The organism is Gillisia sp. CAL575 (assembly GCF_000403785.1).
Classification (GTDB): Bacteria; Bacteroidota; Bacteroidia; order Flavobacteriales; family Flavobacteriaceae; genus Gillisia.
Genome location: NZ_APHJ01000021.1, coordinates 346028 through 403698, shown reverse-complemented (window position 1 = coordinate 403698; position 57671 = coordinate 346028). Strand labels below are relative to the sequence as shown.

Annotated in this window: 50 protein-coding genes and 1 pseudogene (2 of these 51 running past the window's edge); 28 read left to right on the top strand and 23 right to left on the bottom strand. The window is 35.7% G+C overall.

All coding sequences use genetic code 11. The annotated features are described in order from the left end of the window. The 8 genes from I130_RS04585 to I130_RS04550 form a co-directional block, all read right to left on the bottom strand. On the bottom strand, positions 1-295 hold the 5' portion of the coding sequence (locus tag I130_RS04585) for a HesA/MoeB/ThiF family protein (protein WP_034919926.1). The gene continues 719 nt to the left of window position 1, outside the view; only the first 295 of its 1014 coding nucleotides appear in the window; it begins with the start codon at positions 293-295; the stop codon falls past the left edge of the window. Continuing rightward, positions 295-531 carry a MoaD/ThiS family protein gene (locus I130_RS04580; protein ID WP_034919924.1) on the bottom strand — a complete coding sequence of 79 codons (237 nt, stop codon included), beginning with the start codon at positions 529-531 and terminating at the stop codon, positions 295-297. The genes I130_RS04585 and I130_RS04580 overlap by 1 nt, the downstream gene beginning before the upstream one ends. Continuing rightward, complete coding sequence (locus I130_RS04575) at positions 528-1136, bottom strand: NTP transferase domain-containing protein (RefSeq protein ID WP_034919923.1); 609 nt, start codon at positions 1134-1136, stop codon at positions 528-530. Before I130_RS04575 ends, I130_RS04580 begins: the two co-directional genes overlap by 4 nt. Positions 1137-1230: 94 nt before the next feature. Next, positions 1231-2391, bottom strand: a complete 1161-nt coding sequence (locus tag I130_RS04570) for an XdhC family protein (protein ID WP_034919921.1) — start codon at positions 2389-2391, stop codon at positions 1231-1233. Beyond that, entirely contained in the window at positions 2388-3542 is a 1155-nt protein-coding gene (locus I130_RS04565) for a cysteine desulfurase family protein (RefSeq protein WP_034919918.1), read from the bottom strand. Before I130_RS04565 ends, I130_RS04570 begins: the two co-directional genes overlap by 4 nt. Positions 3543-3618: 76 nt before the next feature. Further along, positions 3619-3957: a winged helix-turn-helix domain-containing protein gene (locus I130_RS04560; RefSeq protein WP_034919916.1), complete on the bottom strand. Its 339-nt coding sequence runs from the start codon at positions 3955-3957 to the stop codon at positions 3619-3621. Positions 3958-3976: 19 nt separating this feature from the next. After that, a complete protein-coding gene (locus I130_RS04555; protein ID WP_034919913.1) occupies positions 3977-6241 on the bottom strand; it encodes a xanthine dehydrogenase family protein molybdopterin-binding subunit in 2265 nt (754 codons plus the stop codon). A 27-nt stretch (positions 6242-6268) separates the two neighbouring features. After that, the gene (locus tag I130_RS04550; RefSeq protein WP_034919912.1) at positions 6269-6733 is read right to left on the bottom strand and encodes a (2Fe-2S)-binding protein; all 465 of its coding nucleotides are present in this window, start codon (positions 6731-6733) and stop codon (positions 6269-6271) included. A gap of 243 nt (positions 6734-6976) precedes the next feature. Here I130_RS04550 and I130_RS04545 point away from each other — a divergent pair, with 243 nt between their 5' ends. Then, on the top strand, positions 6977-8788 hold the full coding sequence (locus I130_RS04545) for an alpha-amylase family glycosyl hydrolase (protein WP_034919911.1): 1812 nt from the start codon (positions 6977-6979) through the stop codon (positions 8786-8788). A 224-nt stretch (positions 8789-9012) separates the two neighbouring features. On the opposite strand, the gene I130_RS04540 is transcribed toward I130_RS04545, so the two are convergent. The 3 genes from I130_RS04540 to I130_RS04530 all read right to left on the bottom strand — a co-directional run bounded on the left by I130_RS04540 (position 9013) and on the right by I130_RS04530 (position 13066). Continuing rightward, complete coding sequence (locus tag I130_RS04540; RefSeq protein WP_034920486.1) at positions 9013-11193, bottom strand: xanthine dehydrogenase family protein molybdopterin-binding subunit; 2181 nt, start codon at positions 11191-11193, stop codon at positions 9013-9015. Between the two features lie 22 nt (positions 11194-11215). Then, the gene (locus I130_RS04535) at positions 11216-12202 is read right to left on the bottom strand and encodes an FAD binding domain-containing protein (RefSeq protein WP_034919909.1); all 987 of its coding nucleotides are present in this window, start codon (positions 12200-12202) and stop codon (positions 11216-11218) included. A gap of 63 nt (positions 12203-12265) precedes the next feature. Next, positions 12266-13066 carry a 2Fe-2S iron-sulfur cluster-binding protein gene (locus tag I130_RS04530; RefSeq protein WP_034919906.1) on the bottom strand — a complete coding sequence of 267 codons (801 nt, stop codon included), beginning with the start codon at positions 13064-13066 and terminating at the stop codon, positions 12266-12268. 640 nt (positions 13067-13706) lie between these two features. On the opposite strand from I130_RS04530, the gene I130_RS04525 reads away from it, so the two are divergent. The 13 genes and pseudogenes from I130_RS04525 (at position 13707) to I130_RS04465 (ending at position 26160) form a co-directional block, all read left to right on the top strand. Further along, positions 13707-14648, top strand: a complete 942-nt coding sequence (locus tag I130_RS04525) for a ribose-phosphate pyrophosphokinase (protein ID WP_034919904.1) — start codon at positions 13707-13709, stop codon at positions 14646-14648. 105 nt (positions 14649-14753) lie between these two features. Then, on the top strand, positions 14754-15389 hold the full coding sequence (locus I130_RS04520; RefSeq protein WP_034919902.1) for a 50S ribosomal protein L25/general stress protein Ctc: 636 nt from the start codon (positions 14754-14756) through the stop codon (positions 15387-15389). 184 nt (positions 15390-15573) lie between these two features. Then, complete coding sequence (gene pth / locus I130_RS04515; RefSeq protein ID WP_034919900.1) at positions 15574-16200, top strand: aminoacyl-tRNA hydrolase; 627 nt, start codon at positions 15574-15576, stop codon at positions 16198-16200. 8 nt (positions 16201-16208) lie between these two features. Further along, positions 16209-17147, top strand: a complete 939-nt coding sequence (locus I130_RS04510) for a bifunctional riboflavin kinase/FAD synthetase (protein WP_034919898.1) — start codon at positions 16209-16211, stop codon at positions 17145-17147. Next, complete coding sequence (locus tag I130_RS04505) at positions 17137-18456, top strand: HTTM domain-containing protein (protein ID WP_034919896.1); 1320 nt, start codon at positions 17137-17139, stop codon at positions 18454-18456. The genes I130_RS04510 and I130_RS04505 overlap by 11 nt, the downstream gene beginning before the upstream one ends. A 53-nt stretch (positions 18457-18509) precedes the next feature. Beyond that, positions 18510-19781, top strand: coding sequence for a serine--tRNA ligase (gene serS / locus I130_RS04500; RefSeq protein ID WP_034919894.1), 1272 nt, complete (start codon positions 18510-18512; stop codon positions 19779-19781). Positions 19782-19860: 79 nt separating this feature from the next. Continuing rightward, positions 19861-21645: a tetratricopeptide repeat protein gene (locus tag I130_RS04495; RefSeq protein WP_034919892.1), complete on the top strand. Its 1785-nt coding sequence runs from the start codon at positions 19861-19863 to the stop codon at positions 21643-21645. A gap of 139 nt (positions 21646-21784) precedes the next feature. Further along, positions 21785-22093 (top strand): DUF4286 family protein, encoded by a 309-nt coding sequence (locus tag I130_RS04490; protein ID WP_034919891.1) that lies wholly within the window; start codon positions 21785-21787, stop codon positions 22091-22093. Positions 22094-22135: 42 nt separating this feature from the next. Beyond that, entirely contained in the window at positions 22136-23005 is an 870-nt protein-coding gene (gene rsmA, locus I130_RS04485; RefSeq protein WP_034919888.1) for a 16S rRNA (adenine(1518)-N(6)/adenine(1519)-N(6))-dimethyltransferase RsmA, read from the top strand. Then, on the top strand, positions 22995-24347 hold the full coding sequence (gene mgtE, locus I130_RS04480; protein WP_034919886.1) for a magnesium transporter: 1353 nt from the start codon (positions 22995-22997) through the stop codon (positions 24345-24347). The genes rsmA and mgtE overlap by 11 nt, the downstream gene beginning before the upstream one ends. Positions 24348-24419: 72 nt before the next feature. Next, positions 24420-24785, top strand: a complete 366-nt coding sequence (locus I130_RS04475; RefSeq protein WP_034919884.1) for a cupin domain-containing protein — start codon at positions 24420-24422, stop codon at positions 24783-24785. A 5-nt stretch (positions 24786-24790) separates the two neighbouring features. Then, positions 24791-25741, top strand: a complete 951-nt coding sequence (locus I130_RS04470) for an NAD(P)-dependent oxidoreductase (protein WP_034919882.1) — start codon at positions 24791-24793, stop codon at positions 25739-25741. A 33-nt stretch (positions 25742-25774) separates the two neighbouring features. Beyond that, positions 25775-26160 (top strand): annotated as a pseudogene (locus tag I130_RS04465) (VOC family protein). 208 nt (positions 26161-26368) lie between these two features. Here I130_RS04465 and I130_RS04460 read toward each other — a convergent pair. The 5 genes from I130_RS04460 to I130_RS04440 all read right to left on the bottom strand — a co-directional run bounded on the left by I130_RS04460 (position 26369) and on the right by I130_RS04440 (position 31250). Further along, a complete protein-coding gene (locus I130_RS04460) occupies positions 26369-27013 on the bottom strand; it encodes an SDR family oxidoreductase (protein ID WP_034919879.1) in 645 nt (214 codons plus the stop codon). A gap of 102 nt (positions 27014-27115) precedes the next feature. Beyond that, positions 27116-28915 (bottom strand): GNAT family N-acyltransferase, encoded by a 1800-nt coding sequence (locus I130_RS04455; protein ID WP_034919877.1) that lies wholly within the window; start codon positions 28913-28915, stop codon positions 27116-27118. A 53-nt stretch (positions 28916-28968) separates the two neighbouring features. After that, entirely contained in the window at positions 28969-30222 is a 1254-nt protein-coding gene (locus I130_RS04450) for an aspartate kinase (RefSeq protein WP_034919875.1), read from the bottom strand. A 2-nt stretch (positions 30223-30224) separates the two neighbouring features. Then, positions 30225-30698 carry a GNAT family N-acetyltransferase gene (locus I130_RS04445; RefSeq protein ID WP_034919872.1) on the bottom strand — a complete coding sequence of 158 codons (474 nt, stop codon included), beginning with the start codon at positions 30696-30698 and terminating at the stop codon, positions 30225-30227. Between the two features lie 75 nt (positions 30699-30773). Beyond that, complete coding sequence (locus I130_RS04440; protein WP_034919871.1) at positions 30774-31250, bottom strand: GNAT family N-acetyltransferase; 477 nt, start codon at positions 31248-31250, stop codon at positions 30774-30776. 115 nt (positions 31251-31365) lie between these two features. Here I130_RS04440 and fbp point away from each other — a divergent pair, with 115 nt between their 5' ends. Continuing rightward, the gene (gene fbp, locus I130_RS04435) at positions 31366-32376 is read left to right on the top strand and encodes a class 1 fructose-bisphosphatase (protein WP_034919868.1); all 1011 of its coding nucleotides are present in this window, start codon (positions 31366-31368) and stop codon (positions 32374-32376) included. Between the two features lies 1 nt (position 32377). Here the strand turns inward: fbp and I130_RS04430 are convergent, their stop codons facing one another. Continuing rightward, positions 32378-32803, bottom strand: a complete 426-nt coding sequence (locus tag I130_RS04430) for a TerB family tellurite resistance protein (protein WP_034919867.1) — start codon at positions 32801-32803, stop codon at positions 32378-32380. A gap of 163 nt (positions 32804-32966) precedes the next feature. Here I130_RS04430 and I130_RS04425 point away from each other — a divergent pair, with 163 nt between their 5' ends. Both I130_RS04425 and I130_RS04420 read left to right on the top strand, forming a co-directional pair. After that, complete coding sequence (locus I130_RS04425; protein WP_034920485.1) at positions 32967-34022, top strand: ligase-associated DNA damage response exonuclease; 1056 nt, start codon at positions 32967-32969, stop codon at positions 34020-34022. Beyond that, the gene (locus I130_RS04420) at positions 34019-35614 is read left to right on the top strand and encodes an ATP-dependent DNA ligase (RefSeq protein ID WP_034919865.1); all 1596 of its coding nucleotides are present in this window, start codon (positions 34019-34021) and stop codon (positions 35612-35614) included. The genes I130_RS04425 and I130_RS04420 overlap by 4 nt, the downstream gene beginning before the upstream one ends. Positions 35615-35643: 29 nt before the next feature. Here the strand turns inward: I130_RS04420 and I130_RS04415 are convergent, their stop codons facing one another. Beyond that, positions 35644-36702, bottom strand: a complete 1059-nt coding sequence (locus I130_RS04415) for a hypothetical protein (RefSeq protein ID WP_232224021.1) — start codon at positions 36700-36702, stop codon at positions 35644-35646. A gap of 102 nt (positions 36703-36804) precedes the next feature. Between I130_RS04415 and I130_RS04410 the strand changes: the two genes are divergently transcribed. The 4 genes from I130_RS04410 (at position 36805) to I130_RS04395 (ending at position 41506) form a co-directional block, all read left to right on the top strand. Next, positions 36805-37479 carry a hypothetical protein gene (locus tag I130_RS04410; RefSeq protein WP_034919861.1) on the top strand — a complete coding sequence of 225 codons (675 nt, stop codon included), beginning with the start codon at positions 36805-36807 and terminating at the stop codon, positions 37477-37479. Between the two features lie 84 nt (positions 37480-37563). After that, positions 37564-40050 (top strand): ligase-associated DNA damage response DEXH box helicase, encoded by a 2487-nt coding sequence (locus tag I130_RS04405; RefSeq protein WP_034919859.1) that lies wholly within the window; start codon positions 37564-37566, stop codon positions 40048-40050. A gap of 13 nt (positions 40051-40063) precedes the next feature. After that, a complete protein-coding gene (gene pdeM / locus I130_RS04400; RefSeq protein WP_034919857.1) occupies positions 40064-40699 on the top strand; it encodes a ligase-associated DNA damage response endonuclease PdeM in 636 nt (211 codons plus the stop codon). Between the two features lie 12 nt (positions 40700-40711). Next, positions 40712-41506, top strand: coding sequence for a tryptophan-rich sensory protein (locus I130_RS04395; RefSeq protein ID WP_034919854.1), 795 nt, complete (start codon positions 40712-40714; stop codon positions 41504-41506). On the opposite strand, the gene I130_RS04390 is transcribed toward I130_RS04395, so the two are convergent. Further along, on the bottom strand, positions 41503-42861 hold the full coding sequence (locus I130_RS04390) for a dihydrolipoyl dehydrogenase family protein (RefSeq protein WP_034919853.1): 1359 nt from the start codon (positions 42859-42861) through the stop codon (positions 41503-41505). The two genes, I130_RS04395 and I130_RS04390, sit on opposite strands and share 4 nt — an antisense overlap. 341 nt (positions 42862-43202) lie before the next feature. Here I130_RS04390 and mfd point away from each other — a divergent pair, with 341 nt between their 5' ends. Then, positions 43203-46613 carry a transcription-repair coupling factor gene (mfd, locus tag I130_RS04385; protein ID WP_034920484.1) on the top strand — a complete coding sequence of 1137 codons (3411 nt, stop codon included), beginning with the start codon at positions 43203-43205 and terminating at the stop codon, positions 46611-46613. Positions 46614-46888: 275 nt separating this feature from the next. Here the strand turns inward: mfd and I130_RS04380 are convergent, their stop codons facing one another. The 3 genes from I130_RS04380 to I130_RS04370 all read right to left on the bottom strand — a co-directional run bounded on the left by I130_RS04380 (position 46889) and on the right by I130_RS04370 (position 48359). Beyond that, complete coding sequence (locus tag I130_RS04380; RefSeq protein WP_034920483.1) at positions 46889-47248, bottom strand: endonuclease domain-containing protein; 360 nt, start codon at positions 47246-47248, stop codon at positions 46889-46891. A gap of 81 nt (positions 47249-47329) precedes the next feature. After that, positions 47330-47689, bottom strand: coding sequence for a YraN family protein (locus I130_RS04375; protein ID WP_034919851.1), 360 nt, complete (start codon positions 47687-47689; stop codon positions 47330-47332). A 91-nt stretch (positions 47690-47780) separates the two neighbouring features. Further along, on the bottom strand, positions 47781-48359 hold the full coding sequence (locus tag I130_RS04370) for a hypothetical protein (RefSeq protein WP_034919849.1): 579 nt from the start codon (positions 48357-48359) through the stop codon (positions 47781-47783). 243 nt (positions 48360-48602) lie between these two features. Between I130_RS04370 and metG the strand changes: the two genes are divergently transcribed. The 3 genes from metG (at position 48603) to acs (ending at position 53711) form a co-directional block, all read left to right on the top strand. After that, positions 48603-50672: a methionine--tRNA ligase gene (gene metG, locus I130_RS04365; protein WP_034919847.1), complete on the top strand. Its 2070-nt coding sequence runs from the start codon at positions 48603-48605 to the stop codon at positions 50670-50672. Between the two features lie 101 nt (positions 50673-50773). Then, positions 50774-51676, top strand: a complete 903-nt coding sequence (locus I130_RS04360) for a histone deacetylase (protein ID WP_034919845.1) — start codon at positions 50774-50776, stop codon at positions 51674-51676. 127 nt (positions 51677-51803) lie between these two features. After that, positions 51804-53711 (top strand): acetate--CoA ligase, encoded by a 1908-nt coding sequence (gene acs, locus I130_RS04355; RefSeq protein WP_034919844.1) that lies wholly within the window; start codon positions 51804-51806, stop codon positions 53709-53711. Between the two features lie 101 nt (positions 53712-53812). Here the strand turns inward: acs and I130_RS04350 are convergent, their stop codons facing one another. Continuing rightward, entirely contained in the window at positions 53813-54145 is a 333-nt protein-coding gene (locus I130_RS04350; RefSeq protein WP_034919841.1) for a single-stranded DNA-binding protein, read from the bottom strand. Between the two features lie 233 nt (positions 54146-54378). Between I130_RS04350 and I130_RS04345 the strand changes: the two genes are divergently transcribed. From I130_RS04345 to I130_RS04335, 3 genes are all read left to right on the top strand, one after another. Beyond that, the gene (locus I130_RS04345) at positions 54379-56529 is read left to right on the top strand and encodes a cation:proton antiporter (protein ID WP_034919839.1); all 2151 of its coding nucleotides are present in this window, start codon (positions 54379-54381) and stop codon (positions 56527-56529) included. Between the two features lie 72 nt (positions 56530-56601). Next, positions 56602-57180, top strand: coding sequence for a pentapeptide repeat-containing protein (locus tag I130_RS04340; protein WP_034919836.1), 579 nt, complete (start codon positions 56602-56604; stop codon positions 57178-57180). Positions 57181-57228: 48 nt separating this feature from the next. Beyond that, positions 57229-57671, top strand: partial view of a S9 family peptidase gene (locus tag I130_RS04335; protein ID WP_034919834.1) — the 5' end (the start) only. 1738 nt of this gene lie beyond the right edge of the window; only the first 443 of its 2181 coding nucleotides appear in the window; the start codon lies at positions 57229-57231; its stop codon lies off the right edge, out of view.

Genomic DNA, 57671 nt, shown 5'->3' with positions numbered 1-57671 from the left:
CTTCAATCGCAATCAATTCAATCTCACTATTTAATCGTTGTAACTTACCTTTAGCCACTATTGCTTTAGACTTACCAATATCATTTTCCTCATACAAAACCTGTCGATGGAGATTAGTTATGGAAACCTTATCGTGATCCATCAAGCCAATCTTCCCTACACCAGCACTTGCTAGATATTGCGCTGCAGGACATCCAAGTCCGCCCACACCAACTATAAGTACACTGGCACTGCGAAGTTTTTCCTGTCCGGAAACTCCAACTTCATCTAATTTTATTTGTCTGTCGTATCTCATTATCCTCCTGCAAATGGTGGTAAAAAAGCCACCTCATCGTCCTCTTTTAGTTCTGCTTCATTATTTAAATCCTGATTCACGGCAATTTGTACCGATTCTGCATCCTGAATCTGATATTTTTTGATCTGCTGATTCTTTAGATCTTTTACAGATGTTCCTTGCTTCAGTTCTAAAACTTCTTCGTTTTTCCCAGCTGATTCAGCAATCACACCAAAATATTTTACATTCACTTTCATTCTTCTTCCATCTGTTTTAATAATTCTACATCTTCTGCAGTATCCACATCAAAATTTCCCATTTCAAATTTTACTATCTCGAAATCTAAATTCTGATCATGAATTAGTTTTTTCGCTCCTTGATCTCCTTTCAATTCTTTCAAATCATAAAAAACTTCCGCGGAAAAAATTGCAGGAACTCCAATATTCCCAGCATATTCTGAAAAGGTAGCTTGACTATTTTTATCCAAATGAACCTGTATCAATTCCTCAATTCTTTCTTTACTCACAAAGGGTTGATCTGAAAGCAAGATTAATATATGGTCCAAATCATTTTCCGATTCCTGAGACCTCAACACGCCTTTCCTGATACTAGAAGACATTCCTTCTTCCCAATTCTCATTCATCACAACCTCAAATTCCTTTAGATCTATTTCACTTTCTATCTTATCTTTCCTAGCTCCTAAGACTAAAACTTTTGTTTCAAATTCAAGCAAATCTGAAACATCTATAGCATGTTGCAATAATGATTTGCCTTTAAATTCCACCAGTTGCTTGGCATATCCAAGTCGGCTGGAAGATCCTGCCGCCAGAATCACAACTCCTATTTTAGCATTTTGTATCAAACTTTTTATCTAAATTATTAGAATATGGTCATCCTGAATTTATTTCAGGATCTCATAAACTTACTATCAAATAATATGAGAAGCTGAAACAAGTTCAGCTTGACGTTAATATTTTTTTAAAGCGGTTTTCGCTTTTTTCATGTATAGGCTCCGACCTCTCTCTAAGTGGTCTTGCACTGGTATGCGTTAAAACCGATTGAATTTCAGCTAAAATTGAAAGTCCTATTTCTGCAGGTGTTTCCGCGCCAATTTCCAAACCTATTGGAGCATGCATTCTTTTTTTAAATTCTTCAGATATATAAAACCCCTCAGTATTCAAGTCGTTTTGCATTCGTTGATATTTCTTCATTGGGCCTAAAATTCCGATATATGGAATTTGATCTTCAGCTAAAAGCAACTTTAACACCGCCAGATCGTACTTATAATTATGACTCATCAACACAAAACAACTACGTTGATCTATCTCAATATTTTCCAATGTTTGTTCAGGCTTGGTAACAATTATTTGGCAAGAACTGGTAAAACGTTCTTTATTAGCATGCGTTGGTCTACCATCTGTTACAATCACTTCCCAACCAAGAAGTTCTCCCTGTTGTGCCAGTATCTGAGCATCGTTTCCCGCTCCAACAATGATCAATTTCACTGGAGGTTGATAATTCTGGATAAACAAATGCTGTGTTTCTTCGTGGATAGTAAATTCGGCGAAATGAGATCTCTTATTTTGAAGAGTGAGTTGAGCTTGTTCCAGAATAAGATCTAATAATTCTTTCTCAGGTTTCTTTCCGCTGTATTTTAAATTTTTATCGATCAATAAAATTGTACCCGCTTGATCTTTAGATCTATCTAAATTAAACTGTACAATTATGGTCAAAGCATGCTTCTGTGCAACAATAGCTTTCAATAATTCGCACGGATTTAAGACATCTCCATAATCCAAAGGCTCAAACAACACTTGAATGATACCGTTACAGCCTAACTGCGCGCCTATTATCGCGTCGTCGTCATCACTGGTGTCATAAGTGATAAGTTTGTTTTTCTGCTGATGTAAGGCGTGTAAAGCTTTTCTAAGCGCATCGCCTTCCAAACAACCACCGCTTATAGCTCCAGTAATATTCCCGAATTCGTCTACCAGCATTCTCGCTCCGGCACGTCTATAGGAAGAACCTTCCACATGAACCACGGTCGCAAGCACGCATCCGGTTCCTTGGGAACTCAAGTTTTCATACTGTGCTATGATGAACTCTAACTCTCTCATACCACTGCATTTTTTAGGTGGTCTATTGTATTTTTTATTTCTTCCGCAGCGAATTCAATATCAGCAAGAGCAGTATTTCTACCGAGACTGATTCTTATAGAAGATAGTGCTAGCTCATCGCTTAGTCCCATCGCTTTTAATACGTGTGATGGATTTATCAAATTCGAAGTACAAGCCGAACCACGGGAAACTGCAAGATTGTTAAGTTTCCTCAATAAATTGTTGCCATCGATATTTTCAAAAGAGACATTGGTAGTATTTGGAAGTCGGTCACTATTCTTTGAATTGATAATTACTTCTTCAATTTCTTCCAAAACCTCCTCGAGCTTATTTCTCAATTTGGATATTCTAATAACTTCCTCATTCATTTCAGCAGCAGCAATTTCTGCAGCTTTTCCAAAACCAACAATTCCAGGTACGTTCAAAGTTCCTGGTCGCATTCCTTTTTCCTGACCTCCGCCAAAAACTGTTTGATCGATCTCTACCTTATTCTTTTTATTGATATATAACGCACCAACACCTTTAGGTCCGTAGATCTTATGAGAAGAAAATATGGCCATATCCAGATTCAATTCTTTTAGGTCTACCGGAATCTTGCCGACCGCCTGCGTGATATCACTCATCAATTTCGCTCCATTTGCATGCACTATCTTTTCAATTTCCTGCATGGGATGAATCAATCCGGTTTCGTTATTAGCAAGCATCAAACAAACAAGAATAGTTTCCGCAGTAATATTATTCTTTAATTCCTCAAGATCAATATTACCTTCTACATCCACATCTAAATAAGTGATCTGAAAACCTTGGTTTTGCAGCGCCTTCATGGTATCCAGAATCGCTTTATGTTCCGTTTTGCAGCTAATAATATGTTTTCCTTTAGAGCTGTTTTTTTTACAAAATCCGAAAAGACCAAGATTTGAAGCTTCGGTAGCTCCAGAAGTAAATGTGATCTCTGTAGATTTACAGTTTACCAAATTGGAAACCTGTTCTCGCGCAAACTCAACACCTTCCGCAGCATCCCATCCAAAAAGATGATCGCTACTGGCATTACCAAACTTTTCAGTAAAAAATGGCAGCATAGCCGCCACCACCAGCTTAGCTACCGGTGTGGTCGCATTATAATCCAGATATATCTTCTTTTTTGTATTCATTAAAAGCGTTATGTATTTAAAAACATATCGGTTTATAAATTTAAGAAAGACTACCGACTAATCTTAGGCTTTAATGTTATTTTAAGACCTTAAGTAATTTATCTTGCTGCTTTATTAGTTCTTGGATCTTCAGCTGAAGGTTTTCATATTCTTCAAATATAGCTAAGGCATGAGGTGTCACTTTAGCTCCGCCACCATGCGGGCCTCCCTTTTTCAATATTATAAGAGGTTCTTCAGAATAAAGATTTAATTTCTGAACCATTTCCCATCCTTTTCTATAAGATAGATGCATTTGCTCTGCTGCTTTTGAAAGGGAACCTTCTTTTTGAATTTGTTTTACCAATTCATGAGGTCCCGGCCCATAAAATTTTTCACCTTTTTCTTCTATCCAGCACTTTACCCTTATCTGTTTCATTTTTATAAAAGAAATCTAATTAGGTTTTTAATTCACCTTGCAATTCAGTAATAAATGGTTGTTTATAAAACCGCTTACCAGTGGCCTTATATAGGGCATTTGCAAGAGCTCCCATTACAGGAGGAAATGGTGGTTCACCCAATCCGGTTGGATCTATTCCGTTATTTATAAAATGAACATCGATGCTTTTTGGAGCTTCATTGTGTCGAATAATCTTATAGGTATCAAAATTGCTTTGCTGTGGCACTCCATCCTTAAAGGTCATCTCACTATATAGTGCATGGCCAATTCCATCTATAGTTCCACCTTCAACCATATTTTTGGCTGCATCTGGGTTTACTACAATTCCGCAATCTACTGCGCAGGTAACTTTATCTATTATTGGCTTATTATTCTCTACTGTTAGGTCAAGGACCTGTGCCACATAGGAATTATGGCAATAGTAGGCAGAAACACCTCTGCTCAATCCGGAATTGTTATTCCATCCCGATTTGTCACGAGCGAGTTTTAGTACAGCCGCATAACGCGCCGCATCATAATCATTTTCTTCTCCCACAGGATTACTTCCTGCTCGCTCCAACATATCTAAGCGGAATTGAATAGGATCTTGACCCATTTCTTCAGACAATTCATCCAAGAAAGACTGTTCTGCTCCAGCTATAAAATTAGATCGCGGAGCTCTAAAGGCTCCAGTTGAAATATTTGACTCCACACTCCAACTTTCAGCTAAATAGTTATCTATAGCTCCTGCCGGAAAACGATTCGCAAATAGCGGACTCTCCGGAATTCCACCTGCATTTACATGAAAAGCAGTAAGTTTATTATTAGCATCAATGGCAGCTCTATAGGTAACATGATAAGCTGGGCGATAAACCCCGTTTGTCATATCGTCTTCACGAGAATATACAAGTTTAATTGGCGTACCCATCTTTTCTGAAATTACAGCAGCTTCCACCAGGAAATGACCGTAGAGTCTTCGGCCGAAACCACCACCCATGCGGGTCATTTGAATGTCTATATTGTCAAGGTCATAACCTAAGCGTTTTTTTACACTTATTTCAGCATATTCCGGGGTTTGTATAGGTCCCAATAATTCTGCTTTGCCCTCGCTAACATCGGCGAAGAAATTCATAGGTTCCATACAATTGTGCGATAAGAAAGGGCAGGTGTAGGAGCGCTCAATCACCCGTGCTGCATTCTTAAATGCTTTCTCAGGATCACCATCTTTTCTAACGATCTCCGATTTTTTAGATCCAACTTCAGCCATTAAATTAGTATGAATATCACTGCTTTCCAGTCCGGTAGCTCCATCCATTCCTGCAGATTTTTCAAGAATTTCAATTTCTTTGGTCAGCTTTGGATTTAGATCCCATTGAACTTTCACCTCTTTTCTAGCCTGCATTACTTGCCATGTAGATTCCCCAACAACTACAACTAGTTTAGAAAAAGATCCAACATCGCTCCATTCCTTTTCCATATCTTCAGGATAGGTGTCTATAGTAAACACATCCTTTATGCCTGACATTCCTTTTGCTTTCTCGGCATCCATAGATTTAAATTCCATCCCGAAGGCTGGCGGCTGTACAATCATAGCGATAAGCATTCCCTCTTTATAAGTGTCTATTCCGTATAAAGGTTGACCTGTAACTATCTTCTTTGCATCTACATTTTTACGAGATGTACCTATTATTTTAAAATTATCAATTTCTTTTAGTTCTACTTCTTCTGGTATTTCAACATTTACGGCGGCCTTTGCGATCTCACCATATCCGATGGTTTTACCACTGCCTTCGTGCTTAATAACCCCGTTTTCCACGGTAAGTTCAGAAACAGAAACCTCCCATTGATTTGCTGCAGCGGTTAACAACATTTGTCTTGCTGTAGCTCCGGCTGTTCTTAAAGATTGCCAACCTTGACGAATAGATTGGCTTCCACCTGCCAGTTGACGGGTAAAAACTTCAGTATTTAATGGAGCTTGTTCTACAACTACATTATTCCAGTCTACATCCAGCTCTTCAGCAACGATCATTGGCATTGAAGTCTTAACGTTTTGCCCTATTTCTGGGTTTGGAGAATAAATAGTTACAATTCCATTATCTCCAATTTTTAAATATCCATTTAGTTCGAACCATTCCTCTGGCATTTGCATGGCCAATTCTTCGCTTCCTTCTTCTGCAGGGCCTTTACATGCTAACCAGTTGAATCCAATTATCAGTCCTCCTCCAGCTAAAGACACACTTTTTATAAAGGATCTTCGACCTAATGATGTTTTTACTTTAGTCATTTTTATGTATTTGAATTAAACTGATAATTAGGCTGTTTGAGAATCTGAAGCTGTTTTAATGGCTGCTTTTATTCTAGTATAAGTTCCACAACGGCAAATATTTCCGCTCATGGCATTTTCAATATCTGTATCTGTAGGAGTAGGATTTCGTTCTAATAGAGCAGAAGCCGACATAATCTGTCCTGCTTGGCAATAACCACATTGAGGCACATCATGCTCCAACCAAGCTTTTTGAACCGGATGATCTCCATTTTCTGATAATCCTTCTATTGTTGTGATCTTATTATCTGCTGCTGCGGAAATTGGAAGCTGACAAGATCTTACGGCAGTTCCATTAAAATGGACAGTACAGGCTCCACATTGGGCAATCCCGCAACCATATTTAGTTCCAACCAATTTTAAATGGTCTCTTAAAACCCAAAGTAGGGGAGTAGTGGGATCTACATCTACCGAAAGGTCTTTGCCGTTGATGGTAATACTGAATTCTGCCATGATCTTTAATTTTTCTAAAAATTAAGATATTTTTCTGTTTTTATAATCACCTGAACATATAAATCTGAGCTTTTTTATAGTATTTCTTTAATCCATCCCACATTTTGGTAGTTCAGCTGAAATTTCAACAAAACTTTCTCTAATTGGTTTTCAGCCAGATGCTCAGTTAATTTCCTCATAAATAAAGTTTTAGCATTTAAACAGAAAGTAATTTTGATTGATTCTTTTAAAAAATCAAACGAAATGAAAAATGAGGCACTTTTGAAACATCTAATATCTCCATCTGTAGGCATGGGTTCTGTAATGGAAGATTCCCAAACAACTTTTCGGGTGTGGGCTCCAAATGCAGATATGGTTTATGTCACGGGAGATTTTAATAATTGGTCTGATGATGATTTTGAATTGGTTAAGGAAGATAACGGTTATTGGGCAGGAGCTACAGATCTGGCTAAAGAAAGAGATGAATATAAATATTTAATAAAAAATGGCGAAAACAGTTTTTATCGTAATGATCCCTATGCTTTTGAGGTTACTAACTCTGATGGAAACTCCATCATAAGAAAACTAGATTTTAATTGGGAAGAAGATAATTTCGTTCTACCATCTTGGAATTCTCTTGTGATCTATGAATTACATGTAGGCACTTTTAATAGAAAGCATGCCGACCAAGTTGGAACTTTTGAAGACGTTATAGAAAAACTTCCATATTTAAAAGAACTTGGAATAAACTGTATCGAATTATTACCTGTTTCTGAGTTTGCAGGCGGAATTTCCTGGGGTTATAATCCAGCACATCCTTTTGCTATTGAACAGGATTATGGCGGACCAGATGCACTGCATAGGTTGGTGAAGGCGGCTCACCAAAATGGAATAGGAGTAATTATGGACGTGGTTTATAATCATCTTGGACCTTCAGATGTAGATTTATGGCAGTTTGATGGCTGGAGCGCAAATAATAAGGGCGGTATCTATTTCTATAATGATCATAAAAGTGATACGCCATGGGGAAATACACGACCAGATTATGGTAGACCAGAAGTTAGGCAGTATTTAAGAGATAATGCCCTAATGTGGATTGAAAAATACCATTGTGATGGACTGCGTATGGATGCTACTTCTTATATAAGATATGAAGGAGGAGGTTTAGGCATGGATACCGAAATTTTGGAAGGAATTATTTTAATGCGCGATATCAATTCTGAAATTAGATCTAAATATCCAAATGTTCTAACTATTGCTGAAGATTTAAAGGGTCAGGATATTATAACTGACAGCGTAGAAATTGGAGGAATTGGTTATGGTAGTCAGTGGGATATGAATTTCGTGCATCCTGTTCGTGAAGCTTTGATTAATACTGAAGACAATGCTAGAAATTTAGAGAGCATTGCTGAAGCCGTCACCTTTAGTTACAGCAATAATGCTTTCTCCAGAATTATTTATACAGAGTCTCACGATGAGGTAGCTAATGGAAAGGCTAGAGTTCCAGAAGAAATTCAACCTGGAAATGCGGAAAGTGCTTTTGCAAAGAAAAGAGCTATTTTAGGATTGGTTTTAGTAATGACTTCACCCGGAATACCTATGATATTTCAGGGACAGGAATTTATGGAAGACGAATATTTTCAAGATAGTGTAGGTCTAGATTGGGAAAAGTATAAAAGATTAAAAGGCATTGGAAGGCTTAGTACAGATCTAATTGAATTGAGAACGGGCCGGCAAGGAGCAACGCAGGGTTTAAGAGGTCAAACAACAGAGATCATTCATTTAAATCAAGAAAATAAAATTCTAGCATATAAGCGCATTAATGATGGAGATAATGAGGAGCCAGTAATAGTGGTTTTAAATTTCGGAGATCGTGATTTTGTGGATTATGGAATTGGTATTCAAGAAGGAATGCATTATAAGCTTAGAATTAACAGCACTTGGAAAGGATATGACGAAGATTTCTCAGATCTAGAAGTTGCCGATATGCGTATTGCAGCCAAGAGTACAGATGAAAAAGCATGGACTGGAGAAATAAATATTCCAGCTTATGGAGCTCAGATATATACTTTGTAAGTATGGATCGTTTATCACTGATTTTAAGTGATAAGTCACACGAATTTTTGAAATAATTTAAATGTGCGGGTAGAGTTAAAAAAGCAGCTGTCTAAAAAGAAATAAAAGCGTCATTCTAGATTTGTTTATGATTCTTAATAATATGATTTTCAATCACTTTTAGAAACAGAAACAAATTTAGTTTGACATAAGAAATCCTTTTAAACAGCCACTTTCAATTTTAATCAAGCTGTAACGCCTTCTTCAAGACCAGCTTCAATTAGTTTTTCTGGAGTGATAGGTAGGCTTCGCATTCGTTTTCCAGTTGCATTAAAAATGGCATTTGAAATGGAAGCAGCTACACTGGTTATTCCAAGTTCGCCAATTCCTTTAATACCCATTTTATTAGCAATTTTGTCTTCTTCTGGAAGGAAGATCACATCAATATTTGCCATATCTAAATTTACCGGGACGTGATAATCTGCAAAAGAACGAGTGATGAAATTTCCAAAATTAGGTTCTACCCTAGATTGTTCGGCAATTACCATTCCTGCACCCATGGTTAGACCACCTATGATTTGCCCATAAGCTGTTTTCGGATTTAATATCTTTCCAGCAGAACCTACATTCACCATTCTCTTAATCCTATACATTCCTGTATCCTTATCTACCCAGACTTCAGAAAAGTTCGCTCCAAAAGAGAAGATCGAGTATTTCTTGAATTCTGCAGACGGTTCGGCCATACCTTCAGCTTCAAATTTTGTAAGTTGATTTTGTTTTAGAAGTTCAGAAACTGTCACTTCCTCATCTCCTTTAATATTTCGGTTATTCTTAAGTGTGTTTATTGCATTTTCACAAGCAGCACGCGCTCCATTACAATAGGAAGCTGCTCCCCAAGAACCTCCAGAACCAGGAGTTATCGGAAAGTCTGAATCTCCTAATTCTACCGTTACTTGTTCTACTGGGATCTTTAAATATTCGGATGCTGTTTGCGCTATAATGGTATAACTACCAGTACCAATATCTGTTGCATCCATTTGGATGGTTGCAAAAATTTTATCTTCCTCCAATTCTAAAATCACTTTCGCATGCGTTTTTTGGTATGGAGCTTCCCTTGAGGCGGCACTAACACCGTAACCTATTAACCAATTACCTTTTTTATTGGTTCGTGGTTCTGCTTTACGATCTTTCCACCCAAATTTATCTGCCCCAATTCGTAAACATTCTACTAAAAGTCTTGACGAAAAAGGTCTGTTTTCATGAAGATCTGTTTGAGTATCGTTTTTAATGCGGAATTCTAGAGGATCCATTTTCAACTTCCAAGCCATTTCATCCATAGCAGATTCTAATGCAAAACTACCTGTTGCTTCACCTGGTGCTCTCATTGCAAATGGTGTTTGAAGATTCATCGGGATTAACTTATAAGTTACCTCATTATTAGGCACATTATATAGCATCTTAGAAACCATTCCGCAAGGCTCTTGATATTCTTGAGTAATTGATGTATGGGAGAGTGTTTCATGCGAAAGCGCTGTAAGAGTACCATCTTTTTTAGCGCCTACACGCATTTTTTGCTCATTCTGTTGGCGCATATTTGTGTTGGTAAACATTTGGGTTCTAGTTACCGTAACCTGAACTGGCCTACCTACCATTTTGGAGGCCATTACTGCCATAATCACATGACGATCAAGGTTCAACTTCGAGCCAAATCCACCGCCCACAAAAGCAGAAATTACACGAACATCTTCCTTAGGAATCTGGAATGTCCCTGAAATAGCAATCTTAGCATCTTCAACTATTTGCTGACTTGCATATGCCGTAACTTTCCCATTATCCCAAGCAGCTATAACTGCATGCAATTCCATTGGGTGATGATGTTCGATTGGCGTGTTATAAGTTTGTTCCACAACCATGTCTGCTTCAGAAAGCCCTAGTTTCATATTTCCTCTCGAATAATTTGAATCATTATCTGGAGTATATGCTTTCGATTTCGATTTTTCAAAATCTATAAGAGCATCAGAATCCTTTTTATATTCAAATTTCACCAAACGAGCTGCGTATTGAGCCTGTTCGAAAGTTTCTGCGACCACAAGACCAACATATTCTCCATAATAATGCACTTTATTACTTTGTAATACCGGAGCAATACTATCTGTTGCGAGTTCTGGCCGTTCTTCATCAAAAGCTTTAAGTTTTTCTGCATTCTTATAAGTGATCACTTTTAAAACTCCTTCAAGTTTCTCAGCTTCGGAAGTATCTATAGAAATAATTTCTCCTTTGGCGATCGTGCTGTTTATTCCTTGGCCATAAACTTTATTTTCTACCGGAAATTCAGATGCATATTTAGCCTTTCCCATCACCTTAAGATGACCTTCCACTCTATCTATAGCATTTCCAACTCCGGATGCATTTATTGTCTTCGTCATAATATTATTTTTTGAGATTGGCTTATGCTTCTCTTTCATAAGCTTGAGTTAGCGCCCGTACTATAGCATTTTTCCCCATTTCTACCTTAAATTTATTAGCTTCAAAAGGCTTAGCATCCTTCATAGCTAAATCTGCCGCTGCTTCAAATTTAGATTTATTAGGTTTTTTACCAACAAGAAATTCTTCAGCTTTAGAAAGTTTCCATGGTTTGTGAGCAACACCACCCATTGCCAATCCTGCTTTTGCAATTACTCCACTTTTTACCTGCAATCCGGCTGCAACAGATATTAATGCAAATGCATAACTGGAACGTTCACGAATTTTTAAATAATAATAATGGTCTGAAAATTCAGGTTTTGATAAATGGATAGCGGTTATTAATTCACCTTGTTCTAAAGTATTATCCTTTTCAGGCTTATCTCCCGGCAAACGATGAAAATCTGTGAATTCAATCATTCTAGAAGACCCATCTTTTTTCTGAACTTCCACCGTTGCTCCAATGGCAGCCAATGCTACATTCATATCTGAAGGGTTCGTAGCAATACAATTATCACTATATCCAAAAATGGCGTGTAAAGCATTCATTCCTTTTAAAGCACCACATCCAGAACCTGGTTCTCTCTTATTACATGGCATTGAGGTTTCAAAGAAATATGGACAACGTGTGCGCTGTAATAAATTCCCTCCATTGCTAGCCATATTTCTAATTTGCGCAGATGCAGCAGAAAGCATGGCCATAGATAGTAACGGATAATTGGTTCTGATTTCTGGATGATTTGCAGTTTCAGCATTACTTAACATTGCGCCAAGTGATAATCCGCCTTTTTCATTAGAAGTTATTTTTTTATAATCGAGTTTATTAACATCGATTAGCTGATCTGGCCGCTCCACATCTTCTTTCATTAAATCTACTAAGTTCGTACCTCCTGCGAGATAGTGCGAAGTCTTGGTGGAAGCTTTTAGCGCCTGTTCTTTATTTGTAGCACTTGTATAAGTGAATGGTCTCATGGTTAATTAATTTTAAAGTCTTGAATTGTACAAGTTCCTTGGTTTTAGGAATAGTTTATACGCCTAGGCATTTTTAGCCTTATCCATCTGTTCCTGAGTTGCGAATTCCCAAGTTGGCATTTCATCGTCTCCGGAATGCACTTCTTTAAATGCCTGTACAATATTATTGTAGGCACCACATCGGCAAATATTTCCAGACAATCTTTCTCTTATTTCTTCTTCGGAAAGTGTTAAACCAGACTGAATATTTTTAAAATCTTCTGTAACATAACTAGCTTCTCCATTTTTAGCTTCTTCCAATAAAGCTACAGATGAACAAATTTGTCCAGGAGTACAATAACCGCATTGAAAGCCATCATGTTTTACAAAAGCTTCTTGCATAGGATGCATTTTACCATTTTGCGCTAAGCCTTCTACCGTTGTTATCTCTTTTCCTTCACAAGTTGCCGCTAGCGTTAAACAAGAGAGATTGCGCTTACCATCAATTATAACCGTACATGCACCGCATTGACCATGATCACAGCCTTTTTTAGTACCGGTAAGTGCTAATCTTTCTCTTAATGCATCAAGTAAAGAAGTTCGGGAATCTAATGTTAATGGTTTCACCATATCATTAACCCTAAGGTTTACTTTAATCTCATTTAAAAGTGCAGTTGTATTTTCTGGTAGATCTTTCATAGTGCTAGCAAATATTTCTGAGGTAAAAAAAGAAGAAGCATAAATACTTAAACTTGCTGCGGAAACCTGTTTTAAGAATTTTCTTCTGGAACTACCATTCAGACCCATTGCATCGAGAACCATTTTCTCGTCGTCACTCAAATTGTCTGAATTGACAGTTTCTTTCCATTTATCTATATCTTTCATAAGAGTGTTTTAGGGAGGAGATTCAATAGCTTTAAAATTAAAGCAATTTAACTTTTGAAAAGTTATCGATAAGTTAAAACATATCTTAATTCATGAAATTTAAGAAGTGTTTAATGGGATAATAACAAAAGATTCGGAATTATTTGAGAGGATAATTAATTAATCTTCATTATTAACTGGAGTAAAGAGAAAGTCTTAACAAAATAATAGCCTCAGGATTTTTAAACATTATTACCAGTTCTTGTAGATAGGATATTAATTGCAACAGATAATTAACCTCAACAAAAATTATTCCCCCTAAAAGGTGTTGGTACCAAAAGGTAAAATTTACTTAGTGCTCACTGCTTCTAATGGAATAAGTGTTTTGAAAGAATGATCTATACAAAATTATGACTTTAGTAGATATTCAAAACCACCAGATGCTTTATTAGTTTAATTGGAAATATTATACCTCATAATTTATGTTTACCGGCAGTGGTAGAATAATCTTAAATCAACTTAGTCCGTCAAAATTTAAATTTAAAGCCTCAATAAAAATTAAGAACATTCTATGAACTTGTTTAAGCATAGCAGGGAATAAATTTCTAAATTTGTGGCACACAACAAAACCACAGTTTTCAACTTAAAAACACACCACAAAATGCCAAATGTAATTCCCGAAGCAAAAATTTTTAATTGCACCCAAAGTAGTGAACTTGCTGAAAAAATAGCTGCAGCCTACGGAGCACCACTGGGAAAAGTTATTACCAGTACTTATAGCGATGGAGAGTTTCAGCCTTCTTTCGAAGAATCTGTTAGAGGTTCTCGTGTATTCATTATAGGATCTACACATCCCGGAGCAGATCACCTAATGGAGATGTTACTAATGTTGGATGCAGCAAAAAGAGCTTCAGCAAGACATATTACAGCGGTGATGCCTTATTTTGGATGGGCAAGACAAGATAGAAAAGATAAACCTAGAGTTCCTATTGCCGCAAAAATGGTAGCAAGTATTCTAGAAACTGCCGGAGCAACGAGAATTATAACAATGGATTTGCATGCAGATCAAATTCAGGGATTCTTTGAAAAACCTGTTGATCATTTATTTGCATCTACAGTTTTCTTGCCTTATTTAAGAAGTTTGAATTTAGACAATCTTACAATCGCTTCACCAGATATGGGAGGTTCTAAAAGGGCCTATGCTTATTCTAAAGCGATGGAAAGTGATGTGGTTATTTGTTACAAACAACGGGCTAAAGCAAATGTGATTTCTCATATGGAGCTTATTGGTGATGTAACTGGGAAAAATGTGGTATTGGTAGATGATATGGTAGATACTGCCGGAACACTTACCAAAGCAGCAGATGTAATGATGGCAAAGGGCGCTATAAGCGTAAGAGCTATTTGTACCCATCCAGTACTTTCTGGAGACGCATACAAAAGGATTGAAGACTCACAACTATTGGAATTAATTGTAACAGATTCTATTCCATTAAAGCAAAAATGTGATAAAATTAGAGTTGTAAGCTGTGCAGATCTTTTTGCAGATGTGATGTTTCGAGTACATCATAATAAATCTATAAGTTCAAAATTTATAATGTAATCTTGGGTAAAACACCTAATAGAGAAATAGGGGTTTAATTATTTCCAATTCAGTATTTTATACTAGCGAAAAAAGTCGCACCTTTGCACACTAAAATTTTTTATAATGAAATCAATCACGATCAACGGATCTAAAAGAGAAAGCGTAGGCAAGAAAGTTACTAAAGCCTTACGTAATGCTGGAAAGGTTCCTTGCGTAGTATACGGAGGAGGCGAACCATTACATTTTTCAGCAGATGAAACTGCCTTTAAAACACTTGTATACACACCAGATGTGCATACAGTGGTAATTACTTTGGAAGGTGGAGATAAAATTGATGCTGTCCTTCAAGACATCCAATTTCATCCGGTAACCGATGCTATCCTACACATGGATTTCTATCAAATATTTGACGATAAGGAAATCACTATGGAAATTCCTGTACATACTAAAGGTACTGCACGTGGAGTTAAAAATGGTGGTGTTTTACGTTACAACTTACGTCGTTTAAAAGTTAAAGGTCTTCCAGGAAATCTTCCAGATTTCGTTGAAGCCGATGTGACCCCTCTTAAGATTGGAAACAAACTTTATGTAACTGCTTTAGCAAGTGATAATTTTACAATCAATCATCCAGATAATACCGTAGTTTGTCAAGTTAAGACATCTCGTAATATTACTGCTGAACTTGATGACGAAGATGAAGTTGCTGCAGATGAAGTACCAGCTACTGAGGTAGATGATGCTGCTGCTGTAAAAGAGTAATCTTTCTCATATAGCATAAAATTTAAAAGCATTCCTATTCCGATTAATTCGGGATTCGGAATGCTTTTTCATTTATAAACATTTCTCTCTAGATATCATGTTATTTCTGAAGCCATAAAAAGTGTGATGTAAAATTGCTAGGCTAAAGAATATTATTAATTTTATCTTTACCAAAACAAATTCCATGTTGGCATTCTTCGGAAGAATATTTAGCAAAAACCCAATAGAGGAACAAGTAGACCCTATGAAGAAATTTTTGATTGCGGGGCTTGGAAATATAGGTCCCAAATACCATAATACTAGGCATAATATTGGTTTTAAAGTAGTTGACTATCTCGCCGAAAAAGAAGGTATTTCTTTTGCAACCGATAAGCTTGGAGATATTGCAAGCTTCCGCTTTAAGGGAAGAACCTTTATTCTGCTAAAACCGAGTACTTATATGAACCTTAGTGGGAAAGCAGTGAACTATTGGCTTTCCAAAGAGAAAATCCCTTTGGAGAATTTGCTAGTAGTAACAGACGATCTCAATCTTAACTTTGGAGCTATTCGGGTTAAGACGAAAGGGAGTGATGGAGGACATAATGGTTTAAAAGATATTCAGCTTCAGTTAAATACCTCAAATTATAACAGATTTAGATTTGGGATAAGCGATGAATTTTCTAAAGGAAGTCAAGTAGATTATGTTTTGGGAGATTGGTCTTCAGAAGAAGAAAAAAATCTATCTGAACGCTTAGAAAAAGCTGCTGAGCTTATAAAATCTTTTGGAACTGCAGGAATAAATATTACAATGAATACTTTTAACGGTAAATAATAAGTCACTTGAAAGAACATCTAGGAGCATATACTTTTAAAAGTGATAGCCCAACGGTAATAACCATTGGTACTTTCGATGGGGTGCATGCTGGCCATCAAAAGATTATAGAAAAGTTGGTAAATACAGCGAAACTCAGCAATATGGAATCGGCGATTCTTACCTTTTTTCCGCATCCAAGAATGGTATTGCAGAAAGAGAGTGATATTAAACTCATAAATACTATAGATGAGCGCAAAAAGCTTCTTTCAAATTCTGGGATAGATCATCTTATTATTCATCCATTCACTCATCAATTTTCCAGACTTACTGCACAAGAATTTGTACGTGATATTTTGGTGCATAAACTAAATGCCAAAAAGATCATTATAGGCTATGATCATAGATTTGGAAGAAATAGAACTGCAGATATCAACACCTTAAAGGAATTTGGAAAGGAATATGATTTTGAGGTAGAGGAGATTGGTAAACAGGAGATAGAGGATGTCGCAGTGAGTTCTACAAAGATCAGGAAAGCATTGATGGAAGGAAATGTAGAAAAGGCGAATCGCTACCTGCAGCAACCCTTTATGCTAACTGGAACTGTGGTAAGAGGAAAAGGACTAGGGAAAGATTTTGGTTACCCAACTGCTAACTTAAAAATAGAAGAGAATTATAAATTGATTCCTAAAAATGGAGTTTATATAGCGCGCGCCGAAATAGATGAGATTCCTTATTTTGGAATGATGAATATAGGAACCAATCCTACCGTGGGTGGAACAGAGCAAACTATAGAAACATACTTTTTTATGTTAGATCAAGATCTTTACGGACAGAAATTGGAGATTGAATTGCTTACCAGAATTCGAGATGAGAAGAATTTTGATTCTATAGACTCTTTAAAAAGAGGGATGAAACAAGATGAAGCCTTTAGTTCGCAGTTTATTAAAGACAACTATGCTGAATAGGTTCCTTTTTACCCGGATAGATAATTCTGCGCTGGTAGTTTTCCGTGTGTTTTTTGGGCTATTAATAGCCTTAGAAGCTTTTGGAAGTATTGCTACAGGTTGGGTAAAGCGCACCCTGATTGAGCCACAGGAAACTTTCAACTTTATTGGTTTCGAATTTTTACAACCACTTCCCGGAAATGGGATGCTTTACTATTACGGAATAATGGGCTTTTTCGGCTTGTTAGTTATGGTAGGGTATAAGTATAGATTTAGTATATTTTGTTATACTATTATGTGGGCATCGGTTTACCTGATGCAAAAATCTTCCTATAACAATCATTACTATTTATTGATGCTTTTGTGTGGAATTATGTTCTTTTTGCCAGCACATAAAAATGCTTCCATTGATGCATGGAGAAATTCATCGCTTCGGGAAATATCAATGCCTCGTTGGGTTTGGCTATTTATCGTGTTTCAAATGTGGATCGTTTACACCTACGCATCAGTTGCTAAATTATATCCGGATTGGTTTAATGGGGAGTTTCCAAGGATCTTGATGAGGTCTAAGGCAGATTATTGGCTAGTTGGAGATTTGCTTCAGCAGGGATGGGCGCATATGAGTATTTCATGGTTCGGATTCTTATTCGACCTTTTAATAATTCCATTATTACTCTATAGAAAAACTAGAGTTCCAATATTTATCGCGGCTATATTCTTTCACTTGTTCAATAGTTTCATTTTCCATATTGGGATTTTTCCATATCTCTCACTTGCATTAATTTTGTTCTTTTTCCCATCAGAAAAAATAAACAAATGGTTTCTAAGAGGAAGAAAGAAATATTACGATGAGAAAGAAATCATTATTCCGAAGTATAGAAATGCCTTTTTAGCAGTGATCTCTATCTGGTTTATCTTTCAAGTGGGATTGCCACTAAGGCATTGGTTTTATCAAGATGATGTTTTATGGACAGAGGAGGGGCACCGACTTTCATGGAGAATGATGTTGCGCAGTAAAAGTGGGAGAACAAATTTTACGGTGGTAGATAAGGATACCAAAAAGATATTTTTTATAAATAAATCCAAGTATTTATCTAAAAAACAATTGGGCGCTATTAATACTAAACCAGACATGATCTGGCAGTTTTCGCAACGATTAAAAAGAGAATATGCCAAAGAAGGAAAAAATATTTCTGTATTTGTAGATTCTAAGGTAAGTGTTAATGGGAGGCCCTACCAGCAATTTATAGATTCAAAAGTAGATCTTGCCAATGAGAAGTGGCATCATTTTAAGCACCACCACTGGATTTTACCTTCTAAATTAGACTGATATTTTTACTTGCTTTTGTTACATTTGCTGCTTACTAAAAATTAGTTGGCCTTATGTTACAAGTTAGCAATATTAGAGCGCATAAAGAGGGATATATTAAAGCCCTTAAAAAGAGGAATTTCAATGCCGAAGATATCTTTGAAGAGATCTTAACATTAGATGAATCTCGGCGCTCCACACAAACGCAATTAGATGAAACATTGGCCGAATCCAATCAGCTTTCCAAGGAAATTGGAATGTTGTTTAAATCTGGCGAGCAGCAAAAAGCGAATATCTTAAAAGAGAAAACATCTCAATTGAAAGATAGGTCTAAAGAGCTTTCAGACAATTTTAATGAAACGATAGCTAAATTAGAGCAACTGCTTTATACCGTACCCAATATCCCCAACGATCTGGTTCCTGAGGGGTTTACAGAAGATGATAATGAGGAGATCTTTAAAGAAGGGGATATTCCAGTATTGGCAGAAGGTTCTTTGCCTCACTGGGAATTGGCTAAGAAATATGATATCATAGATTTTGAGCTTGGTAATAAAATTACGGGTGCAGGATTTCCTGTTTATAAAGGTAAAGGAGCAAGATTACAAAGAGCCTTGATCACTTATTTTCTAGATAAAGCAGTGGATGCTGGTTATACTGAATATCAATTACCATTATTGGTAAATGAAGCTTCAGGATTTGGAACTGGACAATTACCAGATAAAGAAGGGCAAATGTATCATGTTACTGAAGATGATCTTTATTTAATCCCGACTGCGGAAGTTCCAATGACTAACCTTTTTAGAGATAGAATGCTTACTGAAGCAGATCTGCCTATTTCCTGTACTGGCCATACTCCTTGTTTTAGAAGAGAAGCGGGGTCTTATGGAGCACATGTACGTGGCTTAAATAGACTTCATCAATTTGATAAAGTTGAAATTGTACGTGTAGAAAAGCCTGAGAATTCTTATGCAGCATTAGATGGAATGGTAGATCATATTAAAAACATACTGCAAGATTTAAAGTTGCCATATAGAATTTTAAGATTGTGTGCGGGTGACCTTGGATTTACAGCTGCTGTTACTTACGATTTTGAAGTGTTCTCTACTGCTCAAGATCGTTGGTTAGAAATAAGTTCTGTTTCTAACTTCGAAACTTTTCAAGCAAATAGATTAAAGTTGAGGTATAAGGATAAAGACGGTAAAAAGGAATTGGTGCATACTTTAAATGGAAGTGCATTGGCATTGCCAAGGGTATTAGCCGGGATCCTTGAGAACTATCAAACCCCAGAAGGAATTAAAGTTCCTGAAGTATTGGTGAAGTATACCGGATTTTCAATGATCAATTAAATTTCAAGTGGCTTTCTAAGAAAGCGCTTTTAATCTTATATATTTATTTGCAAACACCGCATTTTGTTATCTTTACAAAATGCGGTGTTTTCTTTATATAGCCTTATTCTTTATAGGTATTCAGAGCGTTTTTTGCCAGTCAGATCAATTGGCGCAAAAATATCTGGATCAAGGGGAGTATGCCAAAGCTCTTAGTGTGTATCAAAACCTAGTAAAAGAGGCTCCCGGAAATTCTAATTATTTTATGGGCTTAGTTACCTCTTACCAACAGTTAGAGGATTTTGAAATGGCAGAAAGTTTATTGCAAGAGCGGCTTAAAAACACCAATAACAATCCGAGTATTTTAATTGAATTAGGTCATAATTACGAGCTTCAAAATAAACAAGAATTAGCTAAAAAGCAGTATTCAGAAGCTTTAGGTGCAATAAATGAAAAAGCAAATTACGCTTATTCCATCGCGCGTAATTTCGAAAAATATAGTTTATTGGATTATGCAGAGCAGGCCTATGTTTTGGGAATGCAGCTAAACCCTGAAATGAATTTTGATTTGCCACTTGCCAGAATTTATGGGGAGCAAGGAAAATTGGACGAGATGTTTGCCGCCTATTTAGAGCTCATTACAAAGCAACCTGAGATGGCTATTAATCTTATGCGGGAATTCGATCGCTATATCTTGGAAGACGCTTCTAATTTGGCCAATATAGCCTTTAGAAAACAGTTGCTTCAGAAAATTCAAAAAACTCAGGATTTAACCTATAGCGAACTTTTAGCTTGGCTTTTTATTCAGCAGAAAGATTTTGATAAAGCTTTTATACAAGAAAAAGCAATTTACAGAAGAAGCGATAAAGATCTACAGCGAATTATTCAGCTCACTGTTTTAGCTAAGTCTGAAGGTGATATTGAAACAGCAAAGGAGTTAGTTTCATTTATTATTGCTGAAACTACTTCTCCAACCATAATAATTCAAGCGAATCAATTATTGCTGGATATGAAGTTAAGCACTGCAAAAGCTTCAGATTTCACAGGATTGAAAAAGGATTTTGAAAAGTTGCTTTCCGAATTTGGAAGAGGACTTGAAACCATGGCTATCCAAATTGATTATGCCAATTTCCTAGCTTTTAAAATGAATGAAATTGATGAAGCCAAAGAATTATTAAATACTCTTTCTAAAAGTCCGTTGAATAATTTCCAACAAGCTGCCATCAAAATGACCTTAGCAGATATTTTGGTGTTGGATCAAAAATTCAATCAGGCATTAATCTATTACTCTCAGGTTCAGACCTTGGTTAAGAATGATGAGATATCTCAAAATGCACGTTTTAAAGTGGCTAAAACCAGTTATTTTAAGGGTGATTTTGATTGGGCTCTTTCACAGTTAAATGTATTAAAAGCTTCTACTACTCAATTAATAGCAAATGATGCTATGGAGTTGAGTTTGCTTATTAAAGAAAATAGTTTGGAAGACTCTACACAAACTGCTCTTAAGTTATATGCAAAGGCAGATTTGTTAGCCTTTCAGAATAAACCAAACGAGGCTATTGGCGTTTTAAATGAAATTTTAATAAATCATAAAGGGGAGAAAATTGAAGATGAAGCTTTGCTAAAACAAGCTGAACTCTTTACCCTTGCTGCAAACTGGCAAAGGGCTGAAGAAAATTATTTAAAAATCCTGGAGTTTTATGGAAAGGATATCTTGGCAGATAATGCCACCTTTTTGCTAGCAGAATTATATGATAATAAACTTGAAAATCCTGAAAAGGCGAAACAATATTACGAGCATATTATTTTTAATTTTCCAGATAGTATTTACTTTGTAGATGCCCGTAAAAAGTATCGCTTTTTAAGAGGTGATGCTCTGGAGTAGTAATTCAGAATAAATCAAATTGCTAAATGTTTATGTCTCCTGAGCGGAGTCGAAGGGTCTAAAAAACAGCTCGACTAGGCTTGATGTGACATTTAAAACAAAACAGGAAAGCAGATAAACATAGATTAAAAAAGAAAAAATGTACATATATAACGTAACTATAAATATCCAAGAAGAGATCCATGACGAATGGCTTAATTGGATGAAAACCGAGCATATCCCAGAGATGTTAAATACTGGTAAGTTTAAAAAAGCATTAATGAGCAGAGTGATGGTAAACGAAGAAATGGGCGGAATCACCTATTCTGTTCAATATACCACCGAGAGTAAACAGATGTTACAAAGGTATATTCAAGAGGATGCTCCTACATTAAGAGCAAAATCGAAACCCTATGAAGGTAAATTTGTAGCATTTAGAACCGAGATGGAAATTGTAAGTGAGCAATAAGCTGTACTTTTCAAAATATAGTTAGCAGTAAAAAACTCCTACATGAAAAAAAATAATAAGAATCCTTTCAATTCAAAGGATAATAAATTTAAGCAAAGTAAATATGCTCCCGGGAAAGCTGCTTTTAGTGCAGATGGCGATGTTAGAGCAAAAAAACACTTAGGGCAACACTTTCTAACTGATGAGGGAATTGCAGAAAAAATAGCTGATTCCTTAGGATATGAGGGTTATAAGAATGTTCTGGAAATAGGTCCGGGAATGGGTGTCCTCACCAAGTATTTGCTTAAAAAAGACATAGATCTTCACGTTATAGAAATAGATAGGGATAGTGTGGCTTATTTGGGCGAAAATTATCCGCAATTGGAAGGAAAGATCCTCGAAAAGGACTTTTTAAAGACAGACATCAGCGAGATTTTTGAGAAAGAACCTTATGCGATCATCGGTAATTTTCCTTATAATATTTCCACTCAGATCGTTTTTAAAACTTTGGAAAATAGAGAACTTATCCCAGAGTTTGCGGGAATGTTCCAAAAAGAAGTTGCTCTGCGTATTGCTGCACCACATGGTAACAAAACCTACGGAATTCTTTCTGTTTTAGCTCAAGCGTTTTTTGAGGTAGACTATTTGTTTACCGTACCACCAACAGTTTTTAATCCGCCGCCAAAGGTAGAAAGCGGAGTAATAAGATTAAAGCGAAAGGAAAATTTCACACTCTCGTGTGATGAAGCATTACTTTTTAGAGTGGTAAAAACAGCTTTTCAGCAACGAAGGAAAACCTTAAGGAATAGTCTAAAGACCTTCGATTTATCAGATAATTTAAGAGAAGATGCTATCTTTGGCCAACGCCCAGAGCAGCTAAGTGTACAAGAGTTTATAGAACTTACAGAAAAAATTCAGCAGGATGCAATTTGAATTAACAGAAGAATTAATTGAAAAGATAGAATACCTCATCGAACAAAAGAACGATGCGGAACTCCTGTTGCATTTAGAAGAAGTTCACCCTGCAGATATCGCCGAGATTCTTTCGGAAATAGATATTGAAGAGGCTACTTATATTGTAAAATTACTAGATAGCGAAAAAACTTCTGAAGCTTTAATGGAGCTTGAAGAAGGCGTTAGGGAACGCATTTTAGACAGTTTATCTCCTAAAGAAATTGCAGAGGAGCTGGAAGAAATGGATACCGATGATGCCGCGGATATTATTTCTGAACTTTCCGAAGAACGCCAACAAAAGGTAATTGCACAGATCTTAGACGAGGAGCATGCAGATAACATTGTGGAATTACTTCGTTATGATGAAGATTCTGCCGGTGGTCTTATGGCAAAAGAATTGGTGAAAGTAAACGAAAACTGGAATGTTACTGGCTGCATGAGCGAAATGCGAAATCAGGCAGAGAATGTGACCAGAGTTCACTCTATTTATGTGGTGGACGATAAGAATAAATTAAAAGGGAGATTATCCCTAAAAGATCTGCTTACTGCTCCTAGCAAGGCACATATAAGTGATGTCTACATTCCGCAGGTAGATTATGTAAATGTGCATACGCCAGGAGAAGAAGTGGCCAGGATCATGCAGAAATACGATTTAGAAGCAATTCCTGTGGTAGATGAGATGGGAAGACTCGTTGGCAGAATTACCATTGATGATATTTTGGATTTTGTTAAGGATGAAGCAGAAAAGGATTACCAGATGGCAGCGGGTATTTCTGAAGATGTTGAAGCAGATGATAGTATCTGGTTGCTTACCAGAGCACGTCTTCCATGGCTTATTTTAGCTCTTTTTGGAGGGTTTATAAGTGTTTCTGTTCTTGGAACATTTGATGCCGCCATGAAAGAACATGCAGCACTTTTCTTTTTTGTTCCTCTAATTGCTGCAATGGCAGGGAATGTGGGGGTACAGTCATCAGCAATTGTTCTGCAAGGTCTGGCAAATAAAAGCCTGAAAGGTTCATTGCTTAAAAGGCTTTTAAAAGAGATCGTTTTAAGTCTTTTTAACGGGGTGGTTTTAGCAATTTTATTAATTGTGGGAGGCATCTTTTTGTTAGGCTTCGATCTTAATTTTGGATTAACAATTGGAATTTCGCTTATCTCAGTAATAGTTATTGCTTCCTTAATTGGAACATTTGTTCCTATTATTTTGGATAAACAAGGGATTGATCCAGCAATGGCAACCGGACCATTTATTACGACCAGTAATGATATTTGTGGAATTTTAATATATTTTAGTATTGCAAAACTCATTTTAGGTTTCTAACTTAGTAGAAGCAATTTTGAATCCCTCCAATCAGAACTTTTTCGTTTTTTAATTATCAGAGTACTTTTTTCTATGGAAAGCATCAATATCGAATCTAAGTTTGGAAAATTCAGTAAAAACTGGAATCCCCATCAAATAGCTGTTGTAGATGATATGCAGGTATTACTAGCCAAGCTCAAAGGCGAATTTATTTGGCATATGCATGAGGAGGAAGATGAGCTATTTCAAATTGTCAAAGGTACTTTATATATAGAGTTTAGGGATAAAACGTTAGAGATAAAAGAAGGTGAAATCATTGTGGTTCCAAAAGGAGTAGAGCATCGCCCTTTTACTAAAAACGATGAAGAAGTTCATGTAATGCTTTTCGAAAAACTATCTGTAAAACATACAGGTAATGTAGAAAGTGAGTTAACGGTAAATACATATCCTAAAATTTAGAAATTATGATTGTTCTACATGTAGACAGTAATAATCCTTTATTGATTAAAGAATTAAAAAAAGTAGGCTATCATAATATTGAAGCTTACCATCTTAGTAAAGAAGAAATTCTTGAAAATCAGCATCTTTTTGACGGTATTGTAATTAGAAGTAGATTTAAAATAGATAAAGCTTTTATAGATGCTGCCCCTAACCTAAAGTTTATTGCTAGAGTTGGTGCAGGCCTGGAAAGTATAGATGTAGAATACGCAAAGCAGAACGGAATTGAGCTTTTTGCCGCTCCAGAAGGAAATAGTAATGCTGTTGGAGAACATACCTTAGGAATGTTGTTGTCGCTTCTAAATAAATTGAACAAAGCAAATAGAGAAGTGCATCAGGGGTATTGGTATAGAGAAGATAACCGGGGAATAGAGCTAGATGGTAAAACAGTTGGAATTATAGGTTATGGGAATATGGGTAAAGCCTTTGCAAAAAAACTAAGAGGTTTTGATGTTAAGGTGCTGTGTTACGATATATTAAAAGGAGTAGGAGATGAAAATGCTAATCAGGTTAGTCTGGAAGAGCTTCAGGATAAAGCCGAAATTTTGAGCTTGCATACTCCATGGACAGCGGAAACAAATAAAATGGTAAACTCCAATTTTATAAATAGGTTTAAAAATCCCTTTTGGTTCATTAATACTGCTCGTGGTAAAAGTGTGGTAACAGCCGATCTGGTCTTAGGACTTATAGAAGGAAAAATTCTAGGTGCTGGTTTAGATGTATTGGAATATGAAAAAGATTCTTTTGAGCATTTATTTCAAGATCACCAAATTCCTGCAGACCTAAAAGAACTTATGTTTTTTGAAAATGTGTTGTTAAGTCCGCATGTAGCAGGATGGACAGAGGAGTCGCATAAAAAATTAGCTTCTACCATCGCCTATAAGATCATAGATAAATTTGGAGAAGCAGTTTATTAGAATAAGTAACAAATTGTTCTGAAAACAACCACCATGAAAAAACGAGTTACAGGTATAGGAGGTGTATTCTTTAAAACAAAAGATCCAAAAGCAGTAAAAGATTGGTATCGTGATCACTTAGGTTTCAATACAGATCAATGGGATCTACTTTTTGGTGGAAAAATAAGGACGACGTAGACTGTTCTACACAATGGAGTCCTTTCAAGGAAGACACAGATTATTTTGAACCTTCCAAAAAAGAATTCATGATGAATTTTAGAGTTGAGAATCTAGATGAGTTACTTGAAACCCTTAAATCTGAAGGGGTACAAGTAATAGATAAGAAGGAATCTGTGGAAGAAGGAAAATTTGGATGGATTGTGGATTTAGAAGGCAATAAAATTGAACTTTGGGAGCCTAATGATAAAGCTTTCTTATAAATGTTAAAAAAATCTTCAAATACAGTATCAGTGCTGTATTTGAAGATTTTTATTTTATCTGAACATTTTAATAACTGTCATTTCGAAGAGTAGTGAGGAATCTCTTCTTAGGCTAAATGTTTTTACTAGAGATCCTTCGACTAGCTCAGGATGACAGTCAGGAACATGTTACATTACCCCGAAGCTCGGGGGACGAAAGGTATAATTTTTATCTACTCAAATTTATAATAGCATTCTTTATAGACTCTTTTCCTTCTAAGGCTTCAAAAGTTTTATTTTTCACCAAAGGATCTGCAAGACTCATTACTAATAAAAAGGCAACATCATCTCTAGAGATTTCTCCACTCTGGTCTAATTTTTCAGCAAGCTTTACTTTTGCCAATCCAAGATCGTCATTTAATGCCCCAGGACGTACAATGGTATAAGCAAGTCCGCTGTTTTTTAAATGCTCATCTGCGGTTTGTTTAGCTTCCAGATATACTTTTAGGTCTTTATTAGATTCAGGTTTATCTGCTCCCATAGAACTTAACATCACGAATTTTTTAACCTTCGCTTTTATAGATGCATCTATCATTTTTATAGCTCCATTTTGATCTATGGCGATGGTTTTATCTTCACCTGTGTCTCCTCCAGAACCTGCAGCAAAGATTACCTTGTCCATACCTTGAACTGTTTGGTCTACATCCTTTTCAAGGTCTCCCATTACAGTTTCTACATCCATATCTTCAAACATTTGCCTTTGGTCATCTTTTCTGATCATCGCATATGGCTCGAACGTGCTAGAACTATTCAATATTTCTATAATTCTTTTTCCCGTCTGTCCTGTAGCTCCCACTACCAATACTCTTTCCATTTTATTTCTTTTTAAGAATTTTTAATATACTTATGAAATCGACCAATTCCCAATTTTAAAGATGGTATAACAGGAAATTAACAAGCTTCAGAAAGTATAGGTTTAGATATGTGTATGCTTTTGCTCCAATTCTTTTTGAAACTCTTCCATCACAGGTTTTACAGTGCTTTCAGGAAGATCTGCTATTTTGATGTACATAAGACCATCAATGGCATCATTAAATAATGGATCTACGTTAAAAGCCACCACACGCGCATTTTGCTTGATGTATTTTTTTATTAATACGGGAAGTCTTAAGCTTTCCGATTCTAGTTCATCAATTATTTTATCGAATTTATTAAGATCGGCTTCACTTTCATCAAAAACAATATCCTTATCGGCATCATTCAATTTTACCTTAAATTCTTTTTTTGGTCTTATATATTGTGCCACAAAAGGATCGTAATAATTAGATTTCATAAACTCTATCATCAGCGATTTAGAGAAATTTGAGAATTTATTACTAATGCTTACTCCGCCAATCAGATATTTATGTTCTGGGAAACGCAAGGTGCAATGCACGATTCCTTTCCATAATAAAAACAAAGGCATTGGCCGTAATTGATATTCCTTTATAATAAAAGCCCTTCCCATTTCTATGGACTGGCTCATCATGTCGTAGAGTTCTGGTTCAAATCTAAAAAGATCCTGAAGATAAAAGCCATTTATTCCGTAAGCCTTAAATATTTCAGTTCCCATTCCCATTCTATATGCCCCGGCTATTTTTTTAGTGTCCTTATCCCATAGAAATAGATGATAGTAGTAATCATCAAAAGGATCCAGATCTATAGACTTGTTGCTTCCTTCTCCAACCTCTCTAAAAGTGATTTCTCTTAACCTTCCAATTTCATTAAGAATATTTGGAATCACTTCTTTTTTGGCTAAAAAGACTTCGTAATTTTTACTCTCCAAAAGACGCTTATCTAATCTTCTGCAAGTTTCTATTTCCTCTTCCATTAAAGGTAGATTCGCTTGCAAGGCAATCTTTTTTGGGCTTCTTGGTAACTTTAGACTTTTAGGGATGTTATCAAAGAGGCTTTTCTTTTCAAAAGAATTAGCCAGCATAAAAGTTTTTCTACGTAAAAATGCTGTAAAAGCTTCTAAATTTGGGTTTGCCGTTTGGTCTTCTACAGAGATAGGATTACCAATACGCACCACGATCTTCCTTTTCTTTTGAGATAACATTTCGCTAGGTAATTTAGCGGTTCTTAGAATATCGCTCATACTAGCTAAGCGGTAAAAAAAGGTGCTATTTTTAGCATGAAAATAAATAGGAACAACAGGTACTTTTGCTTTCTGAATTAGCTTCATAGCTGAAGGTTCCCAAGGTTTATCTACAATATGCTTTTCATCTTTATAAGTAGAAACTTCTCCTGCGGGAAAGATCCCTAAGGCACCGCCACTCTTTAAGTGAGCAATAGATTGCTTGATTCCACCTAAACTAGATTTCGCATCCTTATGATCTTCAAAAGGATTAACAGGCATGATATAGGGTTTTAAAGGGTCTAAACGATGCAGAAGAAAATTGGCGATCACTTTAAAATCACTGCGTTTTTCTAATAAGATCTTCAAAAGGATCATTCCGTCTATACCGCCCAACGGATGATTTGCTATGGTGATAAAAGCACCTGTTTTAGGAATTCGTTTTAAATCTTTTTCCGGAATTTCAAAATCGATCTCAAATCCTTCCAGAACAGAATTTATGAATTCTATCCCGTTTAGATTTTTTCTAGAATCGTATTCTTTATTTAGGGTGGAAAGTTTTGTGCTGCGTAATACGATCCATCCAATTGCAGTTCCAATAGGACCTAATTTTTGGAGGTTCATAAGTTTGGCAACTTCCTGCGCGGTAACAATTCCCATTAAGCGTGATTTAGGTTGTTAACAAAGATAGCGAATTGAACTATCGCCTATGTTTAAGCCTTTGTTACTATTTGAACGGTGTTTTGCATAACTTGTTTTAAGAGCACCTCTTTATCTTTTTCTAAAGATTTTATGTCTCCATCATCAAAATGCCTGATGGTGTAAAGAGAAACACCTGTTGTATAACTCACTTTATATCTCGCTTTTAAATGCTGAATAAGTTTCTCCAGATTGTTGAATTTATTATCTACACATACCGCAAAGCTTATAGCAGAATTCTGAATAAGGTCTACCTTGATCTGATATAAATGAAAAAGCCTGAAGACCTCGCTTATATTCTCTTCTACCATAAAGGAGAAATCTAAAGAAGATAATGAAATTAGCACTTGATCTTTTTTAACTATAAAACAAGGAATAGCTGGAACTAGCGCTTGCCCCTTACTAACTGCCGTCCCATTTCCTGAAGGATCTATAAATGATTTAACGAATAGCGGAATTTCCTTTCTCTGTAATGGCTGAAGTGTTTTTGGGTGTATTACAGAAGCTCCATAAAATGCTAGCTCTATAGCTTCTTCATAAGAGATCTGCTGTAATAATTGAGGGTTTTCAAAAACTCGGGGATCTGCATTAAGTACTCCGGCAACATCTTTCCAGATCACCACTTTTTCAGCATTCAAACAATAAGCAAAAATGGCTGCGGAATAGTCACTTCCTTCTCTTCCTAAAGTGGTTGTGAAATTATTAGTGTCTCCCGCGATAAATCCTTGGGTGAGATAGAGCTGATCTTTTTTAATGCTTTTGGAAATTTTATTTTGAGTATTTTCCCAATTTACTGAAGCATCTCGATAAATATTATCGGTTTTTATAAGGGTGCGCGCGTCCACCCAAGTATGGGTGATTCCTTCTTGAGTAAAATATTCGCTAACGATTGTAGAAGAAATTAATTCTCCAAAACAAACCAATTGATCATAGACAAAATCGTACTTGTTTGATTTATTATGAACCATGAAATTCTGGATCTCTTCAAATAGCACTTCTAATTTTTTGTAAATAGGAGCATGGTTTGTATGGAATAAACCAGCAATAATTTCAAGGTGATAAGATCTAATCTCAGAAAGGCTTTCGGGGATTTCTTTAGGATTGCTTAAGTATTCTTTAATTACTAATTCAAATGCATTAGTGATTTTTCCCATTGCAGAAATTACAATCACCTTATCTTTAGCTCCAGTTAATTTCAGGACCTTTAAAACGTTCTGGACAGAAGCCGCATCTTTAATTGAAGCACCACCAAACTTGAATATATCCATTCTTATTTTTCAATATTTTTCAGAATACCAGTTTCGTCCATGTGCACAGTATACCAGTTTTTCTTAATGTCTGCTCCAGAATTTTCGTAAAACTCGATGGCGTTTTTATTGCCTTCAGAAACCACCCATTCTACACGTTTTACTCCATGATCATGTCCGTATTGCACAACTCTTTTGTACAAAGCTCCACCAAGACCAGTTCCACGCATTTCTTTTCTTACAATAAGATCTTCTAAATGCACGGTACGGCCTTTCCAAGTAGAAAACCTGAAATATACCAAAGCCATTCCTTGAAGTTTTCCACTAACATCTGCTACAAAGCATTTAAAGTTTCCATTTTCAAAACCTTCTTTCTCCAAATCTGCAACTTCAATTTCTACCTGATTAGATGCATTTTCGTGAGCTGCAAGTTCTTTTATAAGTTCAAGGACTTGTGGCATGTCATTTTTTTGCGCTTCTCTAATTGTGTATTCCATAATGGTTGCTTTTTCACAAATTTAGCAAACCATTCTTATATATGGTAGAAATGTTAAAGTAGAATATTCCAATATTTATCTTTCTAGATAAGATCTCATGGCATTTTTATCCATTTGTACTGTATCCCAATCCCTTAAAACATTAGCGCCACTGCGTTCATAAAATTCTACAGCAGGAGTGTTCCAATCTAGAACCACCCATTCTGCTCGCTTTACGCCTTGGTCTAAAGCATAAGCGATCACCTCCTTGTATAAGGCACTTCCAATACCAGTACCACGCATTTCCTGGCGCACTACAAGATCTTCTAAATGAACAGTTTTGCCTTTCCAGGTGGAGAATCTAAAATAGACCAAAGCCATTCCTTCAATTTTATTATCTGCTTCAGCAACAAAACAAGTGTAGAAAGCATCAGCGCCAAAACCTGCTTTTTCAAGGTCTTTTACATCTATTTCTACTGCGTCGGGTTCTTTCTCGAAAGTTGCCAGTTCCTGAATTAATTCTAGAATTTGTGGAAGATCTTTCTTTTCAGCTTTTCGGATTGTAAATTTCATAGTCATGTTAATTATTTCAAAAATAAGGAACTTACATTTATTTAAATGGCGAAAACGTTATAGTACCTTATATATTTTGAATATTTTTGCCGCAACTTAATCATATCCCATTAAAATGTCCAAGAAAAATCAGACTTTAGGTGAATTCATAATAGAAAATCAAGAGGATTTTGCGTACTCCTCTGGAGAGCTGTCCAGATTGATAAATTCTATTAGACTTGCTGCCAAAGTAGTAAATCATGAAGTGAATAAAGCTGGGTTAGTAGATATTATTGGAGCATATGGCGAGACCAATATTCAAGGCGAAGATCAACAAAAAATGGATGTTTATGCAAATGAAACATTTATTAAAACCCTTACTAACAGGGAGATTGTTTGTGGGATCGCTTCTGAAGAAAATGATGACTTTATAACCATTGAAGGTCATAAAAAAGATCACCAAAACAAATATGTGGTACTTATGGATCCTTTGGATGGGAGTTCTAATATAGACGTAAATGTATCTGTAGGAACCATTTTTTCTATTTATAGAAGGGTGACTCCAGTTGGAACACCGGTTACAAAAGAGGATTTCTTACAAGCGGGGAACAAACAAGTGGCTGCCGGATATATCATTTATGGTACTTCAACAATGTTGGTGTACACCACCGGAAATGGAGTAAACGGATTTACTTTAAATCCTGCATTGGGTTCTTGGTATTTATCACATCCTCAAATGCAATTTCCTGAAACTGGAACTATCTACTCTATAAATGAAGGAAATTATATTCATTTTCCACAGGGTGTAAAAGACTATATTAAGTATTGCCAACAAGAAAAACCCGAAGGTCCTTATACTTCAAGATATATAGGTTCTATGGTTAGTGATATCCATAGAAATATGATAAAAGGAGGGATTTTTATCTACCCTAAAAGTTCCCAGAATTCTTCTGGAAAATTAAGGTTGTTATATGAATGTAATCCAATGGCGTTCATAGTAGAACAAGCTGGTGGAAAAGCCAGTGATGGGTTTGGAAGAATACTAGACTTGAAGCCAACTGAATTGCATCAGCGAGTTCCATTCTTTTGTGGAAGTACAAAAATGGTAGAAAAAGCCGAAGAATTTATGACAGCGAAAGACCGCTAGTCTATTCTTTATTTAATAAATATCGGTAATCATCAAAACTTAAACGTCCACCATAGATCTCTAAAGATCTTTTGATAATCGCTTTAGAGGATTCTTCAGAAAATCCAAGTCCAATTGCATATTTTTTGATAAGCTCTGCTTCTTCAGCATCTATGTCATGATCTGAAAATATGATCGTAAAAAGATCATGCAATCTTTCTAATCTTCTTTCTACAGTATTAGGCGGTTGAATTGGAAAGGAGGATGGGTTTTGCAATACTTTGCTATACTCAGATTCATCAATATCCAATTTTCTAGCAAATCTTTGAAGCTGAACTTCTTCCAACGCATTTATTTCACCATCTATTGCTGCTAGGTTAACGATAGCTGCAAAGTGACCTAAATTACGTAAATGCTCTCCCGAGTCAAACAAATCTACAAATGACATATATAATATAATTTATTGCTGCAAATATAGATAATCCGCTATTGATGTGAAATCAATTTATATCATAATTAACTGGTGATTGTACATTCGCTAATCTTTTCTTAATCCCTTTATAAGAAAAGGCAAAAGCATTAACTTTCTTTAGTTAATGAAAAGAATTATGATGAACGCACCTTTGTTGGTATTTAATGAAAAAGGCATTTATTGCGAGCAAGCCAAGGTGTATTTAGATCCTTGGAAGCCGGTAGATCATGCTATAATATCACATGGTCATGCAGATCATTCCAGATGGGGACATAAAAAGTATATTACTCATCATTCTAATGTGCCAATTATTAGGCACAGATTGGGAGAAATAGTGGTTACTGGCAAGGAATGGAATGAAACTTTTACTATAAACGGAGTTAAATTCTCACTTCACCCGGCGGGACATATTATTGGTTCTTCTCAAATTCGGGTTGAATATAAAGGAGAAGTTTGGGTATTTACAGGAGATTATAAAATGGAAGATGATGGGGTTGCAGTTCCTTATGAATCTGTTAAATGTCATTCTTTTATTACTGAATGCACCTTTGGATTGCCTGCTTTTAAATGGGTGCCTCAAGATCAGGTGATGGCAGATGTAAATAATTGGTGGCAGCAAAATAGAGAGGATGGAAGAACTTCTGTACTGTTTGGATATTCTTTAGGAAAAGCACAACGTTTGTTGAAGTATTTAGATCCTAGTATTGGAAAGATCTATACTCATGGTGCTATTGAAAATATGACAGAGGTTTTAAGGCCACAGTTAAGCATGCCCGAAACAATTAGAGTTACAAGGGATACTAAAAAAGATGATTTAAAGGGAAGTATAGTACTAGCGCCACCAAGTGCTCAAGGAACTCCGTGGATCAGGAAAATGGTGCCATTTGTCACAGCGTCGGCAAGTGGATGGATGACTTTTCGGGGTGCAAGAAGACGAAGAGCAATTGATAAAGGTTTTGTGCTTTCAGATCATTGTGATTGGCAAGGATTGTTGCAGGCAATAGAAGGCACAGGTTGTGAAAAAGTGATCTGTACACATGGTTATACCGAAATTTTTTCAAGATTCTTGAGAGAAAAAGGCTATGATGCCAGAACAGAAGAGACTCAATATGAAGGAGAAATAGGGGAATTAGAAGCGAAGAGTGAAGTTGAAAAAGATCCAGAATTGGTAGAAAAAACACCTGAAAACTTATGAAACTTTTTGCCGAATTAATAAGAACGCTGGATAGCACTAATAAGACTACCCTAAAAGTCGAGGCACTAACTCGATACTTTGAAGAAGCATCAGATAAAGATAAGGTTTGGGCAATAGCTATTTTATCTCATAGAAGACCGCCAAGACCTGTGAATACAACTTTACTAAGAGAATGGGCTACAGAACTCGCAAATATTCCTCTCTGGTTATTTGAAGAATCTTATCATATTGTTGGGGATCTGGCAGAAACTATTGCCTTGATTATTCCTGCATCGGATGCTTCATCAGATAAAAGTTTGAATCAGTTTCTTCAGGAGATCATCGAGTTAAAAAAATTACCTGAATCAGAGAAAAAGGAATATTTGCACAAAAATTGGATAGAACTCAATTACTATGAGCGTTTCGTATTTAGTAAATTAATTACGGGAAGTTTTAGAATAGGTGTAAGTCAGAAATTAATGACACGAGCGCTTTCTAAAGCAACTCACATTGATGAAGACATACTTGCTTATAAATTAATGGGGAATTGGGAACCTTCTAAAATTTCCTATACTCAGCTTATTTTAGAAGAAAATGAAGAAGATTATCTGTCAAAACCATATCCGTTCTATCTGGCTTATGCTTTAGAGAATGAAGCACAAGAATTGGGGGATGTAAGCGATTGGAGTGCTGAGCATAAATGGGACGGAATTCGGTCTCAGGTGATCATAAGGAATAACGAGCTTTTTGTTTGGAGTCGTGGAGAAGAATTGGTAACCGATAAGTACCCAGAATTCCAGTCCTTTATAAATACCGTTCCAAATGGTACGGTCATGGATGGCGAAATCTTGCCTTTCCCAAATGGTGAAATAGGTACTTTTAATGATTTGCAGACTAGAATTGGGAGAAAGACAGTTTCTAAAGCTTTGCCAGAAAAAACTCCAGTGATCTTAAAAGTTTACGATCTCTTGGAATGGAACGGAAAAGATATTCGGAATAGTTCATATAAAGAAAGACGAGAGTTGCTGAAAATCTTGGTTAAAGATGTAGGTACTTCTGAAATTCCTTTATACTTATCAAAAAACCTTGCTTTTAATACTTGGGAGGAAGTTGCTGAAGAACGTCAACGAGCCAGAGAGGAACGTTCTGAAGGCTTAATGCTGAAAAAGTTGGATTCGCCATATTTGGTAGGAAGAAAAAAAGGAGATTGGTGGAAGTGGAAGGTAGATCCTTTGACTGTTGATGCTGTGTTAACCTATGCAATGCGTGGTCACGGGCGACGTTCTAATTTATTTACAGATTATACATTTGGATTGTGGGATAAGGAAAAAAATGAATTAGTAACCTTTGCCAAAGCTTATTCTGGTCTTACCGATGCAGAATTTAGAAAGGTGGATGCTTGGATCAAGAGAAATACTCTAGAAAGATTTGGACCTGTAAGAAGTGTAACTCCGCATCATGTTTTTGAAATTGCTTTTGAAGGAATTGCAGAATCTAAGAGGCATAAAAGTGGAGTAGCTACAAGATTTCCGAGAATTTTAAGGTGGAGACAAGACAAGAAGGTAGAGGATGCAAATACGATAGAAGACCTCAAAGCACTTATTCCTAAATGATTTTTATTCAATTATAATTGTAGTAAGCTTTAGTTTTTTCTAACCCGACTTACTATTTCTTTTTCAAATTTCCTATCACTAATTAAAACTTCAAAAAATTCCTCAATATATTCTACAGTAGAAATATACTCTCCTCGATTTTCAAATAATAACTCACATTCTTTGATTGCTCCGAGAATAGCAGACCTGTTCTCTAAAAACTCCAATCTAACATCATCAAATATTTTTGGGTCTCTTTCAAATCCTCTATAAATTCTTTGTTTTACATTATCAATGGATAATTTCTCATTATTAATTTGAGATACTGTTGCATAGCTAGTGTTCACCAATCCACACATATCAAAATCATAAGGCACTGGGATAATTGTTTTTTCTAAAAATATTAATTTAATATTATGTTGGTAGGCGGTTGAATAATCTGTATTTCCAATCATGTATTGAAAAAATGAGTTTCTAACGCACTCCAATGGCACCTGATTTAAGGGATGTGCTTTTATATCCAAAACTTTACCACCTAGTCGTTTTGCTACATTTTTATCATCTTCAATAAGAATTGCAAATAATTCATGATCTTTTGTATTCTTTCCCCTTATTTCTTCGTAGCTAAGATGTACCAATTTAGATTTGAAATGAAAAGGGGACACAATTTCATACAACTTATAAGCTAAGTATTCTTTTAAAATATTATCATTGGATTCCTTTTGAAGTAAGCATGGTAGCACTAATTTCAAATTTTTGTGGCCTTCAAAAAGAGTGTTATTACCTTCTTTCTTTTTGATTTTTACTTTAATTGGAACGAAATAGCAGTTTTTCAGTCGAAAATTTCCTCGTTTACGTAATCTCACCTCCAAAGAATCCCAGTTTTGTTCCTCGTCTTTAAATTTTAGAAAGGTTGTGATAAATGTAGAATCGTTGGTTTCTTTTTTAATATCTTTATTAGAGTATTTAAGGGAAATGTGCATCACCTCATTATTAATAAATAGTGCAGATGGAACCTCTACAAGATCATTCTTAAATTCTTGCGCAATAGAAATGTTGATAAATAAAATTGTGGGGAGCAAAATACTGAGGATAGCAGATTTACTCATAATAGATGTATATTTATCTAAGATATTAAAAACCAAGCTATTAGAAAATATTTATCCATAATAAATTATAGAACATTTTTTACGTTATCACTTTCAGCAATAATGACGTATTTGTTCTTTAGGTTTAAGATCAACTTTAATGTGGACCTTACCTTGCTCAGTATTGCTATTATTTTTCCTTTAGTATTTACCATTCGTAGTTCTTTTAAACGAAGAGAAAAGGCTTTAGAGCATTTAAGTAAATTTGTAAGTTCCTTAAAAACAGTTCAATATTATATAAGTAGTAACGAGAAACTTCTTGAAGAAAGAAAGGCTGAAATTGATAAAATATTAAGTGAAATTAATCTAAAAACCATAGAGCATCTATCCAAAAAAAATGCTGATATCAAGGGCTTAGATGAAATCGTGCACCAAGTATATAATTTTATTTCAAATGAAGAAAACCTTATTCCGTATAAGCTTAGAGACAGAGTTTTTAAATTTATGAAGGATACGCATGAATCTATAGAGAATTTACATGCTATTCATATTCATAGAACTCCTATTAGTTTAATGGCTTATTGTGAGGTGTTTATTTATATTTTTCCTCTAATTTATGCACCAACGATTATTTACAACTTAGGGGTAAATGATGCAGATTGGATTGCCTATTTTATTGTCATTCTAACTCAGTTTGTACTAATTTCTTTATACAATATTCAAAATCAATTGGAATATCCTTTTGATAATATTGGGGTTGATGACATCAATCTTAATAATTTTAAAATAGAACGTTAAAACTACTTTCTGTTCCTAATTGATGATTTATCTTTAAGAGTGAAATCCTATATTTTTAATTATTAAACATTCAGCTTTTTTAAATTGAGCAGGGCAGAACTTATAAAACTTGCAGAGAATTGGTTTGCCGAGCAGAGCTGGAAATCATTCAAATTCCAAAGAGATACCTGGAAAAGTTATCTACAAAATAAAAATGGTCTTTTAAACGCTCCTACGGGAAGCGGAAAGACTTATGCTCTTTGGGTACCTATTGTTTTGGAATACATAAAGAATAATCCAGATTATAAAACCAAACACAAAAAAGGCTTAAAAGCGATTTGGATCACTCCTCTGCGGGCACTTTCAGTAGAAATAGAACAATCTGCAAGAAGATTTGCAGAGGAAATGGGAACATCCTTAACCGTGGGAATTAGATCTGGTGACACCTCCCAAAAAGAGCGAGCGGCACAAAAACGAACAATGCCAGATCTTCTAATTACTACTCCGGAAAGCTTACAGTTACTACTGTCTTCAAAAAATTATGCTAAGATGTTTAAAGATCTTAATGCGATTGTTATAGATGAGTGGCACGAAGTATTGGGGACAAAACGAGGAGTACAGGTAGAATTAGGATTATCCCGATTAAAAACGATTTCTAAAAAACTGAAGATCTGGGGAATTTCAGCAACTATAGGAAATCTTCAGGAGGCTCGTGAAGTATTATTGGGTCCGGAATCGGCTGCTTATCAAAACTCGGTAATGATCAAGGCAGATTTAAAAAAGAAAATAGATGTACGCTCTATTATTCCGAAGAAAATGGAGAAGTTTCCTTGGAGAGGACATTTAGGCTTACATTTAATTGCTGAGGTGGTTCCAATAATAAATAATTCCAAAACCACTTTGTTATTTACTAATACGCGATCACAATGCGAACTGTGGTTTCAGAAATTAATGGAGAAATACCCAGAATTTGCTGGGGATGTCGCAATGCACCACGGAAGCATCAATAAGGAAACCAGACTTTGGGTAGAGCAAGCCATTAGAAACGAATCTTTAAAAGCAGTAGTTTGTACTTCTAGTTTAGATCTTGGAGTTGATTTTGCACCTGTAGAAACTATCATTCAAATTGGTGGGCCAAAAGGGGTAGCAAGATTTATTCAACGAGCGGGAAGAAGCGGACACCAGCCCGGAAAACAAAGTGTGATCTACTTTTTACCCACGCATGCCATTGAGCTTATTGAAGCTTCGGCATTGCACAAAGCTGTGAATAAAACGGTCGTGGAAGATAGGATTCCCTATTTGTTAAGCTTCGATGTTTTGGTGCAATACCTTACAACCCTCGCTGTTTCAGATGGTTTTTTTCCTGCCGACATCTATCCAGAGATAAAATCTACTTTTTGTTTTCATGCAATTACTGAAGGTCAATGGGAATGGGTGCTGAATTTTATCACCAAGGGCAGTCAGAGTTTACAAGCTTACGATGAATATAAAAAGGTGGAAATTGAAGAAGATGGTTCATTTAAAGTGAACGATAAGGGAGTTGCCATGAGGCACCGTTTGCAAATTGGAACAATTGTAAGTGATGCCGTGCTCACTGTGAAATATATGAAAGGCGGTTTTATTGGAAGTATAGAAGAATGGTTTATTTCCAAGTTGAAGCCTGGCGATGTGTTTACATTTGCAGGAAGAAACTTAGAATTAGTGCATATAAAGAATATGCAAGTGATCGTGAGATCATCAAAAAGTAAAACTTCTCGGGTTCCTAGCTGGCAAGGAGGAAGAATGGCCTTTTCTGCACAGATGAGCGAATTGCTTAGAGAAGAGATGTACGAAGCAGCAGCTTCAATGGAAAAAGATGACAAAGGAAGAACGAAGAAAACTTCAGAAGAATTAAAAGCCTTAAAACCTATTTTTAAAAGGCAATTACGAGAATCTATCATCCCAAAAAGCAATGAATTTTTAATAGAAACTTTTAAAACACGAGAAGGCTATCACGCTATTTTTTATCCTTTTGAAGGTAGATTTGTTCATGAAGCTCTTGGAAGTTTACTGGCATATAGAATTAGCTTATTGCTGCCAATTAGTTTTACGCTTGCGTTTAACGACTATGGATTTGAATTGCTTTCCGATCAGGAAATAAATATGGAGCAGGTTTTAGATAATAATCTTTTTTCTTCGGAATTCTTGATGGACGATCTTTATAAGAGTTTAAACGCTACAGAAATGGCACGAAGAAAGTTTCGGGATGTTGCAGTTATTGCCGGTATGGTTTTTACGGGTTATCCCAATAAACTTATAAAAACAAAACACCTTCAGTCTAATTCCCAATTGCTTTTTAGTGTTTTTAGAGATTATGAGCCAGACAATCTTTTATTCCTTCAGGCTTTTCGAGAAACTTTTGAACATCAATTGGAGGAAGGTAGGTTACGGCAAGCTTTAGAACGAATCTCGCATCAGGAAATAGTTTGGAAAGCCTGTGAGAAAGCGACTCCCTTTTCATTTCCAATAATTACAGATAGACTTCGGGAGAAACTGACTTCAGAAAAAGTGGAAGACCGCATCCGCAAAATGCTGAAACAACTAGAAAAGTGATTAAATTTGCAGGGTGATAGAAAAGATACATTTAGCTAATCAAACATTCATTTTGCATCATTCTGGTACTATGTATTGGGAAGAGCAGGAGATATTGCTAATTAGCGATGTACATCTTGGGAAGATCTCGCATTTTAGAAAATATGGAAGCGCTGTTCCGCAAGCTGCTATTTCAGAAAATTTCAGAAAAATGGATCAGGTGGTGGAATTCTTTTCACCAAAAAGTATTGTATTTATGGGAGATCTTTTTCATAGCTCTTTAAATATGGAATGGGATCTATTTACACAATGGATGGAAACTATAAATATTCCAGTGATCTTGGTGGCTGGAAATCATGATATTATATCTGAATTAAAATATGATGCGTTAGGAGTTAAGATTTATTCTGAAATTATTATTGGGGATCTCTTATTAACACATCATCCTGAAGAAAGACAAGGTTTTTTTAATATATGCGGACACCTTCACCCTGGATTCAAATTAAGAGGAAACGGAAGGCAAACGCTTCAGTTACGTTGTTTTTATCAAAATAAAGAACAACTAATATTACCCGCATTTGGTGAGTTTACGGGAAATTTCTGGATCTCACCAAATGAGGGAGATCGTATCTTTGCAATAACCAAAACAGAAGTTATTTCAGTTTTTTAAACTTTAGAAGTTATGAATAAGAGATTAGCTATTATCAATTTGTTATCGGTAATAACCGCCATTCTTGCCAGTTATTTTTCTCAGATAGTTGGGATTAATGGAAATACAATAGGTGGTTTAAGCGCCGAATATGACAATCTTTTCACTCCTGCAGGTTATGCTTTTGCTATTTGGGGACCTATTTATATAGCACTGTTAATATTTTCGATTTATCAGGTTTATAGTTGTTATTCAGATAAACCTAAGGATGGAAATGAGTTCAAGACCGGGCCTTGGTTTTATATTACGAATTTCGCAAATGCTTTATGGGTATTCGCATGGCTTTATGAGTATACTTTGATATCGGTTATTTTGATGCTTATAATGTTAGGCAGCCTAATTGCAATTATTATAAAAACTAATATGGAACGTTGGGATGCAACATTTAAGATCATAGGTTTTTATTGGTGGCCAATTTGTTTATATTCCGGATGGATCACTGTAGCAACTATTGCCAATATAACTGCGTATTTGGCTAAATTAGGCTGGGACGGAGGTATGTTTACCGAGGTGCAGTGGACTATGATCATGATTGCCGCTGCAACTGTAATTAATATTACAATTATCCATACCAGAAACATGAGAGAATTTGCTTTGGTTGGAGTATGGTCATTGGTAGCGATCTACGTAAAACAGCTTGATGAAAATAGTACATTAGCCTATGTAGGTTTAAGTGCCGCAGTGCTAATCTTTCTTAATATAGCTTATCATGGTTATGTTAATAGAAAAAGCAGCCCAATGCATAAAATGATGTCTGGAAAATTTTAGATCATACCTTTAATATCGTTTCCCCAAGTTGGGTAAGCATAGATCATGGTTTTTAATTCCTTGCAAGTTAATTTTCCGCACATTGCCATTACAAACATATTGATGATCTCGGAAGCTTCTGGACCAATTAAATGCGCCCCTAAAACAAGATCTGTTTTTTTATCTACTAGAGTTTTGTAAGCATATTCCTCTGTGTTCACTCTTTTTGCGTTAAACCAACCCGGAACTAACTTATGCTCTAAAGTATATTCATAGCCTTTTTCTTTAGCTTCTTTTTCTGAAAGTCCTACGGAAGCGATGTTCGGAAGTGTAAATACTACCGAAGGTTGTGGAGGAAAATTCACTTCTTCAGGCTTGTTTGGATCTAAAAGATTGGCAATCACAATTAATGCTTCTTGCGAGGAAAGAGGAGTTAAAGGAAGTCCTTCACTGTCTGATACATCTCCACAAGCATAAACATTTTCATTTGTTGGATTCTGAAGATATTTATTCACAGAAACCCCTTTTTTGCTAAAAGCAACATTCCCTTTTTCAAGATCTAATTCATCTATAGAAGGTACTCTTCCCGCAGTATTTATCACAAGTTCTGCTTTTTCTGAAATTTCCTTTCCCTCCTGTAAAGCAGTAACCCTATAGTTTTTTCTAAGCTTCTCTATTTCTGAAACTTCTGCATTAAAAATGAATTTTATCCCAAGCTTTTCTGAAGCGGTTACCAAATAACCAACCATATCCTCATCAAAATTAGTTAGAGGTCTGGGGGCTAGGTCCATCATAGTTACTTTTACTCCAAGACGAGCTGCCATATGAGCGAACTCCATACCAATATAACCAGCTCCTATAAAAATCATACTCTCTGGTAAATGTTCTAAATTTAAAAAGTCGTCACTTACAATAGCATGTTCTCTTCCCGGAATTTTTAGTTCCAATGGCCTTTGTCCTGTAGCAATCACAATTTTCTTAGCTATAATTGTTTTTCCCTCTACAGAGAGTGTGTTTTTATCTAAGAATTTTGGTGACTGATGAAACATAGTTACTCCTAGCTTTTCAAAATCCTTTTCTGTTTTTGCTGGAATGGCATCTACAAAAGTTTCTTTAAAAGCCATTAGATCTTCCCAACTGAATTCCGGCATTTTGGTAATACCAATACCTTTCATTTTATGAGCACGGTCTATAATTTCAGTAAGTCCGAGTAAAACTTTTTTAGGATCACAACCTCTTTGAGAACAAGTCCCACCAAATTCACGATTGTCTGCAATGGCAACTTTCCAGCCTTCTTTTACACAAGAGGTAGCTACTTTTTTACCAGCCGTTCCAGTTCCAATTACAAAAACATCGTATTCTTCAAATTTAGCCATGTTGCGATTTTTATTAATGCTTCGGAAATTACTTAAAAAGCATCGTTTATAATCTTGTATCCGTAGTTTTAGGCTGAAATTAACATCTTTAGCATTTTTAAAATTGGATTAACGAACATCTGTTTGTTGTCCTAATAGTTCTTACGTCACCCTGAATTTATTTCAGGGTTTAATACTGTATTCATTTATATCATGATGAGATTTTGAAACAAGTTCAGAATGACGTCCTTCTTTGGTTTAGGAGATTTCACGGATAGACAATTGATTTATTTTTAATAAACAGGTTACAAATAATTATTAAACTTTTGCGCGGGATGGATGCAGCGATTATCTTTGCGACAATGAGTAAATCTACTATTGCCCAAACACTTGCAAAGTCTCTGCAACAGCAGAAACTTGGGGATTTTATTGCCTCTTCTCAAAACAATCTTACAAAAATTCAATTAAAAGGACTGGTAGGATCTTCCTTGTCCTATGTGCTTTCTAATGCTTTTAGCACTGCAGAGCGACCATTTCTATTGATATTTAATGATAAAGAAGAAGCTGCCTATTATTTGAACGATCTAGAACAATTAATGGGGGATAAGAATGTGCTTTTTTATCCTGGAAGTTATCGGAGGCCTTATGAACTTGAGGAAACAGATAATGCCAATGTGCTTTTAAGAGCAGAGGTTCTAAACCGCATTAATTCTCGAAAAAAACCAGCACTTATAGTTACGTATCCGGATGCTTTATTCGAGAAAGTAGTTACTAGAAAAGAATTAGAAAAGAGCACTTTGAAGATCGCAGTTGGAGACCAACTTTCTTTAGATTTTGTAAATGAAGTGTTGTTTGAATATAAATTCACGCGAGTAGATTTTGTGACCGAACCGGGAGAATTTTCTGTGCGTGGTGGAATTATAGATGTGTTTTCCTTCAGTAATGACGAGCCGTATAGAATAGAATTCTTCGGGAATGAAGTAGATAGCATTCGAAGTTTCGATGTGGAAACTCAACTTTCAACAGAAAAAGTTAATAAGATCTCTGTAATGCCAAATGTAGAACACAAACGTTTGGATGAGGTTAGAGAAAGCTTTTTAAAATACATTTCAGAAAAAACAATTGTCTTTATCAAAAATCCGGAATTGCTTTCCGGAGAAATGGATAAATTATTTGGGAAAGCAGAAGAAGCTTTTACCAAATTAGGAGATGATATTAAACATAATAAACCCGAAGAATTATTTTGTTCCTCCGGCCTTTTAACAGAGCAACTCGAAGAATTTAGAGTTGTAAATCTGGGGAACATAAATAATCTCCGAAAGAAATCCAGCACTTCTGTTGAAGATGCCGGGGAAATAATAGAATTCCATACCAAGCCGCAACCTTCATTTAATAAACAGTTCGACTTATTAATAGATAACCTGATCGAGAATCAGGAAGCCGGTTATACCAATTATATCTTTTGTGTGAGCGAGCAGCAAGCCAAGAGATTTCATGATATTTTTGAAGATCAGGAACGGGAAGTGAAATATAAAACCGTGGTGCTTTCCATGTATCAAGGTTTTATAGATGAAGATTCTAAAATGGTTTGTTATACAGACCATCAGATCTTTGAGCGCTATCATAAATTCCATTTAAAGAATGGCTATGCTAAGAAGCAAGCTATCACTTTACAAGAGCTTACCAACTTAGAAGTTGGAGATTACGTGACTCACATAGATCACGGAATTGGAAAATTTGGCGGACTCCAGAAGATAGATGTGGAAGGGAAAATGCAGGAAGCCATTAAATTGTTTTATGGGGAGCGGGATATTTTATACTTGAGCATTCACTCGCTTCATAAGATCTCCAAATTCAACGGAAAAGACGGGAAACCTCCAAAAATATATAAACTAGGTAGTAATGCCTGGAAAAATTTAAAGCAGAAAACCAAGGCTAGAGTTAAGCATATCGCTTATAATCTAATTGAATTATATGCGAAAAGAAGAACTCAGCAAGGTTTTCAATATGGGCCGGATTCTTACTTGCAATTAGAGTTGGAAGCTTCATTTTTATATGAAGATACTCCAGATCAAAGCACGGCTACTGCTGCAGTGAAAGAAGATATGGAAAGTCCGAGACCTATGGACCGTTTGGTTTGTGGGGATGTGGGATTTGGTAAAACCGAAGTTGCTATTCGTGCAGCATTTAAAGCAGTAGATAATGGAAAACAGGTAGCCATTTTAGTGCCGACTACGATTCTAGCTTTTCAGCATCATAAAACCTTTACAGAAAGGCTTAAAGATTTCCCTGTAACAGTAGATTATCTAAATAGATTTAGAACGGCAAAGGAACGCAGGGAAACCTTAGAAGACCTAGAAAATGGAAAAGTGGATATCATTATTGGGACACATCAGTTAGTAAGCAAAGCCGTAAAATTTAAAGATCTTGGGTTGTTGGTGGTAGATGAAGAACAAAAATTCGGGGTTGCTGTAAAGGATAAACTGAAGACTATCAAGGAAAATGTAGATACACTTACTCTAACCGCAACGCCAATTCCGCGTACACTTCAATTCAGTTTAATGGCAGCAAGAGATCTTTCAACCATTACTACGCCACCACCAAACAGATATCCTATAGAAACCAATGTGGTCCGTTTTTCAGAAGAAACCATTCGAGATGCTATTTCTTATGAAATTCAGCGTGGGGGACAGGTTTTCTTTATTCACAACAGAATTGAAAATATCAAGGAAGTTGCAGGGATGATCCAGCGTTTGGTGCCAGATGCTAAAGTTGGCGTGGGACATGGACAAATGGAGGGGAAGAAACTAGAGAATTTGATGCTCAGTTTTATGAATAGTGAATTTGATGTGCTGGTTTCTACCACGATCATAGAAAGTGGATTAGATGTTACCAATGCGAATACCATCTTTATAAATAATGCAAATAACTTCGGACTTTCAGATCTACACCAGATGCGAGGGAGAGTAGGAAGAAGCAATAAAAAAGCTTTTTGTTATTTTATTACGCCGCCATATTCTGCAATGACAGACGATGCCAGAAAAAGAATTACTGCTTTAGAGCAATTTTCTGATCTTGGAAGCGGAATTAACATCGCCATGAAGGATCTTGAAATCCGCGGAGCAGGAGATCTTCTTGGAGGAGAACAAAGCGGATTTATTAGTGATATTGGTTTTGATACCTATCAGAAAATATTGAATGAGGCGATTGAAGAATTAAAAGAAAATGAATTTAAAGATCTGTATGAGCAAACTGAAGATGTAGATCAGAAAGTATTTGTTAAGGACACTCAAATAGATACCGATTTCGAATTGTTGTTCCCAGATGATTATATAAATAATATTTCCGAAAGACTGAGTCTTTACACCAAGCTGAACAACTTGAAGACCGAAGAAGAGCTTCAGAAATTTGAAGCAGATCTGGAAGATCGTTTTGGAGAATTACCAACTCAGGCGGTAGATCTTTTGAATAGTGTGCGAATTAAATGGATCGCTTCTCATATAGGTTTAGAAAAAGTGATCATGAAAAAAGGCAAATTGATCGGATACTTTATAGCAGATCAACAATCTAAATTTTACCATACTCCAACTTTCTCTAAAGTATTACAATATGTACATTCTCATACACATTCTTGTACAATGAAAGAAAAGCAAACCAGAGCAGGTTTAAGATTATTGCTAACTTTTGAAAAGATATCTTCTATAGAAAAAGCTTTAAAAGTATTGGAACCCTTAGATTTTAGAGTGAAAGTGGAGGAAGAGGCGAAGGTTTAAATTTTACTCTTCCATCATTTTGGATGAATGCCACCTTCCTTAAAAAACAGGGAAGGAGCAAAAGTTTAAATTAAGATTGAGAAAAGCATTTTCCAAATGCTCAGTTTTTTCTCCCCACGTATTATTAATATGGATGCTCGAAGTGACGTACAGTAACCAGAAATTTTAGTTGGCGCTGAGTGGAGACCTTATCAAGCTTTAGAAAAGCATTGTTTATTTTTTTTTTTGCTCCCCGCCTATTTTTAGGAGGGGTGCTCGAAGAGCGGGGAGGTCATTTATTTAAAATTATCTTTTATTTCTTGTAATACAGATTGTAAATTATCGAATACTAATTTATTCTCAAATCTAATTACTCGAAAACCTAATTCTTCTAATATTTTAGTTCGATTTTCATCCTTTTCTTGTGCAGTTGGATTTAAATGGACTTGTCCGTCAAGTTCAATGATTAGCCTTTCTTCTGGACAATAAAAATCTACTATAAAGTTTTCAATACTATGTTGTCTTCTAAATTTCCTTCCCTCCAGTTTCCGTTGTTGTAATTGTTTCCAAAGAAAGGCTTCCGCTGAGGTTAGATTTTTCCTGAGTTCTTTCCTATATGGCTCTAGGTGTTTTCTGTTATGAATCTTTTTATTCATGATTGTAGCTTTTACCCTTCCGACATTCCTGCGGAACGCCACCTTCCCTAGAAAATAGGGAAGGAGCAAAATAAATGTTATCTAAAAATATAAAAAAGCATTCTCTAAATGCTCTATTTTGGTACCCGACTTATTCTTAATGATAGCAATAATATCAAATCGAACCTCTACATCAAGATTATGTTCTGTCACAAAAAAGTCGACAGCTTTAACTAGGTTCTGGATTTGTTTGCCTTTTACAAAATCCTGTGGATTCCCAAAATCTGGAGTGCTGCGAGTTTTAACTTCTATTATAGCCAAAACATCCTTTTTTCTGGCAATAATATCTACTTCTGCTTTTTGATATCTAAAATTTCGGACTACGATCTTATATCCGTGTTTTAAAAGGTATGAAACCGCTAAGTCCTCTCCCTTTTTACCGAGTTCGTTGTGAGATGCCATTTATTGTACATTGTTGTTTCATAGGGAAATAATAATGACTTAAATGTACTGTTTTTCAGTAAACTACATAATATTCGATCTTGAAGCTTAACTAAGATTTAAATAATATGGCTTTAACCTTGAGATCCATATCTTTAATTTCTTCAGGAGTAGCTTTCATGATATGATCTCCGTAAAATTTGTTTTTTGGCTCCTTTTCTGGCGCAAGAAACACATGAATACTAGATTTCTCCAATTTTCCATCATTCCATAAGGTTGCTCCACTATAATCCCATCCAAATCCATAGAAAGAAATTGGTTTCTGATTCATTTGGGTCAACTCATCGTAGGTAGATCCTATTTTTATTGAGGTCTTACTTTTCCATTTTCCGTTGGTGTCCATTCTAATATCCTCTATCTGAGTTCTATTCTTATCTTTCCAAGTAATATGCAACTCATCTGGAGAATTAGGTGAGATCACAGTATAAGCGCGTTCTTCGGTCCCTTCTTCAAATAAACCAACATCTTCAGTGATCACTTCATTTGGAAAAGCATCTTTAATGCTTGCGGCATTCATCTCTAACAGATCTTCAACAAAAAATTGTTTAGAAGTTGGTCCCGCTGTTGTGTTTTTGGATGAATTACAAGAAACAATGAGTAGAATAGCCGATAAACAGAAAAACTTGCGCATATTTTTTATTTTAGGCTAAAATGGAGTTCTAACAGGACATAGACATTGTCTTTTGCAATAATTTAACGCTTAGTATTTAGCAGTTGCTTACCTTTGCAGCCTTTAATCCCTCACTGAGGGTTTTAATTTATCATCCCAATAGCTATTGGGATGCCTGAATTTATTAAAAGTGTTTTCCTCCCGGGAAATCGGGATATATTTCTTGGGCTTAGCCCAAGATTATTAATTAAATTATAGAAGCTAATGAGCAATTCACCACAACGATATACTATTACCGCAGCATTACCTTATACCAACGGGCCAATTCATATTGGGCATTTAGCAGGGGTTTATGTGCCTGCAGATATTTATGCAAGATATTTAAGAATGCAAGGAAAAGATGTGGCTTTTGTATGTGGAAGTGATGAACATGGAGTTGCTATCCCAATGAAAGCTAAGAAGGAGGGAATTACGCCACAGCAGTTAATAGATAAGTATCATGGCATTATTAAGCAATCCTTCGTGGATTTTGGTGTTACTTTCGATAATTATTCCAGAACATCCAGTAAGATCCATCATGACACGGCTTCAGAATTTTTTAAGAAGTTATATGAAGACGGAAAATTTATAGAAGAAACTACCGAGCAGTTATACGATATAGAAGCAAATCAATTTTTAGCGGATAGATTTGTTACTGGGACTTGCCCAAAATGTGGAAATCCAGAAGCTTATGGCGATCAATGTGAAAGTTGTGGAAGTTCCTTAAACGCTACAGACCTTATTAATCCTAAGTCTGCTATTACAGGTGCCGTTCCTAGCATGAAAGAGACCAGACACTGGTTTTTGCCTTTAGATCAATATGAAGATTTCTTGAGGGAATGGATCCTGAAAGGGCATAAAAAAGATTGGAAAGCTAATGTTTACGGACAAGTAAAATCTTGGGTAGATGAAGGATTAAGAGCACGTGCCGTAACTCGGGATCTAGACTGGGGAATTCCTGTGCCGGTTGAAGGAGCAGATGGAAAAGTACTTTATGTATGGTTTGATGCTCCAATTGGGTATATCTCGGCTACTAAAGAATGGGCAGCTCGTGAAGGAAAGAATTGGGAAGATTACTGGAAAAAAGAAGACACTAAAATGGTGCATTTTATAGGAAAGGATAATATAGTGTTTCACTGTATTATATTTCCAATTATGCTGAAAGCAGAAGGAAGCTATATTCTTCCTGAAAATGTGCCAGCTAACGAATTCTTGAATTTGGAAGGGAAAAAGCTTTCCACTTCTAAGAATTGGGCGGTTTGGTTACATGAATATTTAGAAGATTTTCCAAATCAGCAAGATGTGTTAAGGTATACTCTTACCGCCAACGCGCCAGAAACTAAGGATAACGATTTTACCTGGAAAGATTTTCAGGCTAGAAATAATAATGAGTTGGTTGCGATCTTCGGAAATTTCATCAATCGTGCAGTCGTGCTTACAGATAAATATTATGAAGGAGTAGTTCCAGCACCGGGAGAATTCTCTGAAGTTGATGAGCAAACCTTAGCAACAGTTAAGGCATATCCAGCTGTGATCGCAAGCTCTATAGAGCGATACAGGTTTAGAGAGGCACAAGGAGAACTTATGAATTTAGCAAGATTAGGTAATAAATATTTAGCCGATGAAGAGCCTTGGAAAGTGGTTAAAACAGATCCAGACCGAGTGAAAACAGTAATGTTTGTAGCGCTTCAGATCTCTGCTGCTTTAGCGACTTTGAGTGAGCCTTTCTTACCTTTTACTTCAGAGAAATTAAAAGCTATTTTAAATATCTATTCTGAAGAAGGAGCTCCTAAATGGGACGAAGTTTCAGAAAAAGACACGTTAATTCCCGCAGGACATACTATTGGAAAAGCAGAATTGCTTTTCAGTAAAATTGAAGACGAACAAATTCAGCAACAATTAGATAAATTGGAAGCTACAAAAGCCGCTAATGAAGCCGATAATAAAATAGCAGAACCACAAAAAGAAGAATCTACTTTTGAAGATTTCACTAAAATGGATCTTCGTGTTGGGACCATTGTTGAAGCTTCTAAAATGCCAAAAGCGGATAAACTTTTAGTTTTAAAAGTAGATACAGGTTTAGATGTTAGAACCATCGTATCAGGAATTGCTAAAAGTTTTAAAGCTGAAGAGATTATTGGTAAGAAAGTTACTGTGTTGGTGAATCTAGCTCCGCGAAAATTACGTGGTGTTGAAAGCCAAGGAATGATCTTAATGACCGAGAATGCTGAGGGGAAATTGGTTTTCTTAAACCCAGATGAAGAAGGTGTGAAGAATGGGACTATTATTAGTTAGTTCTCGATTCCGCTCGAACTGACAGTATCGATTTATAATAACAATAAAATGTCACCTCGAGCGGAGTCGAGAGGTTTCAATCTAATCCACTTAAAAGTTAAATGCTTAAAATAGCTTACCATCCTATTTTTAAACATCCTTTACCAGATGGACATCGGTTTCCGATGGAAAAATATGATCTGCTACCAAAGCAATTGCTCCACGAAGGAACTTGTACCAAGGAGAATTTCTTTGAACCAGAACTACCTGAAATATCTAATATTTTGACGGTTCACAGTCAGGAATATGTAAACAATCTATTGAGTCTTACTATTGAAAAACGAGCTGCCAGAAAAATCGGCTTTCCTCTTTCCAAAGAGCTTATTCAGAGAGAACTTATTATTGCAGATGGAACTATGAAAGGCTGTGATTATGCTTTAGAACATGGGGTTGCAATGAATATTGCAGGAGGAACTCATCATGCCTACTCCAGTCATGGGGAAGCTTTTTGTTTATTGAATGATCAAGCCATTGCTGCTCGATACATTCAGAAGGAAAAAGGAATTAAGAAGATTCTAATTGTAGATTTGGATGTGCATCAGGGAAATGGAACCGCAGAGATCTTTCAAAATGATGCTTCAGTTTTCACCTTCTCGATGCATGGAAAAAATAATTATCCATTCAGAAAGGAAATATCCGATTTGGATATCGAATTAGCAGACCAAACTGGAGATAAAGAATATCTTAAAATATTGAAACAAATTCTTCCAGAACTTATAGAAAAAGAGAAGCCAGAATTCATCTTCTTTTTAAGTGGGGTGGATATCCTGTCAACTGATAAATTAGGAAAGTTAGGTTGTAGCATTGATGCTTGTAAAGATCGAGATCGATTTGTTTTGCAAACTTGCCACGATCTCAAGATCCCGGTTCAAGTAAGTATGGGTGGTGGATATTCTCCAAATATTAAAATTATATTAGAGGCGCATGCGAATACTTTTCGTATGGCTCAAAAGATCTATTTTTAGATCGTTTCTATTATAAATAACAATCCTCTCTAAATAATTAAGCCTATTCTCTCATAATTATACTTCCTATTATTGATACTATTTTAAATTCTATATCTTAGAAGCAGATTAAAATTTTGATTTCAATATGAGCAGTTACCACATAAAAAATTTAGAGGAGTATTACCAAGTATATAGAAAATCGGTTCGAGATCCGGAAAATTTCTGGGCAGAGATTGCCGAAGAACATTTTGTATGGCGAAAACCATGGAATAAGGTATTGGATTGGGATTTTTCTAAACCTGAAGTTAAGTGGTTTGAGGGAGCTCAATTAAATATTACTGAAAACTGTATTGACAGGCATTTGGCTACTAAAGCTGATAAAACTGCAATTATTTTTGAACCAAACGATCCTTCAGAAGAGGCACAACATATTAGTTACAAACAACTACATGAAAAAGTTTGTGCTTTTGCCAATGTTTTGAAAGATCAAGGCATTAAAAAAGGAGATAGGGTATGTATTTATTTACCTATGATTCCCGAACTCGCGGTTTCTGTTTTAGCATGTGCACGGATTGGTGCAGTCCATTCTGTAGTGTTTGCAGGCTTTTCAGCAACTGCTTTGTCTACTAGAATCAATGATTGTGAATGTAATATGGTTATTACTTCCGATGGTTCTTTCCGCGGAACAAAAAAAATAGATCTTAAAGGAATTGTAGATGAAGCTTTGGAGAATACACCAACCATAAAATCTGTTTTAGTGGTGAAGCGTACAGAGGCAGATATTAATATGAAAGAAGGAAGAGATCATTGGTTACAGCCGCTTTTAGATAATGCGAGTAGGGAATGCCAGATAGAAATAATGGATGCAGAGGATCCGCTATTCATTTTGTATACTTCAGGGTCTACAGGAAGACCTAAAGGAATGTTGCATACTACTGCGGGTTATATGGTATATAGTGCTTATACCTTTAAAAATGTTTTTCAGTATAAAGAAGGCGATGTTTACTGGTGTACCGCAGATATTGGTTGGATTACTGGACATAGTTATATAGTTTATGGACCTCTGGCAAATGGAGCAACAACGTTAATGTTCGAGGGAGTTCCAAACCATCCAGATTTTGGGAGGTTCTGGGATATCATAGAAAAACATAAAGTGAACCAGTTTTACACAGCACCCACAGCTATTCGTGCCTTGGCTAAAGAGAAACTAGATTATGTAGAGAATCATGATCTTTCTTCACTAAAAGTTCTTGGAACTGTTGGAGAACCTATTAATGAGGAAGCTTGGCACTGGTATAATGACAATGTTGGCAAAAAGAAAAGCCCGATTGTGGATACTTGGTGGCAAACAGAAACTGGAGGGATCATGATCTCACCAATTCCATATTGCACACCAACCATTCCTACCTATGCAACCTTACCATTACCAGGGATTCAGCCGGCATTAATGGATGAAAAAGGGGAAGAGATAATGGGAGATCAAGTTGATGGTCGTTTGTGTATAAAATTTCCCTGGCCAGGAATGGCAAGAACGATATGGGGAGATCATAAGAGATATAAAGACACCTATTTCTCTGCTTTCGAAAACAAGTATTTTACAGGAGACGGAGCATTAAGAGATTCAGTTGGTTATTATAGAATTACAGGAAGAGTAGACGATGTGATCATTGTTTCTGGTCATAATTTAGGAACAGCACCAATTGAAGATGCTATAAACGAGCATCCCGCAGTTGCAGAATCTGCTATTGTTGGATTTCCGCATGATGTAAAGGGAAATGCACTTTACGGTTATGTAATACTTAAGGAAACTGGAGAGTCTAGAATTCATGATAATTTGAGAAAAGAGATCAATCAAATCATTACAGAACATATTGGACCTATCGCAAAATTGGACAAAATCCAATTTACACAAGGTTTGCCTAAAACAAGATCTGGAAAAATAATGAGACGGATCTTGCGAAAAATTGCTTGTAATGAAACAGATAGTTTGGGAGATACAAGTACGTTGTTAAATCCTGAAGTTGTGCAAGATATTATAGATCATGCACTATAGTCTATATTTTACAAGAAAAACATATAAATAAAAAGCTCCAAGATAATTTAATTTCTTGGAGCTTTTTATTTTGAAAAGTATTGAAAGCTTTTCGTCGAGAATTATTTTCCTAGCAGTAGTAATTCGCTACATACGATCTCTGTAATATACTTTTTCACTCCTTCTTTATCTTCATAACTACGGGAAGTCAATTTTCCTTCTATTCCTACTTCTTTTCCTTTTGGGACATAATTTTCTACCAATTCGGCTGTTTTTCCCCAAGCAACAATATTATGCCATTGCGTATCGGTTATTTTATCTCCTTTTGCATTTTTATAGGATTCATTGGTTGCCATGGTGAATTTTGCCAGGATTTTCCCTGATTCCAGATGTACGATTTCAGGATCATTACCTACGTTCCCGATCAATTGAACTTTGTTTCTTAAAGTGCTCATAACTATAGAATTTATTGCAGTTGAAAATCATTGGTTCATTTCAACAGGACAAATGTATATGAGCACTTCAGCGGTATTCGGTTGGGAAAGACTTGTTTTCGTTTACTTTCGTTTGTAAGTGTTTGTTGTCGGATAATTAAATAATCTAAGATGTATTTTTTCGTAATATTACTTAAGGAAGTAACGCGCTTCTACTAAGGGATTTTTATTTTTTCTTAACCGAATATAGATTTATGGTATTCTTAAACATTATAGAAACATCACTTCCGCTTACCAATCCGGTATTGAAGTTCTTGATAATCCTTATTATAATTCTAATTGCGCCAATATTTCTTGGGAAATTAAAAATCCCACATATTTTAGGTCTTATTATAGCAGGGGCAATCATAGGTCCTAACGGGTTTAATTTGCTGCTAAGAGATAGTAGCATTATTCTCTCTGGAACAGCGGGTCTTCTTTACATCATGTTTTTGGCAGGCCTAGAAATAGATATGGCCGAATTTAAACGCAACAGCGCCAAAAGTTTTCTTTTCGGAATGTATACTTTTCTAATTCCTATGATTATTGGAATATTAGTTGGTATTTATATTTTAGATTTTTCTACAATTACTTCCGTGCTGCTTGCAAGTATGTTCGCGTCTCATACCTTGATAGCATATCCAATTTTAAGCAAGTTTGGAGTCACAAAGAACAGAGCTGTAAATATTTCTGTGGGTGGAACAATGATCACAGATATCCTTGCCCTTTTAGTTTTGGCTGTTATTGTTGGTATGCATAATGGAGAAGTTAACATGCAGTTTTGGATTAAACTCAGCATTTCCATTTTAGTTTTCGGCTTTATTGTTCTCTATGTTTTCCCTATAATAGGTAGATGGTTCCTTAAAAAATATCAGGATAAAGTTTCTCAATATATTTTTGTGTTAGCCATGGTGTTCTTGGGTTCTTTTCTAGCAGAATTAGCTGGAGTAGAGGCGATAATTGGTGCTTTTCTTACTGGACTAGCATTAAATAGATTAATTCCTACTACCTCGCCTTTAATGAATAGAATAGAATTTGTTGGGAATGCTATTTTCATTCCCTTTTTTCTAATTGGAGTGGGAATGCTTGTTAATTATAAGGCATTTATTTCAGATTTTGAAACTATAAAAGTCGCTGCAGTTATGACCATTACAGCCACTTCTTGTAAGTATATTGCTGCTTGGCTCACACAAAAATCCCTTAATTTCAGCATTGATGAGCGTAGATTAATATTCGGACTGAGTAACGCACAAGCTGCAGCTACATTGGCAGCGGTACTTATAGGCTATAATGTTATTATTGGTGAAACCCCAGACGGAGAACCTATAAGGCTTCTAGGAGAAAGTATTTTGAACGGTGCAATTATTATGATTCTAATCACCTGTACCATTGCAACTTTTGTTGCTCAAAAAGGTGCACGAAATTTATCTTTATCTGGAACTCAAACTCTGGAAAGAGAAGAAAATGAAAATGAAGAAAGGATTTTAATCCCGATTAGCAACCCAGAAACTGTAGAAGAACTTATTAATTTTAGTACACTTATTAAGTCTAAAAGCAACAAGCATGGATTATATGCCTTAAATATTGTTTTAAATAACACCTCTACTGAGGAAGAGAATCAAAGAGCAAAAAAGATCTTGGAAAAAGCTGAAGACATGGCTGCTTCTACAGATGTATTTTTACAGCGATTATTGAGATATGATTTTAATATTACCAATGGGATTACAGGAGTGATTAAAGAAAATAATATCACAGATCTGGTGCTAGGATTTCATTCCGGAAAAGCGATATCAGAAAATTTCTTAGGTAAGCTGACCAATGGCATTTTATCAAATAGTGACGCTACAACTTTTGTTTACAAGGCAGTTCAACCAATGGCCACGATTAAAAGGCATGTAATAATAATTCCTGCTTTTGCAGAAAACGAAATTGGTTTTCGGTTTTGGTTGCTGAAGGTTTGGAATATTTCACGGAATTCTGGAGCAAAACTTCTTTTCTATGCACCTAGCAGAACTTTGGAAATTCTATTGGAAATTCAAAAATTACATCAGATAGAAGCAGAGTTTAAAAGCTATAATACATGGAATAATTTTTCGGAAATAGCTGCTGAGGTAATGGTAGACGATAATATAATTCTTGTACTTAGTAGAGAGAACCAAACTTCATATAATAAGGAAATGAATAAAACTTCAGATCTTATAACCACCTATTTTCCCAACAATAGTTTTATTTTGATTTACCCTAGACAAAATGGGGTTTCAGAAGAGGTTTTAATGGGTTTAAACAACCCATCTTTATTACCGCCCATAGAGAGGCTGGATAAAGCAGCTAAAGATATCTTTAATTATTTCAAAGGAAGTTCATAGATGAAGATCATGTAATTAGAATTACTATAAAAAAAATTCTATTTAATTACTCAAAGCAATAAACTAGTTTCAATGCAATATCAAGTGATCGAAGATCAAGAATTCAATAAAGTAGATTATACTAAAATTGCTATCCAAAAAGGAGAGTATGAATTATGCACATTTACAGGGTGTGATTTTTCGAATTCAGAGTTATCGAAGATCAAATTCATAGAATGTGAATTTGTTGGGTGCAACTTAAGTTCGGCAAATATTTTTGGAACTTCATTTCAGGAAGTGAAATTTGAAGAGTGTAAAATGTTAGGAATTAGATTCGATCTTTCTGATGGCTTCGGATTAGCTATAGAATTCACTAAGTGCCAATTAGATCATTCCTCTTTTTATCAGGTAAAATTGACAAACTCCATTTTTTTAGATTGTAAGTTGATAGAGGTGGATTTTACTGAAGCAAATCTTTCTAGTATTAAAATAGATAATTGTGATCTTGCAGGGGCTGTTTTTGAAAGAACCAATCTCGAAAAGGCAAATTTTAGTACTGCTTTTAATTATTCTATAGATCCTGAAATTAATAAATTGAAGGGAGCTTCTTTTTCGATGCCCGCTATTACGGGTTTGTTAGATAAATATCAACTTAAAATAGGGATTCAGTAATAATAAGTATCTTAAACCAATAATAATAAAGCCTTCAATATAAAATATATGATTTTTAAATCCTCCTTCAGTTTTCTTCTAATTTCACTTTTTTGCATTAGTTTGAATGCTCAGGAAACTGATAAAAAATTAGTCACCACAAAAGATTATGAACAAGCAGCAAAATTTCTTCCCTCAAATGTTTATCCTTTAGTAGATCTGGCTAGCGTGAAACCTGAATGGCTAGAGAACGGCAATTTTTTGTATCAAACCTCAAAAAACGGAGAATCTAGCTATATTCTAGTAGATACTAAATCTGGCAAAAAAAAGGAAGCTACTAATTTAGAGGATTTGCTAACTGAAAAACAAAAGAAAAAAATAAATATTCAAAAACCAGGATCAAGAGATGTTGTGGTTTCTCCAGATGGGAAAAAAGGCATTTTTATTAAGGACTGGAATCTATGGATGAGAGATTTAGATTCTCAGAAGGAAACTCAACTTACCACAGACGG

Excerpts from the sequence above, each read along its gene's own strand:
- I130_RS04580 (WP_034919924.1), bottom strand. The coding sequence starts at position 531 with ATGAAAGTGAATGTAAAATATTTTGGTGTGATTGCTGAATCAGCTGGG.
- I130_RS04570 (WP_034919921.1), bottom strand. The coding sequence starts at position 2,391 with ATGAGAGAGTTAGAGTTCATCATAGCACAGTATGAAAACTTGAGTTCC.
- I130_RS04565 (WP_034919918.1), bottom strand. The coding sequence starts at position 3,542 with ATGAATACAAAAAAGAAGATATATCTGGATTATAATGCGACCACACCG.
- I130_RS04560 (WP_034919916.1), bottom strand. The coding sequence starts at position 3,957 with ATGAAACAGATAAGGGTAAAGTGCTGGATAGAAGAAAAAGGTGAAAAA.
- I130_RS04555 (WP_034919913.1), bottom strand. The coding sequence starts at position 6,241 with ATGACTAAAGTAAAAACATCATTAGGTCGAAGATCCTTTATAAAAAGT.
- I130_RS04550 (WP_034919912.1), bottom strand. The coding sequence starts at position 6,733 with ATGGCAGAATTCAGTATTACCATCAACGGCAAAGACCTTTCGGTAGAT.
- I130_RS04545 (WP_034919911.1), top strand. The coding sequence starts at position 6,977 with ATGAAAAATGAGGCACTTTTGAAACATCTAATATCTCCATCTGTAGGC.
- I130_RS04540 (WP_034920486.1), bottom strand. The coding sequence starts at position 11,193 with ATGACGAAGACAATAAATGCATCCGGAGTTGGAAATGCTATAGATAGA.
- I130_RS04535 (WP_034919909.1), bottom strand. The coding sequence starts at position 12,202 with ATGAGACCATTCACTTATACAAGTGCTACAAATAAAGAACAGGCGCTA.
- I130_RS04530 (WP_034919906.1), bottom strand. The coding sequence starts at position 13,066 with ATGAAAGATATAGATAAATGGAAAGAAACTGTCAATTCAGACAATTTG.
- I130_RS04525 (WP_034919904.1), top strand. The coding sequence starts at position 13,707 with ATGCCAAATGTAATTCCCGAAGCAAAAATTTTTAATTGCACCCAAAGT.
- I130_RS04520 (WP_034919902.1), top strand. The coding sequence starts at position 14,754 with ATGAAATCAATCACGATCAACGGATCTAAAAGAGAAAGCGTAGGCAAG.
- pth (WP_034919900.1), top strand. The coding sequence starts at position 15,574 with ATGTTGGCATTCTTCGGAAGAATATTTAGCAAAAACCCAATAGAGGAA.
- I130_RS04505 (WP_034919896.1), top strand. The coding sequence starts at position 17,137 with ATGCTGAATAGGTTCCTTTTTACCCGGATAGATAATTCTGCGCTGGTA.
- serS (WP_034919894.1), top strand. The coding sequence starts at position 18,510 with ATGTTACAAGTTAGCAATATTAGAGCGCATAAAGAGGGATATATTAAA.
- I130_RS04495 (WP_034919892.1), top strand. The coding sequence starts at position 19,861 with ATGCGGTGTTTTCTTTATATAGCCTTATTCTTTATAGGTATTCAGAGC.
- I130_RS04490 (WP_034919891.1), top strand. The coding sequence starts at position 21,785 with ATGTACATATATAACGTAACTATAAATATCCAAGAAGAGATCCATGAC.
- rsmA (WP_034919888.1), top strand. The coding sequence starts at position 22,136 with ATGAAAAAAAATAATAAGAATCCTTTCAATTCAAAGGATAATAAATTT.
- mgtE (WP_034919886.1), top strand. The coding sequence starts at position 22,995 with ATGCAATTTGAATTAACAGAAGAATTAATTGAAAAGATAGAATACCTC.
- I130_RS04475 (WP_034919884.1), top strand. The coding sequence starts at position 24,420 with ATGGAAAGCATCAATATCGAATCTAAGTTTGGAAAATTCAGTAAAAAC.
- I130_RS04470 (WP_034919882.1), top strand. The coding sequence starts at position 24,791 with ATGATTGTTCTACATGTAGACAGTAATAATCCTTTATTGATTAAAGAA.
- I130_RS04460 (WP_034919879.1), bottom strand. The coding sequence starts at position 27,013 with ATGGAAAGAGTATTGGTAGTGGGAGCTACAGGACAGACGGGAAAAAGA.
- I130_RS04455 (WP_034919877.1), bottom strand. The coding sequence starts at position 28,915 with ATGGGAATTGTTACCGCGCAGGAAGTTGCCAAACTTATGAACCTCCAA.
- I130_RS04450 (WP_034919875.1), bottom strand. The coding sequence starts at position 30,222 with ATGGATATATTCAAGTTTGGTGGTGCTTCAATTAAAGATGCGGCTTCT.
- I130_RS04445 (WP_034919872.1), bottom strand. The coding sequence starts at position 30,698 with ATGGAATACACAATTAGAGAAGCGCAAAAAAATGACATGCCACAAGTC.
- I130_RS04440 (WP_034919871.1), bottom strand. The coding sequence starts at position 31,250 with ATGAAATTTACAATCCGAAAAGCTGAAAAGAAAGATCTTCCACAAATT.
- fbp (WP_034919868.1), top strand. The coding sequence starts at position 31,366 with ATGTCCAAGAAAAATCAGACTTTAGGTGAATTCATAATAGAAAATCAA.
- I130_RS04430 (WP_034919867.1), bottom strand. The coding sequence starts at position 32,803 with ATGTCATTTGTAGATTTGTTTGACTCGGGAGAGCATTTACGTAATTTA.
- I130_RS04425 (WP_034920485.1), top strand. The coding sequence starts at position 32,967 with ATGAACGCACCTTTGTTGGTATTTAATGAAAAAGGCATTTATTGCGAG.
- I130_RS04420 (WP_034919865.1), top strand. The coding sequence starts at position 34,019 with ATGAAACTTTTTGCCGAATTAATAAGAACGCTGGATAGCACTAATAAG.
- I130_RS04415 (WP_232224021.1), bottom strand. The coding sequence starts at position 36,702 with ATGAGTAAATCTGCTATCCTCAGTATTTTGCTCCCCACAATTTTATTT.
- I130_RS04410 (WP_034919861.1), top strand. The coding sequence starts at position 36,805 with ATGACGTATTTGTTCTTTAGGTTTAAGATCAACTTTAATGTGGACCTT.
- I130_RS04395 (WP_034919854.1), top strand. The coding sequence starts at position 40,712 with ATGAATAAGAGATTAGCTATTATCAATTTGTTATCGGTAATAACCGCC.
- I130_RS04390 (WP_034919853.1), bottom strand. The coding sequence starts at position 42,861 with ATGGCTAAATTTGAAGAATACGATGTTTTTGTAATTGGAACTGGAACG.
- mfd (WP_034920484.1), top strand. The coding sequence starts at position 43,203 with ATGAGTAAATCTACTATTGCCCAAACACTTGCAAAGTCTCTGCAACAG.
- I130_RS04380 (WP_034920483.1), bottom strand. The coding sequence starts at position 47,248 with ATGAATAAAAAGATTCATAACAGAAAACACCTAGAGCCATATAGGAAA.
- I130_RS04375 (WP_034919851.1), bottom strand. The coding sequence starts at position 47,689 with ATGGCATCTCACAACGAACTCGGTAAAAAGGGAGAGGACTTAGCGGTT.
- I130_RS04370 (WP_034919849.1), bottom strand. The coding sequence starts at position 48,359 with ATGCGCAAGTTTTTCTGTTTATCGGCTATTCTACTCATTGTTTCTTGT.
- metG (WP_034919847.1), top strand. The coding sequence starts at position 48,603 with ATGAGCAATTCACCACAACGATATACTATTACCGCAGCATTACCTTAT.
- I130_RS04360 (WP_034919845.1), top strand. The coding sequence starts at position 50,774 with ATGCTTAAAATAGCTTACCATCCTATTTTTAAACATCCTTTACCAGAT.
- acs (WP_034919844.1), top strand. The coding sequence starts at position 51,804 with ATGAGCAGTTACCACATAAAAAATTTAGAGGAGTATTACCAAGTATAT.
- I130_RS04350 (WP_034919841.1), bottom strand. The coding sequence starts at position 54,145 with ATGAGCACTTTAAGAAACAAAGTTCAATTGATCGGGAACGTAGGTAAT.
- I130_RS04345 (WP_034919839.1), top strand. The coding sequence starts at position 54,379 with ATGGTATTCTTAAACATTATAGAAACATCACTTCCGCTTACCAATCCG.
- I130_RS04340 (WP_034919836.1), top strand. The coding sequence starts at position 56,602 with ATGCAATATCAAGTGATCGAAGATCAAGAATTCAATAAAGTAGATTAT.